We start from the raw sequence: 50,830 nt of genomic DNA, 5'->3' as shown, positions 1-50,830 counted from the left end.
GGACATGCAGAGCGTCGCGGTCCGGGTCCGCGTAGACGGCCACGCTCGCGATCCCGGCATCCCGGCAGGCCCGGGCCACGCGGACAGCGATTTCGCCACGGTTGGCGATGAGCACCTTGCGCACGATTGAGGCTCCCTCCTTGAAACAAGCCGAGTTTAGGGACTGGCTACACGGCACTACGACCCGTCCCCAGTGGTGAGCTTGCCCACACGGAGCGTGATGCCGGGCTCGCTCGATCCGCGAAATCCCTTGTCGCACCTCGGTACGCAGGACTCCTCTCGGAAACCCTAGCTCGCCCGTGTGGTCAAGGTCTCTGTAAGAGCGTGCTGCGGGCCACTCGGTTTCTTTGTGGAGTCCCTACGAATGGCCCAACGAATCTTTGCCGTCGGCAGAACCCTTGTCCCGGGGTTTACCCGTTAGTAGCGTTCGCGATGTCTCGTACGTACTTGAGGTAACAACAGCCTTGCCCGGCCCGCTCGGGCGGCAGTCGAAAGTGGGTGGGACCGGTGGTACGCAGACCGGTGGCATGGGTTGTGGCGGTCGTGCTCTTCGTCGAGGCGTTCGGCATCGCGGCGCTGAACTGGTTCCTGGGGATCGTCGTCGACCGGCAGGACATGTCCCTGGCCGGCCTCGACCCCGACATGATGTCGGTGTCCTCGAAGATCGGCGGAGTCGTCTTCGGCCTCTACTTCGCCCTGTGCGGCCTGGTCGCGCTCCTCGTGGCGATCCGCAACCGCCCGGCGGCCGGCTTCGGGCGCATCCTGCTGATCAGCGCGGCCGTGGTGCACGGGCTGCTGGGGGCGTTCGTGTGGGGGCTGGTGGGCTGGACCGCGTTCCTGTTCATGGTGGTCGTCCTCGCACTCATCGTGCTGCTCCTGATGACGTACGACAGCCCGGCCGAACCCACCGACCATGGGGGCAAGGGCGGGGGAGACTCCCCTGTCACTTCTCCGCCGGCGCCCACAACTCCGTGATGCCGACGCCCAGCTGGGCGAGCAGCCGGCGGACGAGGGGCAGGCTGATGCCGATCACATTGCCGTGGTCGCCGTCGATGCCGTCGATGAACGGCGCGCTGCGGCCGTCGAGCGTGAACGCCCCCGCGACATGGAGGGGTTCGCCCGAGGCGACATAGGCGGCGATCTCCTCGTCGGAGGGTTCGCCGAAGCGGACGACGGTGGAGGCGGTACCGGACGCGTACCGCTTGCTCGCCGTGTCCCAGACGCAGTGCCCCGTCTGCAGAACGCCCGCCCGGCCGCGCATCGACTTCCAGCGGGCCGTCGCCTCCTCGGCGTCCGCGGGCTTGCCCAGGGCCTCGCCGTCCAGCTCCAGCACGGAGTCGCAGCCGATCACCAGAGCGCCGTGCGCCTCCGGCCTGGCGGCGACGACGGAGGCCTTGGCCTCTGCGAGGGCGAGGGCGAGTTCGGCCGGGGTGGGGGCGGTCACGGCGTCCTCGTCGACGCCGCTCACGATGACCTCGGGGTCCAGTCCGGCCTGGCGCAGGAGGTTCAGTCGGGCGGGGGACTTGGAGGCGAGGATGAGGCGGCGGGGCGCGTCTGTCATGCGGTCAGCGTAGCCGCGCCGCGGGGGAGCGGCAGTTACCTCAGCCCGATCACGATCATGATGAGGATCATGGCCAGTGCCATGAGAACGCCCAGGCGTCGCAACATGTCCTGCATGTCGCGGAGTTCCTTGGGGGGCTCGTTCTCAGGGTCGGACCAGAGCATGCCACTAGCGTGGGGCTGGGCGTTGGGGCGGCGCCTGAGTATGCGTACTCAAGTTATTGGCCCGCAGCCGGTTCGTTGTCGGCTGCGGGCCGGTGGGGGCTTGTCGCGCCCACGCGGCGGAGCCGCAAATCGATACAGCCCCGCGCCCCTAAATGCCCATGGCTTAGCCCGGCCAGTAAGTGCGGGTCCATGCCGTCGGGCCCGGCTGGGGCAGGCGGTGGGACGCGATCCTTGCCGGGTCCGACCAGGAGTCCTTGTCCCGTGTCGCGCCGGGCGGGATGGAGGATTCCGCCGCGGCGCGGGCTCTGACCACCGCCAGGGCGGCGGCCAGTTCCTCCGGGGTGGGGTTGCCCCGTACGACCTTGATCGTCACAACGACTCCTAGAGGGGGATGTTGCCGTGCTTCTTCGGGGGGAGGGACTCGCGCTTGGTGCGTAGCTGGCGCAGGCCGCGTACGACGTGGCGGCGCGTTTCGGACGGCATGATCACGGAGTCGATGTAGCCGCGCTCGGCCGCGATGTAGGGGCTGAGGAGGGCGTCCTCGTACTCCTGGATCAGGCGGGCGCGGGTGGCTTCCACGTCGCCGTTCGCCTCGGCCTCGGCGATGGTGCGGCGGTGCAGGATGTTGACCGCGCCCTGGGCGCCCATGACGGCGATCTGGGCGGTCGGCCAGGCGAGGTTGAGGTCCGCGCCGAGGTGCTTGGAGCCCATGACGTCGTAGGCGCCGCCGAAGGCCTTGCGGGTGATGACGGTGATGAGGGGGACCGTCGCCTCCGCGTAGGCGTAGATGAGCTTGGCGCCGCGGCGGATGATGCCGGTGTGCTCCTGGTCGACGCCGGGGAGGAAGCCCGGCACGTCGACGAAGGTGATGACCGGGATGTTGAAGGCGTCGCAGGTGCGCACGAAGCGCGCGGCCTTCTCGCTCGCGTCGATGTCGAGGCAGCCCGCGAACTGCATCGGCTGGTTGGCGACGATGCCGACCGGGTGGCCCTCCACCCGCCCGAACCCGGTGAGGATGTTCGGGGCGAAGAGCGCCTGCGTCTCGAAGAACTCGGCGTCGTCCAGGACGTGTTCGATCACCGTGTGCATGTCGTACGGCTGGTTCGCGCTGTCCGGCACGATCGTGTCCAGCTCAAGGTCCTCGTCCGTGACGGCGAGGTCCGCCTCCTCCGGGAAGACCGGCGCCTCGGAGAGGTTGTTGGACGGCAGGTACGACAGCAGCTGCTTGACGTACTCGATGGCGTCCTTCTCGTCCCCGGCCATGTGATGGGCCACGCCGGACGTGGAGTTGTGGGTGCGGGCGCCGCCCAGCTCCTCGAAGCCGACGTCCTCGCCGGTGACCGTCTTGATGACGTCCGGGCCGGTGATGAACATGTGCGAGGTCTGGTCGACCATCACCGTGAAGTCGGTGATCGCGGGGGAGTAGACGGCGCCGCCCGCGCACGGGCCCACGACCAGGCTGATCTGCGGGATCACACCGCTCGCGTGGGTGTTGCGGCGGAAGATCTCGCCGTACGCGCCGAGGGAGGCGACGCCCTCCTGGATGCGGGCGCCGCCGGAGTCGTTGATGCCGATGACCGGGCAGCCGGTCTTCAGCGCGAAGTCCATCACCTTGACGATCTTCTGGCCGTAGACCTCGCCGAGGGCGCCGCCGAAGACGGTGAAGTCCTGGGAGAAGACCGCGACCGGGCGGCCGTCGACCGTGCCGTAGCCGGTCACGACGCCGTCGCCGTAGGGGCGGTTGGCCTCCAGGCCGAAGTTCGTCGACCGGTGCCGGGCGAACTCGTCCAGCTCGACGAAGGAGCCCTCGTCCAGGAGGAGTTCGATGCGCTCACGGGCCGTCAACTTGCCCTTGGCGTGCTGCTTTTCGACGGCACGTGCGGAGCCGGCGTGCGTCGCCTCGTCAATACGACGCTGGAGATCCGCGAGCTTGCCCGCGGTGGTGTGAATGTCGGTCGCTTCCGGCTCGGACATCGGGATCGCGGCTCCCTGCCTGCTCAAAAGGGGGGACGGTTACTCATCCGTAGAGTAGTGGCGGCGCTACGAATCAGCAGTGCGGCGTTTCACACACCTAGGGTGGCTTGCATGACGCCGCGAGATGCATCAGACGACAGCCGTTGGTCCGACCTGGACCGGCCTCCGCTCAATGCCACCGCGCTGCGGCGCGGGCTGGTGCGGGAGGGCGGGCTGTGGCGCGAGGTGGAGGTGGTGCAGAGCACCGGCTCCACCAACTCCGACCTGGTCGCCCTGGCGGGCGCGGGCAAGGCGGGCGAGGGTGCGGTCCTGGTCGCGGAGGAGCAGACCGCCGGGCGGGGCCGGCTGGACCGCCAGTGGACGGCACCGGCCCGCTCGGGCCTCTTCTTCTCCGTGCTGCTGAAGCCGGGCGGGGTGCCGGTCGCCCGCTGGGGCTGGCTGCCGCTGCTCACCGGGGTCGCCGTGGCGACCGGGCTGTCCCGCTCGGCGGGCGTGGACACGGCACTCAAGTGGCCCAACGACCTGCTCGTGTCCATCGGCGGCGAGGAGCGCAAGGCCGGCGGGATCCTCGCCGAACGGGCTGGGGACGACGCAGTGGTCGTCGGGGTCGGCATCAACGTCACGCTGCGTGAGAACGAGCTGCCGGTTCCCCAGGCGGGCTCGCTGGCCCTCGCCGGGGCGGTGAGCACGGACCGCGATCCCCTGCTCAGGGCGATGCTGCGGTCCCTGGAGGAGTGGTACGGGCGCTGGCGGGACGCGGGCGGCGATCCGGCGGCCAGCGGTCTGCAGGAGACGTACGCGGCGGGTTGCGCGACTCTGGGGAGGACCGTGCGGGCCGAGCTGCCGGGTGACCGGTCGCTGGTCGGCGAGGCGGTGGCTGTCGACGGCGACGGGAGGCTGGTGATCGCCACCGAGGACGGGGTGCAGGAGCCGGTGGGCGCGGGAGACATCGTTCACTTGCGGCCGGCGTGAGTGATTCCAGCCCGTCCGGCGTTTGAGGACGAGGCCTTTCGGGCCGAAGCGGGGGTCTGGGGGCCGCAGGCCCCCAGCGACGCCCGCACCGGTGCCGGGTGCCTTCACCCACGTCGGGAGTGAGGTAGGGCACACCTGCCGTACAGTTGAGGCCGGTCGATACCTGACCGTGGCAGATCGGAAGGGCAGCAGGCGTGACCGTCGACGACACGGGCTCCGGCACGGGCGCGGACGGCCGGGTGGACCCCCACGCCGCCGATCCCGTCGAGGACCCCCTCGCCCTGCGCCTGGAGCACCTGATCCTCGGCGCCGAGCGGCGCTACACCCCCTTCCAGGCGGCCCGCAGCGCGGGCGTCTCCGTGGAGCTGGCCACCCGCTTCTGGCGGGCGATGGGCTTCGCCGACATCGGCCAGGCCAAGGCGCTCACCGAGGCCGACGTACTGGCGCTGCGCCGCCTCTCCGGCCTCGTCGAGGCGGGCCTGCTGAGCGAGGCGATGGCCGTGCAGGTCGCCCGCTCCACCGGCCAGACCACGGCACGCCTCGCCGAGTGGCAGATCGACTCCTTCCTGGAAGGCCTGACCGAGCCCCCGGAACCGGGCATGACCCGCACCGAGGTGACGTACCCGATCGTCGAACTGCTCCTGCCCGAACTGGAGGAGTTCCTCGTCTACGTCTGGCGGCGCCAGCTCGCCGCCTCGGCCGGCCGGGTCATCCAGGCCGCCGACGACGAGGAAATGGTCGACCGGCGCCTGGCCGTCGGCTTCGCCGACCTGGTCGGCTTCACCCGCCTCACCCGCCGTATGGAGGAGGAGGAACTCGGCGAACTCGTCGAGGCCTTCGAGACGACCTGCGCCGATCTGGTCGCCGCGCACGGCGGACGGCTCATCAAGACCCTCGGCGACGAGGTGCTGTACGCGGCGGACGACTGCGGGGTCGCCGCCGAGATCGCGCTGCGGCTCATCGAGACGATGGCGAACGACGAGACGATGCCCGAACTGCGCGTCGGCATCGCCTTCGGCACGGTGACCACCCGGATGGGCGACGTCTTCGGTACGACGGTGAACCTCGCCTCCCGGCTGACGTCCATAGCCCCGCGCGACGCCGTCCTCGTCGACGCCGACTTCGCTCAGGAACTCATCCGCACCGCCGAGGCGCCGGCCTCCGAGGCGGACGCGGCCGAGGCCGCCGCGGCCGCGGAGAAGGAGGGCGAGGAGCCTCCGGCGTACCGTTTCGCGCTCCAGCCGATGTGGCAGCGGCCGGTGCGGGGGCTTGGCGTGGTCGAGCCGTGGCTGCTTACGCGGCGGGGCTGAGCGCCCCGCCCGGGATCTGCCGGTTGCGGCTCCGCCGCGGGGCGGTGATGGGTCGTCTTTCGGCTGCGGCGCCGTCGTGGCTGGTCGCGCAGTTCCCCGCGCCCCTTTAGGGCGCGGCCAGCGGGTTTGTGCACAGGCCGATGACTGGCACGCACAGACCGGGGTCGTGCGTATCGCTCCGCCGCGGGGTGGGCGGGGGCGTGGTCCGGCCCGGTGTCGGAGTCGGCTGTGGGGCGGGGGCCGTCGTCGCGGGCGGCTGTGAACTGGTCGTGGGGGACGGGGAGTTCGGCGTGACCGGGATGGTCGTGGTGCCGGGAGCGGCCGCAGGGTCCGGGGGTGTGGTCGGGGTCTGCAGGGCTACGAGATGCGCCGTCGGCGTCGCACTCGCTCCGCCCATCACCGAGGTCGCCGACGGACTCACCCGCGGTACGGCATCGACGGCGGCGACAGCATGGCCCGGCCGGTCGCTGCCGGGATCCTGGCGGGGATCGGCCTCCGCGGTCCCGGCCGCGCCGACCCCCGATTCGGGTGTCATCCGTACGAGGCTCAGCACACCGGCGGCCAGCGCCAGCCCGCCGGCGGCGAACAGCAGCTTGCGGGGGCGGGGCCTGCGATGCCGGCCGCGCCTCACCGATGTCTCCGCCGTCACGATCATCACGACTCTCCCCCTTGCAGGCGCGCCCCCTGTGCGCCGTGGCGGAGGCACGGTATGCGCTCCTGTGGGCGGTGCAAGGGGAGTTGGGCGGGATGTCACCCGAACGGGGACAACGGGACGAAACCCTGCGATGATCGGGCCGAAGGTTGTTAACCCGCGTTAACCGGAGGGTGTCATGGGCGAGGAGCGGTACGGCGAGTTCGTGGCGGTGCGGCGGCACGGCGACGGGGGAGCCGGGGACGTCGGGCATGTCGCGGAGCTCGTCCTCGACCGGCCCAAGGCCATGAACGCCGTCTCGACCGGGATGGCGCAGTCGATCGCCGGGGCGTGCGCGGCGCTCGGCGCGGACCGTGACGTACGGGTGGTCGTGGTGACGTCCACGCATGAGCGGGCGTTCTGTGTCGGGGCGGACCTGAAGGAGCGCAACTCCTTCACCGACGCCGATCTGGTCCGGCAGCGGCCGGTCTCGCGGGGCGCCTACACCGGGGTGCTGGAGCTGCCGGTGCCGACGATCGCCGCGGTGCACGGGTTCGCCCTGGGCGGGGGCTTCGAGCTGGCGCTGTCCTGCGACCTGATCGTGGCCGACCGTACGGCCGTGGTGGGGCTGCCGGAGGTGTCCGTCGGGGTCATTCCGGGCGGTGGCGGTACGCAGCTGCTGCCGCGGCGCGTGGGGGTGGCGCGGGCAGCCGAGCTGATCTTCACCGCCAGGCGTCTGGAGGCCGCGGAGGCACGGGAGTTGGGGCTCGTGGACGAACTGGTGGAGGAGGGGCAGGACCGGGCGGAGGCACTGTCGCTGGCCGCACGCATCGCTGCGAACTCACCGGTCGGCCTGCGGGCCGCCAAGCGGGCGCTGCGGCTCGGCCAGGGGCTGGATCTGCGGGCCGGACTGGAGGTCGAGGATGCGGCATGGCGGTCGGTGGCGTTCTCGGGGGACCGGGCGGAGGGGGTGGCGGCGTTCAATGAGAAGCGGAAGCCGCAGTGGCCGGGGGAGTAACACCTTTTAGCTGCCGGTCACGGCATGTCAGCCCGTCCGGCGTTTGAGGACGAGGCCCCTTAAGGGCCGACACGGGGGTCTGGGGGCGGAGCCCCCAGGGCCGGTCACCCCACCGCCGTATCAATAGAACAAACCGCAAGAAACCTCCCTAACCTGGAGTAATGGGTGAGGACAAGCGGCTCGCAGCCGTCGTCGCGCTGGCGCAGGGCATGGCCGCAGCCCACGGCTCGCGCGAGGCGTGGCGTGCGGCGGCGGCCGGGGCGTGCCGGGCACTCGGCGGGAGCTTCGCCGCGTTGTCGGTGTGGGAGCGGGAGCTCGGCCGGCTGCGGGTCCTTGCGAATGTGGGGGAGCGGGCCGAGGGGGAGGAGGAGTTCCCGGAGGACGAGTCGTACCCCGTGCACCAGTTCCCCGAGATCACCGAGTTCCTGCACGAGCGGTGGGCCGGCGGCGGCGAGCCCGACGCATGGGTCGAGACGGCGCAGGGGCCCGCCGCGGGCGGCCGCCCCGGCTATGTCCACCAGCGCGTCGCCGCCCTCCGCCGCCGCGGCCGCGGCTGCTGCGTCGTCGCCCCGATCGTGCTGCACGGGCGCGCGTGGGGGGAGCTCTATGTCGCCCGCCCCGCCGGTGCCCCCGTCTTCGGCCGGGCCGACGCCGACTTCGCCACCGTTCTGGCGGCCGTCGTCGCCGCCGGGCTCGCCCAGGCCGAGCGGCTGGAGGAGGCGAGACGGCTCGCCTACACCGACGCCCTCACCGGCCTCGCCAACCGCCGCGCCGTCGACGTCAAGCTGGACGAGGCCGTCGAGCGGCACCGCGCGGACGGCACGGTCGTCAGCCTCGTCGTCTGCGATCTGAACGGCCTCAAGCGCGTCAACGACACCCAGGGACATGCCGTCGGCGACCGCCTCCTCGAACGCTTCGGCTCCGTCCTCTCGCTGTGCGGCGCGATGCTGCCGGGGGCGCTGGCCGCGCGGCTCGGCGGGGATGAGTTCTGTCTGCTTGCTGTTGGTCCGTCCGCCGACGAGGCCGTCAAGGCTGCGGATGAACTGTGCCGCCGGGCCGCCGAGTTGGAACTCGGGGACGGCGTCGCGTGCGGGGTGGCTTCCACCGAGGATGCGATTGGTCCGGTGCGGTCGGCTCGCCGTCTGTTCCGGCTCGCCGATGCGGCGCAGTACCGGGCGAAGGCGCTCCGTGCGGAGAAGCCCGTGGTCGCGGGGCGTGAGGGCCCCGACGACCCCGTCATGCGGCTGGCCGACACGCCTTCGCCGCAGGGGCCGTCCGAGCGGCGGCGGTTCCGGGGGCGGCCAGGCTGACGTACTGGGGGCTGCCGCCCCCAGGCCCCCGCTTCGGCCTTAAGGGGCCTCGTCCTCAAACGCCGGACGGGCTGGCAATGTGTAAGGGGCGTACCTCTGCCCCGGTAGTGACATCTTCGTCTTCACTGCGTACGCTCCTGAATATGGATATGCACACTGTGGTGGTGGGGACGTCCGGGGTGACCGCGTCCGACGTTCTCGCCGTGGCGCGCGACGGCGCCCGGGTCGAGCTTTCCGCGGAGGCGGTGGCGGCCCTCGCCGCCGCCCGCGAGATCGTGGACGCGCTGGCGGCCAAGCCCGAGCCCGTCTACGGCGTCAGCACCGGCTTCGGCGCCCTGGCGACCCGGCACATCAGCCAGGAGCTGCGCGCCCAGCTGCAGCGCAACATCGTCCGCTCGCACGCCGCGGGGCTCGGTCCGCGGGTGGAGCGGGAGGTCGTACGGGCCCTGATGTTCCTGCGGCTCAAGACCGTCTGCTCGGGGCACACGGGGGTGCGGCCGGAGGTCGCGCAGACCATGGCCGACGTTCTCAACGCAGGGATCACGCCCGTCGTCCACGAGTACGGCTCCCTCGGCTGCTCCGGCGACCTCGCGCCCCTCTCCCACTGCGCCCTCACGCTCATGGGCGAGGGGGAGGCGGAAGGGCCGGACGGGACGGTGCGCCCCGCCGGTGAACTGCTCGCCGAGCACGGGATCGCCCCCGTCGAGCTGCGCGAGAAGGAAGGCCTCGCCCTCCTCAACGGCACCGACGGCATGCTCGGCATGCTGGTCATGGCCCTCGCCGACCTGGACTCCCTCTACAAGTCCGCCGACATCACGGCCGCCCTGTCGATGGAAGCGCTCCTCGGGACGGACAAGGTCCTCGCCCCCGAGCTGCACGCCATCCGCCCGCATCCGGGGCAGGGGGCGTCCGCCGCCAACATGCTTGCCGTGCTCAAGGGTTCGGAGCTCACCGGGCACCACCAGGACGACGCCCCGCGTGTCCAGGACGCCTACTCGGTGCGCTGTGCCCCGCAGGTCGCCGGTGCCGGACGGGACACCATGGCGCATGCCCGGCTCGTCGCCGAGCGGGAGTTGGCCTCGGCCGTCGACAATCCTGTGGTGCTGCCCGACGGGCGCGTCGAGTCCAACGGCAACTTCCATGGCGCCCCGGTGGCGTACGTGCTCGACTTCCTCGCCATCGCCGCCGCGGACCTCGCGTCCATCGCCGAGCGCCGCACCGACCGGCTGCTGGACAAGAACCGCAGCCACGGCCTGCCGCCGTTCCTGGCCGACGACGCCGGTGTGGACTCCGGGCTGATGATCGCCCAGTACACGCAGGCCGCACTGGTGAGTGAGATGAAGCGGCTGGCGGTACCCGCGTCCGCCGACTCGATCCCCTCCTCCGCCATGCAGGAGGACCACGTCTCCATGGGCTGGTCCGCCGCCCGCAAGCTGCGCACCGCCGTCGACAACCTCACGCGTGTGGTCGCCATCGAGCTGTACGCCGCCACGCGTGCGATCGAGCTGCGCGAGGGTCTGGCCCCGGCGCCCGCCTCGCAGGCGGCCATTACGGCCGTACGGGCGGCGGGAGTCGAGGGGCCCGGTCCGGACCGGTTCCTCGCGCCCGACCTCGCCGCCGCGGACGCGTTCGTGCGCGACGGGCGTCTGGTCGCCGCGGTGGAGCGTGTGACGGGACCGCTCGCCTGACCGCTCTTGTACGTACGAGGGCCGCCGTCGTCTCCCCCCGGCGGCGGCCCTCATCCGACGTCGGCGGACGAACGTCGAGCGAACTCAGAAACCGAGGCGTTCCCGGCGCACCGAATACGTCACGAACCCGGCGCCGATCCCGAGGAACAGGGTGCCGCCGATGACGTACGGAGTCGTGTCGAGGCTTCCCGTGTCGGCGAGTTGGGTCTCGGTGCCGGAGGCGTCCGTGGTCTCCGACGCGGCCCGCGCCTGCGTGGTGACCTGCGAGGCCGGGGTCGCCGAGGCAGCTGTTCTCGCCGGCTCGTCCCCGGTCGCCTTGGCGGAGGGAACAAACCACAGGGCGCACAGGACGGTGCCTGCGGCGGTGGCGGTCAGCAACGGACGGCGAGCGGATGACACGGAATATCGATCCCCTTGTGGCGCTGGCGAATTGGCCGTGTGGAGCGATGTTAGTGAAAGTCGCGGGTCACAGGAAAGTCACGGGAGCCCTGGGCCTTACGCTCCGGGCATGAACACTGAAGAGACATCACGTTTTGTCCGCCTTCGGGTGGAACTCGTCCTCGAAATCGAGGACGCCGGCGCAGTGACGAAGGCGGCGCTCCAGCGCCTCGCCGGAGAAACCGACATGCCGGCCGACGAGCGGGTGCATGCCGAGGACGCTGTGACGGAAGACACGGCGGAGGCCCTCGCGTATCTCGTCGACCCGTTCGACCTGGTGAGGGAGGTGCCGGGGGTCGACCTCGCGCAGGCCTCCTGGTCGAGCGAGCCGATCGACTACGACCCCGATTCGCCGGAATGGGACATGGACGAGGATGATGTCGACGAAGACGACGAAGACGAGGGGGCCGACGGCGTCTCCTGAGCGGCTTGGGGAATTCGTGACCCCGGGCGGCAACTGCCGTCCGGGGTCTTGTCGTCTCAAGTCGCGCACTGACCGATATCTGCATCACCCGCCCCGGCAGAAGTGGCGTGCCCCACACATGCGGCATATGTGGAACGGGACGAACCGGTCGTAGCGTTGAAGTTCGTTAACGGGGACTCTCGGGCGGTTTTGGGGATACGGCAACGATGGAGAAGCGTGTGATGACGAACAGTAAGCGGCGCAAGGGCCTGGCGGCCGCGTCCGCACTGCTCGGCGGGGTTCTGGTGCTCTCGGCATGCTCCGGCGGCAGCGACAGCAAGGCCTCCGGCGGGAACAACGACACCTCGCAGGCCAAGGCCGACGAGGCGGCGGCCAAGAAGGCGTCCGAGGCCGACATCAAGATCACGCCCAAGGACGGCTCGGACAACGCCTCCATCAACAACTCCGCGGCCGTCACCGTCAGCAAGGGCACGCTCACGGGTGTGACCATGACGACGGAGAGCGGTACCGCCGTGGCCGGCACGCTCTCCGCCGACAAGACCAGCTGGAAGCCGAACGCCCAGCTGGAGCGCTCGACCACCTACAAGGTCGCCGCGCAGGCCAAGGACTCCGACGGCCGTGTCGCGCACGAGAACGCCTCCTTCACGACGGTCGCCCCGGCCCACAGCTTCATAGGCAGCTTCACGCCGGAGGACGGTTCCACCGTCGGCGTGGGCATGCCGGTGTCGATCAACTTCGACAAGGCGATCACCAACAAGGCCGCGGTCCAGAAGGGCATCACGGTCTCCTCCAGCAGCGGCCAGGAGGTCGTCGGACACTGGTTCGGCGCCAACCGCCTCGACTTCCGCCCCCAGGACTACTGGAAGGAGAACTCCACCGTCACGCTGAAGCTCGCGCTCGACGGCGTCGAGGGCGCCTCCGGTGTCACCGGCGTGCAGCAGAAGACGGTCACCTTCCACATCGGCCGCAACCAGGTCTCGTACGTCGACGCGAAGACCAAGCAGATGAAGGTCACGCAGGACGGCAAGACGGTCAAGACCATCCCGATCTCGTCCGGTTCGCCGGAGCACAAGACGTACAACGGCGTCATGGTGATGTCCGAGAAGTACAAGCAGACGCGGATGAACGGCACGACCGTGGGCTTCACGGACAACGACGGCAAGGCCGAGTACGACATCAAGGACGTGCCGCACGCCATCCGGCTCACCAACTCCGGCACCTTCCTGCACGGCAACTACTGGGGTGCGAAGTCCATCTTCGGCTCGGTGAACACCAGCCACGGCTGTGTGGGCCTGTCGGACACCAAGGGCGCCAACGACACCGGCACGCCGGCCTACTGGATGTACACCCACTCGATCGTCGGCGACGTCGTGGTCATCTCCAACACCGGCGACAAGACGGTCCAGCCGGACAACGGCCTCAACGGCTGGAACCTCAGCTGGGCGGACTGGAAGGCCGGTTCGGCCGTCTGACCCGTTCGTAGGTTCATTCGTAGGTTCACAGCTTTCCGATGCCGCCCCCAGGGGCGGCATCGGTGTTTCCGGGGTCCTTCAGGGGCTCTTCTGGGGCCTTTCCGGGCGCGTGCACAGCCTTCTCATGCATCTCTTATGTCGGCCTTATCCAGTCATCACGCGGCGTCCCTAGCTTGCGGCGCATGTTCTTCACCTACCTGAGGCGCGAACTGCGCCGCCGCAGAAAGGCGGCCCTCGTCGTCGCCTCCGGTCTTGCGCTGGGCATCGCGCTCGTCATCGTGGTCAGCTCCGTGTCCTCGGGCATGGGCAAGGCGCAGGACAAGGTCCTCCAGTCGCTGTACGGGCTGGGCACGGACATGACGGTCACCAAGGCGGCGACGCCGACCGCAAGCAACTCCCAGCGTCCCCGCTTCCAGTTCGACGCGCGGAACAACGGCGACGACTCGACGCAGAGCAGCGACCGGGTCATGGTGCAGGGCTTCACGACCCTGGCCTCCTCGACCGTCACCAAGGTCGGGGACCAGAAGGGCGTCTCGTCCGCGGTGGGCGGGCTGAGCCTCAACGTCGTGAAGGTCAACGGCCAGTTCACCCGCGGGCAGTTCCAGCAGAACCAGAACTCCGGCGGCGGCAACGAGCAGGGCGGTCGGGGCGCGGGCGGCGGCACCGGGCAGCCGCAGGGCGAAGTGCAGGGCGGCGGCGCCAACTTCGACATCAACCAGTACACGGTGTACGGCACCGACGTCACCAAGACCGCACTCGGCCCGCTGACCTCGTCGAAGATCACCAGCGGTCGTACCTTCAAGACGACCGAGACGGACGCCAAGGTCGTCGTGGCCGACTCCGCGTACGCCAAGGAGAAGAAGTACAAGGTCGGTTCGACCGTCACCGTCAAGAGCGTCAAGTACAAGGTGATCGGCATCGCGACCGCGGACAGCGGTGACGCGGCGGCCAACCTGTACATCCCGCTGAAGCAGGCGCAGACGCTGGCCGGCGAGAAGAACAAGGTGACCACGGTCTACGTCAAGGCGACCGACTCCCAGCAGATCGACTCCGTCAAGTCGACCATCCAGAAGAACGTTTCCGGTACGACGGTCACGACGTCGACCGACCTCGCGAAGACGGTGTCCGGCTCGCTGTCCACGGCGTCCTCTCTGGCGACCAATGTCGGCAAGTGGCTGTCCATCGCGGTGCTGGTGGCTGCCTTCCTGGTCGCCGGTCTGCTGACGTCCTCGGCCGTGTCCCGCCGGGTGCGGGAGTTCGGGACGCTCAAGGCGCTGGGGTGGAAGTCGGGGCGGGTGACCCGGCAGGTCGTGGGCGAGGCCATGGTGAACGGTCTGCTGGGCGGGGCGCTGGGGATCGGGCTCGGTCTGGCGGGGGCGTATGTCGTGACGTCGGTCAGCCCCACGCTGCAGGCGCAGTTGGGCGGGGGTGGCGGGGGCAATGCGGGTGGTCCCGGTGGCGGCGGCTTCGGCGGCCCCGGCCGGCAGGCGGCGAAGACGCTTGAGGTTGCGCTGACTGCGCCGGTGAGTGTGACGACCATTGCGCTGGCGGTGGCCCTTGCCGTGGCCGGCGGCTTGATCGCGGGTGCCTTCGGCGGCTGGCGGGCGTCGCGGCTCCGTCCGGCGGATGCGCTGAGGCGCGTCGAGTAGCTGACGCCGGCTGAGGAGGGGGCGCTCACCGGCGCTTGCCGGGTGCCGCTCTCTCTGGGTCGGGAGCCGCCCCAGCGGCACGACTGCCCGCAGCTACGGCGGCTACGGCAGCTGAACGGCTTTTAAGGGGCGCGGGGAACTGCGCGACCAGCCCCCACTCACCCGCAGACGAACACGACGCGCACCACCCCAAAACCCTTCCCTCCCCGGAGACCGAAATGTACGAACTCAGAAACGTCACCAAGCGCTACACCCGAGGCAAAGACACCGTGGACGCCCTCGACGGAGTCGAGATCTCCATCGCCGACGGCGACCGCCTCGTCATCCAAGGCCCCACCGGCGGCGGCAAGTCCACCCTCCTCCAGATGCTCGGCGGGCTGGACCGCCCCACATCAGGTGAAGTCGTCCTGGACGGCACCGACTTGGCCAAGCTCTCCGAGGCCAAGCTCACAAAGGTCCGCAGCGAGAACATCGGCTTCGTCTTCCAGTCCTTCAACCTCATCCCGACCCTCACCGCCCAGGAGAACGTCGAGACCGCCCTCGTACCCCTAGGGGTGAAGGCGAAAGACCGCCGGGCGCGGGCCGCCGAGGCGCTGACGTCCGTCGGCCTCGGCGAACGCCTCGGCCACCTCCCCGGCGAGATGTCCGGAGGACAACAGCAGCGAGTCGCGATAGCCAGAGCACTCGTCAAGCAGCCCAAGGTGCTGCTCGCCGACGAACCCACCGGAAATCTCGACGAGTCGATGCGTGACGAGATCATGGAGGTGCTGGAGCGCATGTGGAAGGAGCTCGGGCTGACGTTCATCATGGTCACCCACGACTCCGCGATCGCGAAGAAGGCCCCGCGACTGGCGACGATCCGCAAGGGGAGGATCACGGTCAAGGAGAACGCGGGCGCGTAACAGTCGAGAAGGCCGTCTCTTACCTCCTTCTCATCTATTGAGGTGTCTGATCACCCCCCGGCATACTGCGTGTTCCGGGGGGTGCACGCGTATATGTGTGCGGACTGCCCCCCGGCCGGGTGACAGGGGAAATCTCCCGGCACTTCATCTCCAGGGGGAGACTTGCGCAGACAAGTGAAAAGAGCATGCGCGGCAACCGTTGCCACGGCGGCCGCCGTGGCCCTGGCGGCGGGCATGACCAGCCCGGCGTCCGCGAAGCCGGAGCAGTCGACGGCGACTGCTCCGCAGACTCAGCTCACGTCCAAGCACCGCATCACCCTGATCACCGGCGACCGTGTGGTCGTCGACTCCAAGGGCCGTGTCGTCGGCCTGGAGCGGGCGAAGGGGCGCGAGCACATACCCGTTCAGTTCCGCACGGCCGACGGGCACAAGCTCGTAGTGCCGGCGGACGCGGCCCGGCTGGTCGCCACCGGCAAGCTCGACCAACGGCTGTTCGACATCACCGAGTTGAACAAGTCCGCGACCCGTAGGTCCCAGGCGAAGGGCCTGAAGGTCATCGTCGGCTACCAGGGCTCGGCAACGGCCACCAAGGCCGACGTACGGGATGCTGGCACTCTCCGACGGTCCCTCAAGTCCCTCAACGCAGACGCCGTTCAGACCCCGCAGAAGGAAACGCCCGCGCTGTGGGACGCCGTCACCAGCGGCGGCAAGGCCGCATCCGGCATCGCGCACGTCTGGCTCGACAGCACCCGCAGGGCCAGCCTCGACAAGTCCGTCCCGCAGATCGGCGCCCCGAAGGCTTGGGCCGCCGGCTATGACGGCAAGGGCGTCAAGATCGCCGTACTCGATACGGGCGTCGACGCGACCCACCCGGACCTGAAGACCCAGGTCATCGAGTCCAAGAACTTCTCCACGGCCGCCGACGCCACCGACCACTTCGGCCACGGCACACATGTCGCGTCCATCGCGGCGGGCACCGGCGCCAAGTCGCACGGCAAGTACAAGGGCGTTGCGCCCGGCGCCAAGATCCTCAACGGCAAGGTCCTGGACGACACCGGCTCCGGTGACGACTCCGGCATCCTCGCCGGCATGGAGTGGGCGGCCGAGCAGGGCGCCGACGTCGTCAACCTGAGCCTCGGCGCCCAGGACGCGCCCGGCATCGACCCGCTCGAGGCCGAGGTCAACAAGCTCTCCGAGGAGAAGGGCGTCCTGTTCGCGATCGCCGCGGGCAACTCCGGCCCGGAGTCGATCGGTTCGCCCGGCAGCGCCGAGGACGCGATCACCGTCGGCGCGGTCGACAAGCAGGACAAGCTGGCCGACTTCTCCTCGACCGGCCCGACCGCCGACGGCACGATCAAGCCGGACGTCACCGCCCCCGGCGTGGACATCACGGCCGCCGCGGCCAAGGGCAGCCTCATCGACCAGGAGGTCGGCGAGAACCCGCCCGGCTATCTGACCCTCTCGGGTACGTCGATGGCGACGCCGCATGTCGCGGGCGCCGCGGCGATCCTGAAGCAGGAGCACCCGGACTGGAAGTTCGCTGAGCTCAAGGGCGCGCTGACCGGTTCCGCGAAGGGCGGCAAGTACTCGGCGTTCCAGCAGGGTGCGGGCCGTATCGCCGTCGACCGGGCCATCAAGCAGACGGTGATCGCCGACCCGGTGTCGGTGAGCTTCGGAGTGCAGCAGTGGCCGCACACCGACGACAAGCCGGTCACCAAGCAGGTCACATACCGCAACCTCGGTACGAAGGACGTCACGCTCAACCTGTCCGCCGCCGGCACGGACCCCAAGGGCCACGCGGCTCCGGCGGGCTTCTTCAAGCTCGGCGCGACGAAGGTGACCGTCCCGGCGGGCGGCAAGGCCGCCGTGAACCTGACGGTCAACACCAAGCTGGGCGGCACGCTCGACGGCGCGTACTCCGCGTATGTGACCGCGACGGGCGGCGGCCAGACCGTCCGCACGGCCGCGGGCGTACAGCGCGAGATCCAGTCGTACAGCGTCACGTTCAAGCACATCGGGCGGGACGGAAAGCCGACCGGCGGCTACAACGACATCCTGCTCGGCTACTCGGGCCTGGCCAACGGCCGCGCCTCCCAGGTGACCGTCTCGGACTCCGGTACGACGACGATGCGCCTGCCCAAGGGCAACTACCTGCTGGACTCCTGGATCGCCAAGGACTTCGTGAAGTTCGAGGGCGGCCTCGACTGGCTGGTCCAGCCGAAGCTGAGCGTCACCAAGAACACCACGGTGACGATCGACGCCCGTAGGACCAAGGCGGCCGACATCACGGTGCCGGACGCGTCGGCCAAGCCGTCGTCCGCGTCGATCGACTACCTCTTCGAGCCTGTGGGGCTGCCCCTCGGCTTCAGCACGGACTCCTTCGAGAACATCCGCATCGCAGCGCTCGGTCCCGATGTCCCCAGCGGCCTGAGCCAGACCTGGTACGGGCAGTGGACCAAGGGCTCGGACGCAGAGTACGACGTGGCCACCACCGCCAAGGTCAAGCACGTCGTCGGCGACAAGGTCCGCCACTTCAAGGCGGGCGAGCTCGCCACGGTGAAGAACAACCTCGGTTCCGGAGCCCCCGGAAAGACCGGCGCGCTCCTGCCCGTGGGGCTGTTCCCCGAGGACGTCGTCTTCGGGGGCGGCGTGGAACAGAAGCTGCCGGGCACCCGCACCCTGTACCTGTCGACGTCCGACAAGATCCAGTGGTCCTGGGACTTCGCGCAGTACAAGGGCCATGACGCCGACGGCCTCCCGATCCCGGAGGCGTCGTACACGCTCGGCGACCCGCAGACCTTCAAGGCGGGCCAGAAATACACGAAGACCTTCAACACGGCGGTCTTCGGCCCGCACCTGAACACGTACTTCGGGCTCTTCCGCGACGGCAACAGCATCTACGGCTCCCTTCCGCTGTTCACCGACGGGGCAGGGCACGCCGGGCTCTCGGACTTCACCGCGGTCACCACGACCCTCTACCGCAACGGCACCAAGGTCGGCTCCAACGACGACCCGCTGTTCGGCGAAAAGGAATTCAAGGTCCCGTCCGCCGAGGCCGACTACAAGCTGACGACGTCCGTGAAGCGGAGCGTCAAGGTCGCGGAGGCCTCCACCCGCATCGACGCGAGCTGGACCTTCCGCTCGAAGAAACCGTCCGACATGGCCACGCTGCCCGCGTCCACGGTCCGCTTCCACGCGACCACGGACCTGGACAACAAGGTGGAGGCCGGCAAGACGGTCACCATCCCGGTCACCGTCGAGGGCGCCGCCAAGGGCAGCAACCTCAAGTCACTGTGGGTGTACGTGTCCTACGACTACGGCCAGACCTGGACGAGGGTCGACGTCGTCGGCGGCAAGATCAAGGTGAAGAACCCGGAGAAGGGGCAGGCCATCTCCTTCCACGCCAAGATCACCGACAAGAAGAACAACAAGTCGACGATCTCGATCTACAACGCGTACTACGCGAAGTGAGCCGCAGGTTCGCTGAGCGCTGAGTGAACCGCCCGCCGGAACTGCAGCTTCCGGCGGGCGGTTCGTGTTTCCGTGGGCCCATGACCACACAGACCGTCGAGTACATCCGCTACCGCATCCCGGAAGACCGCTCGGCGGAGTTCCTCGCCGCCTACACCCGTGCCGCCGCCCCGCTCGCCGCGGCTCCGCAGTGCGTCGACTACGAACTCGCCCGCTGCGAGGAGTCCGCCGACAACTTCGCGCACTACGTCCTGCGCATCACGTGGACCTCGACCGAGGATCATGTCGAGGGCTTCCGCAAGTCGGAGCTGTTCGCCGACTTCCTCGCGGAGATCCGGCCGTACGTCGAGAACATCGAGGAGATGCGGCACTACAAGCCGACGACGGTACGGGGCACGGGGGCGTCCGTGCCGACCCTGTACGAATGGGCCGGCGGGGCCGAGGCCTTCTCGCGGCTGACGTCCGCCTTCTACGACAGGGTGCTCAAGGACGACCTCCTCGCCCCGCTCTTCGCCGACCTGGCCCCCGAACACGCCGAGCACGTGGCGCTGTGGCTCGGCGAGGTCTTCGGCGGCCCGCACACCTACTCCCTCACCCAGGGCGGCCACGGCCACATGGTCGCCAAACACTTCGGCAAGCGCATCACCGAGCCCCAGCGCCGCCGCTGGGTGAACCTGATCCAGGACGCGGCGGACGAGGCGGGGCTGCCGGGCGACGCCGAGTTCCGCTCGGCGTTCCTCGCGTATGTGGAGTGGGGGACGAGACTGGCGGTGTACTTCTCCGGCCCGAACGCGAAGCCGCCGGCGGAGCAGCCGGTGCCGAAGTGGAACTGGGGGGCGATGCCGCCGTACCGGGGGTGACCACTCAGCCCGTCCGGCGTTTGAGGACGACGCCGTTCAGGCCGAAGCGGGGGTCTGGGGGCTGCAAGCCCCCAGGGACGGTCGCACCACCACCGGTGCCGCTCAAGCCGACGGTGCCGAATGCCCCGCCCGCGTAGCGTCCGCGCCCCAGCTCGCCAGCAACCGCAACGCCTCCGCCGAAGCAGACCCCGGCTCCGCGTGGTACACGATCAGGCCCTGGTCGTTGCCGTCGGGCAGGGGGAACGACTCGAAGTTCAGGGTCAGATCGCCGACCAGCGGGTGGCGCAGGTGTTTGACGCCGTGGCCCTTCTCCTTGACGTCGTGCGTGGCCCACAGCCGTCTGAACTCCGCGCTCTTGACGGAGAGTTCACCGACCAGGGCGGACAGCCGCGGATCGTCCGGATAGCAGCCCGCCTGCATGCGCAGCAGGGCGACGATGTCGGACGCCTTCTCCTCCCATGCCACGAACAGGTCGCGGTAGGCCGGGTTGAGGAACACCAGCCGGGCCCAGTTCCGCTCCTGCGGCGCCAGCTCCCCCCAGTCACCGAAGACGGCCGCGGCCATCGGGTTCCAGGCGAGGATGTCCGAGTAGCGGCCCCCGACATACGCCGGCACCGAGTCCAGCGTGTCCAGCAGCTGCAGCAGCGACCCCCGCACCTGCTGCGTCCGCGCCGCCGGCTTCTTCTTGTGCTGCTTCGGCTTCGCGAGGTGTGTCAGGTGCGCATGCTCGGCATCGGTCAGTCGCAGCGCCCGCGCGATGGAGTCCAGCACCTCCGCCGACACATTCCGCCCGTTGCCCTGCTCCAGCCGCGTGTAGTACGCCACCGAGACACCCGCGAGCTGCGCCAGTTCCTCGCGCCGCAGCCCGGGCACCCGCCGGTGCCGGCCGAAGTCCGGCAGTCCCACGTCCTCCGGCTTCAGCCGGGCACGCCGGGTGCGCAGAAACTCGCTGAGCTCGGCACGCCGGTCCAGAGCGCCACCGGCGCCTTGTACGGCATCGGGCTGTTCGTCCATACGTCCAGTATTCACGGTCGTACGCACACCATCCTGACCCCGCCAGTGGTAGGCACAGCGGACGTATGCAGGGGTGGGGCCTGGGTGAAGTCCGTACGGTCCGGCATGCTGAACAACGTGCCCGGTCAGACGGAAGTCAGAAGGCAGCCGGGCGCGTAAACCACTGCTAGGAGACCCTCGGCATGACCACTGTCGCCGCGTACGCCGCCCCCGCCGCGAAGGCTCCGCTGGAGCGCACCACCATTGAGCGCCGCGAGGTCCGTGAGTTCGACGTCCTGATCGACATCAAGTTCGCCGGTATCTGCCACTCCGACATCCACCAGGCACAGGAGGGCTGGGGCGAGGCGATCTTCCCCATGGTCCCGGGCCACGAGATCGCGGGCATCGTCGAGGCCGTAGGCTCCGGCGTCACCAGGTTCAAGGTCGGCGACCGCGTCGGCGTCGGCTGCCTGGTCGACTCCTGCCGCGAGTGCGAGAACTGCAAGGCCGGCCAGGAGCAGCACTGCACCGGCGGGAACGTCGGCACGTACAACTCCGTCGGCAAGGACGGCGAGCCCACCTACGGCGGCTACTCGCAGAAGGTCGTCGTCGACGAGAACTTCACCGTCCGCATCCCCGACGGCCTCTCCCTCGACGTGGCCGCTCCGCTGCTCTGCGCGGGCATCACCACGTACTCCCCGCTCAAGCACTGGGGCGCCGGCCCCGGCAAGAAGGTCGCCGTGATCGGCCTGGGCGGCCTCGGCCACATGGGCGTCAAGATCGCGCACGCGCTCGGCGCCGAGGTCACCGTCCTCTCCCAGTCCCTGCGCAAGAAGGACGACGGCCTGAAGCTGGGCGCCGACCACTACTACGCGACCAGCGACGAGAAGACCTTCCAGGAACTGGCGGGCACCTTCGACGTCATCCTCTCCACGGTCTCGGCACCGCTGAACTTCGGCGCGTACCTGAGCCTGCTGAAGACGGGCGGCGCGCTGGTGAACGTGGGCGCCCCCGAGGAGCCCATCGCCCTCAACCTCTTCTCCCTCATCGGCGGCAACAAGACCCTGGCCGGTTCGATGATCGGCGGTATCGCCGAGACCCAGGAGATGCTCGACTTCTGCGCCGAGCACAGCCTGGGCGCCGAGATCGAGCTGATCGAGGCGAGCCAGATCAACGAGGCGTACCAGCGTGTCGTGGACTCGGACGTCCGCTACCGCTTCGTGATCGACACGGCCACGATCTGAGCCACACGATCTGAGCCACACGATCTGAGTCACACCGCATGACCGAGGGCCCCGGAGCCGCACTGCTCCGGGGCCCTCAGCGTGTCCCCGTACGCCGCCCCAGCAGCCACAGCAGGTACGGCCCGCCGACGAGCGAGGTCAGCGCGCCGACCGGGATCTCCAGTGGCGGCAGCAGGGTGCGGGCGACGAGATCGGCGGCGACAAGGACGACCGCCCCGGTCAACGCGGCGTTCACGAGCGGCAGTTGGGGCGTACGGGTGAGCCGCCGGGCCAGCTGGGGCGCGGTGAGCGCCACGAACCCGATCGGTCCCGCCGCCCCCGTCGCCGTCGCGGCGAGCACCACACCGAGCACGGTGAGACCGAGCCGCACCCGGTCCACCCGTACCCCGAGGGCGGCCGCGGTGTCGGGATCGAGCCCGAGCGGCCTGAGCATCCGCCCGGCCCACACCAGCCCGGGCAACGACACCAGCAGTACGACACCCAGGGGCCCCGCCTGCTCCCAGCCCCGCCCGTTCAGACTCCCGGTCAGCCACAGCTTGACCTGCTCGGCGGCCTCCAACTCGCTGTCGGTCAGATACAGCTGTACGACGGCGGACAGCGCGACCCCGATCCCGACACCGGTGAGCACGAACCGGCCCGGCTGCATACCGCGCTGCCAGGCCAGCACATAGACGAGCGCGGCGGCAGCGAGTCCGCCCGCGACGGAGACGACGGGCAGTGAGCCGGGGGCCGTGACGGCACCAGTGGCGAGCGCAAGCACGGTCGCGGCGGCGGCCCCATGCCCGACCCCGATGACATCGGGACTGGCGAGCGGATTCCGCGTGACGCTCTGCACCAAGGCCCCGGCGACTCCGAGCGCGGCTCCCACAAGCGCCCCGAGCACAATCCGCGGCACACGCAACTCCGTGACGACGAGCTCATGGGGCCCGGATCCGGTGCGGAGGGTCCGCCAGACCTCGGCGGGCGGGATGTAGGTCTGGCCGAGGGAGGCGGAGCCGAACATGACGGCGGCGAGGAACACCAGGAGGACGGCCGCCACGAGGGCGGAACGGCGGGGGAGGAGGAGGGAGACCCGGGGGTGGGGCCGGAGGACGGCGAAGCCGCTCGCCAGCGTAGCTGCGGGCCGCCGCGCCGCTTCAGCTGCCGCCGTGGCTGCGGGCGGTCGTGCCGCCTCAGCCGCCCCCGTAGCTGCGGGCAGTCGTGCCGCTGGGGCGGCTCCCGACCCAAAGAGAGCGGCACCCCGCAAGCGCCGGGTTGCGCGACCGCCCTCCGCCCAGCCCCGACGCCGCGCACTGCTCACGAAACCGCGCCTTTCCGCCGTACAAGAAAGACCAGCACAGGCACACCCACCAGCGCAGTCATCACCCCCGCCGGCACCTCCGCAGGAGCCCGCACCACTCGCCCGGCGACATCCGCAGCGAGCAGCAATGCCGCCCCCAGCAAGGCCGACAACGGCAGCACCCCTCGATACCCGCCCCCCACCACCCGCCGAGCCAGATGCGGCACCGCAAGCCCCACAAACGCGATCGGCCCGGCGGCAGCCACCGCCGCAGCGGTCATCAGCGTCGCCCCCAGCGCAGCCACCCCCCGCACCACCTGCACCCGATGCCCCAGCCCCCGAGCCGTCTCGTCCCCGAGCGCCAACGCGTCCAACCCCCGCGCACACCCCAGCACCAGCACCGCCCCGACCACCAGAAACGGCAGCATCCGTACGACCGTCCCCGCATCCCGCCCGCTCAACGCACCGACCTGCCAGAACCGGAACTGGTCCAGCGTCGCCGAACTCGACGTCAGCACAACGGTCGTCCCACCGGCGGTCATCGCGGACAGAGCAGTACCGGCAAGCGCCAGCTTCACCGGGGAGGCCCCACCCCGCCCCCGCGCAGCGATCGCGTACACCAGGCATGCGGCGACGACGGCGCCGGCGAAGGCGTACCAGACGTAGCCGCCGAAGCCGTTCGCGAGCCCGAGGGCGATGGCCAGCACGACCCCCGCCGCGGCCCCCTGGCTCAGCCCGAGGATCCCCGGGTCGGCGAGCGGGTTGCGGGTGACCGCCTGCAGTGCGGCGCCCGCGACGCCCAGCGCGGCTCCCGCCGTCAGCCCGACCTCGGTCCGCGGCAGCCGCAGCGACCGTACGACCAAGGCGTCCGCCGAACTCCCGCCGTGCAGCAGGGCGTCGAGCACGGCGGACGGCGGCACCGGACGGGTGCCTACGGCGAGGCTGAGCAGGGCCGCGAGGGCCGGCGCGAGGACGGCAGCGGGCCACGCGAGACGTCGGCCCACAAGCGTCACCGACCTCACTTGCCGAGGTGCTCGGCGAGCTGTCGTACGACCAGACGCGCGGCCGTGGGACCGGCGTTGAGGTACCAGGGATCGTCGTCGACCTTGACGGCATGCCCGGCGGTGACGGCCTTCATCGACTTCCACAGCGGCCCGGCGACGATGCTCGCCGCGTCGGTCTTGTTCACATCCCCCTGCACCGAGTAGAAGATCCAGTCACCGTCGGCGGTGTCGATGCTCTCCGCGCCGACGTCCTCCGAAATGGCCTTGAACTGCTGCGACTTGGGCCGCTTCAGCCCCATGTCGACGGCGATGGACCCGGTGAAGGACGAGACGCCGAACATTCGGGTGCGGTCGGGCGTGAAGCGCACCATGGAGACGGCAGGGTCCCCCTCGACCGCCTTCCCCTTCTCCGCAGCCCCGGCAACGATGTCATCCAGCAGCTTCTGCGCCGCCTGCCCCTTGCCGACGGCCTCGCCGACCAGCAGCAGGTCCCGCTTCCAGTTGATGCCGTTGCCGGCGGTGATCACGGTGGGCGCGATCTTCGACAGTTTGGGGTAGAGGTCGCCGAGCGAGTCGTTGGCCAGGATCAGGTCGGGCTTGGCGGCAGCCAGGGTCTCCAGGTTGGGCGCCTGTCGTGTGCCCGCGTCGGTCAGGCCGGCCAGCTTCGACTTGTATGCGGGGAAGGCGTCCGCGAGATAGCCGGGGACGAGACCGGCGTTGTCGGCGCGGGTGGTGGCCGTCGGCACGATCCCGAGGGAGAGCAGGTCGTCGAGCTGCCCGGTGCTGAGCACGGCGATCTTCCTGGGCGCGGCCTTGACGGTCGTCTTCCCCTCGAAGTGCGTCACCGTCCGCGGGAACGCCCCGTCCTTGTCCGTGTCCGCACCCATGCCGTCGGCGAGCACGCTCGGTGCGGCGGAGGGCCCCGCGGTGGCGCCGATGACCTGGTTGCGCGCGCCGTCCCCCTTCTTGGCGTTCTTGGTGCCGTCCGCACCGCTGCCCGATGACGAGCACCCGGCCAGCAGCCCTCCGACAACGCCCGCGGCCAGAACGGCCTTCACACCCACCACTGCACGCACGACTGCTCCGATCCATTTGCTAAGGCAAGCCTTACCTTAGCTTCTCTTCGGAGTATGTTGGGAATGAGGAGGCCCACACGATGAACGTGCAGCTGAACCACACCATCGTCGCCGCGCACGACAAGAAGGCATCGGCCCAGTTCCTCGCCGACATCCTGGGACTGGAGGCAAGCCCGCCGTGGGGCCCCTTCGTCCCCGTCGACATCCCGAACGGCGTGACCCTCGACTACATGGAGACGTCCGGCGACATCACACCGCAGCACTACGCGTTCCTGGTCTCCGAGGACGACTTCGACACGATCTTCGCCCGCATCCAGGACGCAGGACTGCCCTACTGGGCGGACCCGTACCACCACCGCAGCGGCGAGATCAACCACAACGACGGCGGCCGGGGCGCGTACTTCGACGACCCCAGCGGCCACAACCTGGAGATCCTCACCAGGCCGTACGGCAGCGGGAGTTGACCGGCCGGACCGACGTCTTCGTCTTCGCCTAGGCCTTCGCCTGCCGAGTTCTTTCCGACCGCCTGTCACACTGCTCCGCCGCGCCGCGTCATACCCGCGAAGGCACAAGACGGCAGGCGCCACGGACCCCCGACTTCGGGCGCCATGAGCTTTGGAGCAGTGCATCATGACGTCACCCATCCTGGTCACCGGCGGCACGGGCACCCTGGGCGGCCATGTGGTCCCCCTCCTGCAGGCAGCCGGCCGCGAGGTGCGCGTGCTGAGCCGGAGCGCTCGTTCTGCCGCGGACGGCATCGAGTACGTCACCGGCGACCTTCTGAAGGGCGAGGGCATCCGGGCCGCCGTCTCCGGCACGGACACGGTGCTGCACCTCGCGGGCGGCCAGAAGGGCGACGACGAGGCGACCCGCACTCTGGTACGGGCGGCGCAGGCATCCGGCGTCCGGCACCTGATCTACATCTCCGTCATCGGGGCGGACCGCGTCCCGCTGGCCTGGATGCGCACCAAGCTGGACTCGGAGCGCGCCGTCGCCGACTCGGGCATCCCATGGACGACGCTGCGCGCGGCCCAGTTCCACGACCTGGCGCTGACGATGGTGGAGAAGATGACCAGGCTCCCCGTCCTCCCGGCCCCCGGCGGCCTCCGTCTCCAGCCGGTCGACTCCCGCGAAGTCGCCGCCAGACTGGCCGAGTTGACCCTGGGCGACCCCGCGGGCCTGATCCCGGACCTCGCGGGCCCCAGGCTCTACGACATCCCCGCCCTGGCCCTCCCGTACCTCGAACTCCGCGGCAGGCGCCCGCGTCCGAAGCTGCGGGTCCGTATCCCGGGGAAGGCGGGGCGGGCGTACCGGGCGGGGGAGAACCTCACGCCGGCGGGCGCGGAGGTCGGGAAGCGGACGTGGGAGGAGTTCCTGGCGGAGCGACTGCGCTGACGGCTCCCTTCCGTCAGGCGCGCAGCCCCGTGAGGCCGTCGTAGGCGGACATGACGAGGTCCAGACCCCGGGTGTCGTCCGCCGGTTCGCGCATCTGGTTCGTCACGTACGCCACCACCATCCGCGCCTCGGGTTCGATCATCACCAGCGAGCCGCCCCAGCCGCCCCACCCGTAGGTGCTGCCGAACAGCCCGTAGCCCAGGCCCCAGCGCACCGACATGCCCAGCACCCGGTCCTCGCCGCTGAACTGCTCCTCCCAGGCGCGGTCACACCCCGCCTGCGACAGCAGCCGCACTCCGCGCACCGTCCCTCCGCAAGCCATCGCCGACTGCACCAGGGCGACCGACCGGGCGTTGCCGAATCCGCTCGCCGCGGGGATCTGGGCACGGCGCCAGGCGACGCTGTTGCCGTCCCGGACCCGCATGGCAGTCCCGGCGGAGGGCGTCGAACCGTTGCCGGGCGCACTCGCCGTGTACTCCTGGTCCCGTCCCGGCGGCGGAACCGTGAGCGCCACACGCCGGTCGTGCTCGGCGGCCAGCCCGATGTGGAAGTCCGCGCCCAGCGGCCCGGCGATTTCGTCGGCGAAGAACTCACCCACGCTCCGCCCGCTGATCCGCCACACGACCTCGCCGACGAGGAACCCCTGGGTGAGCGAGTGGTACCCGGCCGCACTGCCCGGCTCCCACTCGGGAGCCTGCGCGACGAGCCGCGCCGTGGCGGCCGGCCAGTCGTAGATCTCCTCGACCGGCCCGTCCCAGTGGGGCAGACCCGCGGTGTGCGAGAGCAGATGCCGCACCAGCACGCCCCCCTTGCCCGCCACGGCGAACTCCGGCCAGTACCGGGCCACGGGCGCATCGAGGTCGAGCTCGCCCCGGTCGGCCAGGACGAGCGCGCACAGCGCCGTCATGGTCTTGGTGACGGAGAAGACGTTGACGATCGTGTCCCGCTCCCACGGCACGGTGCGCTGGGCGTCGGCGAACCCGCCCCACACGTCCACCACCGGTTCGCCGTCCACAAAGACGGCAACCGAGCCGCCCGTGTCCCCGGCGTCCAGCAACTCCGCCAGCGCATTGGGCACCGCGGTGAACAGACCGTCGTACGAGCCCTGAATGTCAGCCATGTGAGGCATTAGCCCGCATCGGCACGCGACGCGGCAACCGAATTTGCGGCGGTCGGCTGTTGCTCGCCGAGCGGGCGCAGGTGGGCGAGCAACTCGTCCGCCGCAGGGTACGGCCGCTCCTGCGGGAGCAGCCGAGCCGCGGAGTCGAGGTCACCGCTGCCCGCGTACGCGTGTATCTCTCGGGCCAGCGGGGTCACATCACTGATGGCGACCGTCCACTCGTCCGCGTAACGTCGTACGGCCTCACCGGAGAGGCCGAGTTGCAGCGACCGGTACGGCAGGGGCTGCAGCCGCAGATCCCGCTCGGGATCCCACTGCACCCGGGCCGGTGCCCTCTTCAACTCACGCTGCCAGGCCGCCTGGTCGGCGTGCACCGCGCGGACATAACTCGACAGACACGCATGACGCAGCGCCCACTCGAAGCCGTCCCGGCTGATCTCGACAGCCAGCACGGTCTCCTGGCCCGCCTTCGTGCCCCAGCCGCAGCGGTACATCATCCACAGGAACGACGGCTTGATCCATGTCATCCGGTCCCGCTTCCACGCGGCGGGGAAGCGCCCCTCACGGACGGCGGGCAGGCCGATTTCCGGCGGGTACGCCTGGTAGACGGTGATCGTTGACTCTGCGTAGACCGCACGGACCTCGCGCTGCGGATCTTCCATGGCATACAGCGTGGGGCCGGCCGCCCCGGGCGGCCACCGAATTTCGACCGCCCTTCGCGAGAGGGGCGCGGGGCAGGTCGGACTGGCATGGAATCGCTTGGCGCCCTCGCGCGTTGAGGGCTGTGGGTGTGGGATGCCGGTGGTGTGCGAGCCGAGCCGCCCGAGTGACCGAGCCGACAGACGTTGGAGGGGCCGTAATGGCTGTACAGACGCAGAGGGCCGTGCTGGCCGGTGGATGCTTCTGGGGGATGGAGGAGCTGATCCGCCGGCTCCCGGGCGTGACGGCGACCCGGGTCGGATACACGGGGGGTGACGTGCCGAACGCGACGTACCGTAACCATGGCACGCACGCGGAGGCCATTGAGATCCTTTTCGACCCCTCGAAGACCGACTTCCGCGCGCTCCTGGAGTTCTTCTTCCAGATCCACGACCCGAGCACCAAGAACCGCCAGGGCAACGACATCGGCCTCAGCTACCGCTCGGCGATCTACTACGTGGACGACGAGCAGAAGCGCATCGCCGAGGACACGATCGCGGATGTGGATGCCTCCGGGCTGTGGCCCGGCAAGGTCGTCACCGAGGTGGAGCCGGTCGGTCCCTTCTGGGAGGCCGAGCCCGAGCACCAGGACTACCTGCAGCGTTACCCGAACGGCTACACCTGCCACTTCCCGCGCCCGGGATGGCGGCTGCCCGCCCGCACGGAGGGCTGACTGCCAGGCGGCCCTGCCCGCTCAGTGCGGCAGCGTCGCCGGGCTGCCGCCGTTCGCCTCGTAGCCCGCCACCGCCAGCGCCCGGTAGACCGCGAACTCCGCCGCCGGGTCGGCGGACAGGGTCCAGGGGAGGGCGCCGACATGGCCGTCGATGTGTATCAGTTGGTTCATGGCCTCCGCCCAGCGTTCCGCGCGTACCAGGAAGAAGACCAGCAGGTGGCGCACATGCGCCAGCATCGGGTCGTCGGCGCGGGCCGAGTGGACCGCGTGCAGCGCTCCGTGGATCGCCTTCGTGACGACCTCGCTCTGGTAGAAGCTGCTGACCAGGTTCACCTCGGGGAGATGCTCGAAGACCGCGAACAGGGGCATGGCGGCGAGCAGGGAACCCTGGGGTGCGCGCGCGGCCGCCGCCTCCGCGAAGGAGTTCGCCAGCTCGCGCGAACCGTGCCACTTCTCGCACCAGTAGTGCAGCGCGGCCAGATGCGCGCCCATATGGGCCGGGGCACGGTCGAGGATCTTCAGCCAGAGCTGCTCGAACTCCGGCTGGGAGTACGCCAGTCCGCGGGCCACCGACAGCTCGATGATGTACGGGACCTGGTCACCGGGGGCCAGCAGCGCCGCGTCGCCGCACGCCGACCTCGCCTCCTCCATGATGATCCGGAACTCGTCCGTGCCCGGCGTCGACGTCCGCCACGCCTGCTGGACCAGGAACTCCGCGTGCACCGCCGCACCGCCCGCGTCCTTGGGCTGCTCGGCCCGCCACACCCGCAGCCACTGCCCGCCCGGCATCTCGCTGACCCCGCCGGGCCGCTGCTGCAGCTCCAGCGAGGCGGCGCCCGCGAAGGCCTGCACACGCTGCCAGCGCAGCTCGCCCTCCGCTTCCGTGCCGGCCAGCAGCTGCGCGGCCGCGTGGTGGTCCTGGGTGCGCTGCACCAGGTCCAGGACGTCCAGCAGGTCCTGGTCGGGGCCGGGCATGCGGACGTCCAGCTCCTCCTCGCGCACGAATCCGTAGTTCGCGGGGTCGGCGGCGTCCGGGTGACCGGCCGGGACCTGCTCGATCATGCCCCGCCTGCGCCGCATCACCGGGAGCAGCACGAAGCCCAGCATGACGACCGCGATCAGGACCCAGAGAATCTCCATGCCACAAGCGTTCCAGACGCCGCTGACAATTGGCGAACCCGGTCGGCGCACCTGTGGAAAACTCCGCGAGCCCGACGCGGGGACCGAGGGAAAACCCGGCAGTACGGCCTTCCTCGTCCCGCCGTCCGGCGCCCGCTCCGCCAGCGCACTACGCTCGGTCCACATGAGCGACAGCCACATCAGTCAGCACTTCGAGACCCTCGCGATCCACGCGGGCAACACCGCCGACCCCCTCACCGGCGCGGTCGTCCCGCCGATCTACCAGACCTCGACCTACAAGCAGGACGGCGTCGGCGGGCTGCGCGGCGGCTACGAGTACAGCCGTAGCGCCAACCCCACCAGGACCGCCCTGGAAGAGAACCTCGCGGCACTTGAGGGCGGCCGCCGCGGTCTTGCGTTCGCGTCCGGACTGGCGGCCGAGGACTGCCTGTTGCGTACGCTGCTCAGCCCCGGTGACCACGTGGTCATCCCCAATGACGCGTACGGCGGCACGTTCCGTCTGTTCGCGAAGGTCGTCGCCCGGTGGGGGGTGGAGTGGTCGGTCGCCGACACCAGCGATCCGTCGGCCGTACGGGCCGCCATCACCCCCAAGACCAAGGCCGTGTGGGTGGAGACCCCCTCCAACCCGCTGCTCGGCATCACCGACATCGCCGCGGTCGCCCAGATCGCCAGGGACGCGGGCGCAAAGCTCGTCGTCGACAACACCTTCGCCACGCCGTACCTGCAGCAGCCGCTGGCGCTCGGCGCGGACGTCGTCGTGCACTCCCTGACCAAGTACATGGGCGGCCACTCCGACGTCGTCGGCGGTGCGCTGATCGCCGCCGACCCCGAGCTGGGCGACGAGCTGGCCTACCACCAGAACGCGATGGGCGCGGTCGCCGGGCCCTTCGACTCCTGGCTGGTGCTGCGCGGCGCCAAGACGCTGTCGGTGCGCATGGACCGGCACAGCGAGAACGCCACCAAGGTCGCCGACATGCTCACCCGGCACGCACGCGTGACGCGCGTTCTGTACCCGGGCCTGCCCGAGCACCCCGGTCACGAGGTCGCCGCCAAGCAGATGCGGGCCTTCGGCGGCATGGTCTCCTTCCAGGTCGAGGGCGGCGAGGAGGCGGCCGTCGAGGTCTGCAACCGCACCAAGGTGTTCACGCTCGGCGAGTCCCTGGGCGGCGTCGAGTCGCTGGTCGAGCACCCCGGGCGCATGACGCACGCGTCCGTGGTCGGCTCGGCCCTCGAAGTGCCCGGCGATCTCGTACGCCTCTCCGTGGGCATCGAGAACGTCGAGGACCTCCTGGAGGACCTGCAGCAGGCACTCGGCTGAGCGCTCCGCGGGCTGTGTCGATGTGCAGCTCCGCTACGGGGCCGCGATGGTCCGGCGTTCGTCAGCGGCGCCATCGTGGCTGGTCGCGCGGTCGCCTGGCCGACCGCCCGGTCACCAGCCCGTGTACGGGGGAGTCGTCTGCGAGGGCGGCTCCACCCACGGGCGGGCCATCAGCGCCCACACGAGGAACGCCACAGTTGCCGCGCACAGCAGCAGCCACATCAGGCGGCGGGCCAGCGTCCTGCGGCGCAGCATGCGGGTACCGCGGCGCACGACCTCCCCGTACAGCTCCGGCGGCACCGGCGGCGGCACCCGCTCCATGATCCGCCGTACGGCGGCCTCGCGCTCCGCCCGGTTCATCTGCGCCCCCCTCCGCCTGCGCGCCTCATGACGGCGCCACCTTCGGGCCCGCGACCGTCCGTGCAGGCTCCCGCGGCGGATGCAGCAGCGTCGCCGTGGCCCGGTCGCAGATCGTGCCGACGCGTTCCGCCGGCAGGCCGAGCAGCGCCGCCGTCTGCTCCTCGGCGACCCCCTCGTACAGCCTGAGGACCAGGATCAGACGCTCCTGCGGTGCCAGCCGGGCCAGCGGACTGCCGGGATGCGGGCGGGCCCGGCCGAAACCGCCGTACTGGTGCCAGGCCGCACGTGCGAAGCGGGTGGCCAGGTACTGGCGGGTGCGGTCGTACGGGTCCTCGCCGCGCAGCCGGTCCCAGCACGCGTACGTGTGCGCCAGGGCCAGCGTCAGCAGGCGCCGCGCGCGCGGATTGTCGTCCGGCGCCTCCGCCGTGAGCAGCGTGGCGGCATGCAGCAGCCGCCCTGCCGCGCCCGCGACGAACGCCTCGAACTCCCGGGCCCGGCGGGCACCTTGGGACGCCTGCCGTTGTCGCACCGCGCCTCCCGCCCTGACGCGACCCTGACGAAGCGGGACCCGGCCGCGTACGGGATGCGGAACCGCGTACGACGGGACCCGGTCTCATCTGAGGCCAGGGGTGGCCTTTCGGTCAAGAGCTGGGTCAAGAGCTCGGTCAGGAGCTGGGTGGCACGCGCGCGTAAGAGCCGGCAGACACTCGCGCGGACGGCGTCTACGACGCCGAAGACGCCTCCGGCTCCGGCAGCCCCTGAGCCGCCATCCGCGAGGAGAGCGCGGTATTGAAGCGCGTGAGGAGCGTGCAGAACGCCTCGCGCTCCTCCGGCGCCCAGTCGTGTGTCAGCTCGGCCATCAACTGACGCCTCGACGAGCGCACTTCCTCCAGCCGTGACAGCCCGCGCGGGGACAGCTGAAGCACCACGGCACGCCCGTCCTCGGGGTGCGAGGTGCGCTTGACGAGCCCGGTGTCCACGAGCGGAGCCACCTGCCGGGTGACCGTCGAGGAGTCGATGCCCATGCTCGCCGCGAGCGCCTTGACGCCCATCGGGCCTTCCTTGTCGAGGCGGTTGAGCAGCAGGTATGCGGCGCGGTCCATGGAGTTGCGCACCTGCCCGACCCCGCCGAGCCGGGTCTGTTCGGCACGGCGGGCGAAGACCGCCACCTCGTGCTGCAGAGTGTCGAGGAGACCGGTGTCACCGACGGTCGTCATGTCCATCGACATTTCAGGTGTTGTGGGCATGGCCGGAGGCTCACTTCATGAAGGGGGGCTGTCTGGATTGGGGGACAGAGTACGCGGCCGGGGGGCAAGCCGTACCGGGGCTGCGCAAACCAGTCTCGGAGGTTGGTCACAGCGGCCGTGTGCGGCTGTGAACTGCGATGCTTGAGTCATGAGCTACAGCACGGCTGACTCCTTGCGGCCCGTGACCCTCGACGACGTTCGGGGCGCCCAGAAGATGCTCTCGGGCGTGGCGCGGGTGACGGCGATGGAGGGCAGCAGGCACCTGACCCAGCTGGTGGGCGCACCGGTGCACTTCAAGTGCGAGAACCTCCAGCGGACGGGTTCGTTCAAGCTGCGCGGCGCGTACGTCCGTATCGCCGGACTGCTGCCCGAGGAGCGGGCCGCCGGGGTCGTCGCGGCGAGCGCCGGCAACCACGCGCAGGGCGTCGCCCTGGCGTCCTCCCTGCTCGGCGTGCGCGCGACGGTGTTCATGCCGCAGGGCGCCCCGCTGCCGAAGATCAGCGCCACCCGCGAGTACGGCGCCGAGGTGCGCCTGCACGGACAGGTGGTCGACGAGACGCTGGCCGCGGCTCAGGCGTACGCGGCCGAGACCGGCGCGGTGTTCATCCACCCCTTCGACCACCCCGACATCATCGCGGGCCAGGGCACGGTAGGGCTGGAGATCCTGGAGCAGTGCCCGGAGGTGGGCACGATCGTCGTCGGCATCGGCGGCGGCGGTCTCGCGGCCGGTATCGCGATCGCGGTGAAGACGCTGCGGCCGGACGTGCGGATCGTGGGCGTGCAGGCGGAGGGCGCGGCGGCGTATCCGCCCTCGATCGCGGCCGGACGCCCGGTGTCGATCGAGAACCCGGCGACCATGGCCGACGGCATCAAGGTCGGGCGCCCCGGCGACGTGCCGTTCGGCATCATCCGCGAGCTGATGGACGAGGTCCGCACGGTCTCCGAGGACGCACTGTCCACCGCGCTGCTGCTGTGCCTGGAGCGGGCCAAGCTGGTCGTCGAACCGGCCGGCGCGAGCCCGGTGGCGGCACTGCTGAGCGAGCCGGGAGCCTTCGAGGGCCCGGTCGTGGCGGTGCTGTCCGGCGGCAACGTCGACCCCCTGCTGATGCAGCGCGTCCTGCGGCACGGCATGGCCGCGCAGGGCCGCTACCTGGCCGTACGGCTGCGCCTGACGGACCGGCCGGGGGCCCTCGCCACACTTCTCGGGGTGTTGTCAGTGGTGGACGCTAACGTCCTCGATGTGAGCCACGTACGGACCGATCCACGGCTCGGGCTCACGGAGGCGGAGGTCGAGCTGCACCTGGAGACAAAGGGGCCGGAGCACTGCGTCGAGGTCGGCCGGGCTCTGCGCGAGGCGGGCTACACGGTCATCGACTGAGCCGCCGGGCGACCCGGACTCGGCAAGAACACCCAGCTCAGGGGCTCTTTGTCACTCCATCGGGTAAATGCGTTGAGAGACGCGATACATCGCGTTACGGTGTGTGAGGTGGCCGCCTGCCGCGTCACCCACCAGGCGGAGCAAGAAGCGCAAACCAAGGCTTTCCGAATATCCCCGACGACGTGGAGACTCACATGCCAGGCGCCATCTATGCCGAAGGCCTGGTGAAGACCTTCGGTGACGTAAGGGCTCTGGACGGCGTCGACCTCGATGTCCCCGAGGGCACCGTGCTGGGCCTGCTCGGGCCGAACGGCGCGGGCAAGACGACGGCGGTCCGCTGCCTCACCACTCTGCTGCGCCCCGACAGCGGCAGGGCGGTCGTGGCCGGCCTCGACGTCCTCAAGCAGCCCAACGAGGTGCGGCGCTCCATCGGCCTCTCCGGCCAGTTCGCCGCGGTCGACGAATACCTGACCGGCCGCGAGAACCTCCAGATGGTCGGCCAGCTCTACCAGATGAAGGCCAGGGCCGCGAAGGCCAGGGCCGTGGAGCTGCTGGACCAGTTCGACCTGGCCGACGCCGCCGACCGTCCCGCGAAGACCTACTCCGGAGGCATGCGCCGCCGGCTCGACCTCGCGGCGGCCCTGGTCGTCTCGCCGCCCGTGATGTTCATGGACGAGCCGACGACCGGTCTCGACCCCCGCAACCGCCAGCTGCTGTGGGAGGTCATCAAACAGCTCGTCTCCGGTGGCACGACCCTGCTGCTGACCACCCAGTACCTGGAAGAGGCCGACCACCTCGCGCACGACATCGTGGTCGTCGACCACGGCCATGTCATCGCCCGCGGCACCTCCGACCAGCTCAAGGCCCGCACCGGCGGCGAGCGCGTCGAGGTCGTGGTGCACGAGCGCGAGCACATGACGACCGCTGGCGAGGTCCTCACCGGCTTCGGCAAGGGCGAACTCACCGTCGAGGAGCACACCCGCAAGCTCACCGTGCCGGTCACCGGCGGCGCGAAGCTGCTGGCCGAGGTCATCCGGGAGCTGGACGTCCGGGGCATCGAGATAGACGACATCGGCCTGCGCCGCCCCACTCTCGACGACGTCTTCCTGTCCCTGACGGGACACGTGGCGGAGGTCAAGGACGAGGAGAACGGCGCGACGACGGACGCGCCGGCCAAGGACCGCAGGCAGAAGAAGGAGGCCACCAAGTGAGCGCCGTCACCGACGCCGTACGGGTCGCACCGCCCGCGAACCCGGTCAGCCAGTCGATCCGCGACTCGCTGGTCGTCGCCAAACGCAACCTGATCCGCATGTCCCGGATCCCCGAGATGGTCATCTTCGGCCTCATCCAGCCGATCATGTTCGTGGTGCTGTTCAGCTATGTGTTCGGCGGTTCCATGAACATCGGCGGCACCACGGACCCTGTGGTCTACCGCAATTTCCTGATGGCCGGGATCTTCGCCCAGACGGTCACCTTCGCCACCGCGGGTGCGGGTGCGGGTATCGCCGACGACATGCACAAGGGCCTCATCGACCGTTTCCGCTCGCTGCCCATGGCGCGCGGCGCGGTGCTGACCGGGCGAACGCTGGCCGACCTGGTGCAGACGGCACTCACGCTGTTCGTGCTGGCCCTGGTGGCCCTGCTGGTCGGATGGCGTACCCACACCAACATCGGTGAGGTGCTCGGCGCCTTCGGTCTGCTGCTTCTGACCGGATACGCGTTCACCTGGATCGGTGCCGTCATCGGCCTGACCGTCCGCACTCCCGAGGCGGCCACCTCCGGCGGTCTGATCTGGCTGTTCCCGGTCACGTTCATCTCGAACGCGTTCGTGGACTCCAGCCGCATGACTCCCTGGCTGCGCCACATAGCCGAGTGGAACCCGTTCAGTGCGACGGTCCAGGCCTGCCGCAAGCTCTTCGGCAACCCCGGCGTCTCGCCCTCGGACGCCTGGCCCATGGCGCACCCCGTGTGGGCCTCCCTGATCTACTCGTTCCTGATCATCCTCATATTCCGGACCCTGGCGGTCCGGAAGTACCGTTCCGCGACGGCATGACTACGACGCCCCCGGCGTCACCAGGACGCCGGGGGCTCGCCAAGCAGGGCGCGCTTGGGGTCAGCCGGTGTAGGGCTCGGCCTTGAGGATCGTCACCGAGGCCTTCTTGCCGTTCGGCAGCTCGTACTCCGCGTCCTCGCCGACCTTGTGGCCGATCACGCCGGAACCCAGCGGGGACTGCGGCGAGTACGTCTCGATGTCGGAGCTCGCGTACTCGCGCGAGGCGAGCAGGAAGGTCATGGTGTCGTCCTCGTCGCCGTCGAAGGCGATCGTCACGACCATGCCGGGCGCCACGGCGCCGTCCGCCGACGCCGGGGCTTCGCCGACCTTGGCGTTCTCCAGGAGCTGGGTCAGCTGGCGCACACGGAGCTCCTGCTTGCCCTGCTCTTCCTTGGCCGCGTGGTACCCGCCGTTCTCACGCAGGTCGCCCTCCTCGCGCGCGGCGGCGATCTTGGCGGCGATCTCCGTACGCGCAGGACCAGACAGGTACTCCAGCTCGGCCCTGAGCTGGTTGTACGCCTCCTGGGTCAGCCAGGTGACGTTCTCGCTGGTCTGGGTCACAGGTGCTCCTCGTAGGTACTGGGAATACAAAGCATCGCCCTACCCAGAAGAATGTTCCTTCACGGATGGGCGAAACCACGAGCCTAACAATTCAGCGGCTGAAGGGGGAGGACATAAGCCATCAGAATTACGTCAACGCAGGTCACAGCCTCTGTATTCCGGCTGAGACGGCCGAGACAGCCGAGGCGGTCGTCACGGCCGAGGCCGGTCGGCGTCAGTCGGCGTGGCAGCCGAGCAGCTCTGCCGTGGTGCCCGCCGACGTCGTACGGAGCGTGACGACCTTGTCGATGCGCGTGGCGTGTCCGCCGAAGCGGAAGTCGGCCCGGCCCACCTCGGACCCGTCCTTCGCCTGGGAGCGGATGGTGCAGTAGCCGGTGGCGTCGGCGTCCTTGCGGACCTCCAGATGCACCTGCACCGAGTCCTTCTGCGCATCGAAGGTGATCACCTCGGCGCTGATCTTGTTCTGGCCGACGTAGTGGTAGGCGAAGTAGCCGACCAGGGCCAGCAGCGCGGCCGCGAGGACGGCCCCGGTGATCTTGAGCTTGCGGTCGGCGCGCTCGTCCGAGGAGCGGCCGTAGCGGCCCTCGGGCAGCCGCGTGCTCGCCGTACTCATGATCGTCCTCTCGGAAACCGGACCCCGGAATTTTTCGCCCCCCGATTCGGTCACTATAGAAGCCTCCCGCCCGCCGCCCGACCGCCACCCCTCAACGACGTCCCTGCGGGACGACCCCTTTAGATTGCGCCGGTTCACACCGGGCGCCGACTTACCGAGGATTGAGTCTTGACTGACCAGCTGCGACTGATGGCCGTGCACGCCCACCCCGACGACGAGTCGAGCAAGGGCGCGGCCACCATGGCGAAGTACGTGTCCGAGGGGGTGGACGTGCTGGTCGTGACCTGCACGGGCGGGGAGCGCGGCTCCATCCTCAATCCCAAGCTGCAGGGCGACAAGTACATCGAGGAGCACATCCACGAGGTACGCAAGAAGGAGATGGACGAGGCTCGCGAGATCCTCGGGGTGGGGCAGGAGTGGCTCGGCTTCGTCGACTCCGGTCTGCCTGAGGGCGACCCGCTGCCCCCGCTGCCCGAGGGCTGCTTCGCGCTGGAGGACGTCGACAAGGCGGCCGGCGAGCTGGTGAAGCAGATCCGCTCCTTCCGTCCCCAGGTGATCACCACCTACGACGAGAATGGCGGCTACCCGCACCCCGACCACATCATGACCCACAAGATCTCGATGGTGGCGTTCGAGGGCGCGGCGGACACCGAGAAGTACCCGGAGTCCGAGTTCGGGCCGATCTACCAGCCGCTGAAGCTCTACTACAACCAGGGCTTCAACCGCCCCCGCACCGAGGCGCTGCACAACGCGCTGCTGGACCGCGGCCTGGAGTCGCCGTACGGGGAGTGGCTGGAGCGCTGGAAGGAGTTCGAGCGCACGGAGCGCACGCTGACCACGCACATCCCGTGCGCCGAGTTCTTCGAGATCCGCGACAAGGCGCTGATCGCCCACGCCACGCAGATCGACCCCGACGGGGGCTGGTTCAAGGTCCCGATGGAGATCCAGAAGGAGGTCTGGCCGACGGAGGAGTACGAGCTCGCGAAGTCGCTCGTCGATACCTCCCTCCCCGAGGACGACCTCTTTGCGGGCGTCCGCGACAATGCCTGACATGAGCGCAAGCGTGAGCCTGGCAATGACGCATCTCGTCCCCCTCGCCAAGGAGGTGGACGAGAACAAGGTCACCCCCGGCGTCCTCGGCTTCATCGTCTTCGCGGCGATGGCCCTGGCGGTGTGGGCACTGATGAAGTCCATGAGCAAGCACATGGGCAAGGTGGACTTCAAGGAGCCGGCGGACGCGGACGCCGATTCCGCGGAGTCCTCCGCCGACTCCGAGGCACGCCAGAGCTGACGGCGCCGTGGGAGCGGGGGTGGCCGGCGGTCAGTGCGTGGCCGGTACCGCCACCCCCATCACCTCCCGTGCATGCCGGCTCGGCACCATCCCGAGCCGCCAGGCCTGCCAGCCGTCCTCCAGGCTCACGCCCCGCTCCAGCAGCAGCTGGTACGCCTCCACGTAGTCGTCGAGCTTCCGGTCCCGCAGTGGGTGGCCGGCGCGGGAGAGCTGGGCCAGTTCCTCCTGGGCAACCGCCGTGCCGATCTCCAGGCCGCCGGGGGCCGCGTAGGGGAGCAGGGTGCAGCGCAGGAACCGGGCCCAGTCCTCGCCGCGGTGGTCGCCGTACGACGTGAACAGGCCCACCGCCTCGTCGCACAGGGCCAGAGCCTGCTGGGTACGGGCATTGCCCGCGTCGACCACCGCCAGTTCCAGGCAGGTCCATGCCTCGCCGTGCGCGACGCCGACGCGGTGGAAGTCGGCTCGGGCGTCGACCAGGAGCTGGCGGGCGAAACCGGAGTTGCGCAGCGAGCCCGTCTGGGCCGCGCGCTGGTCGCGGGTCACGCGGGCCGAGTGATGCCTGGCGCACGCCAGGCCGTAGACGTCCCGCATCCGCGAGAACATCGTGCGGGAACGTTCCAGCTCGCGGACCGCGTGGTCGAGGTTGCCCGTCTCCTCCAGGGCCTGGCCCAGGTAGTAGGCCGTCCAGGCCTCGCCGCGCGCGTCCTCGTTGTCGCGGTGCCTGGACGCCGCCCGGCGCAGGCCGTCCACCGCCTGGGACGGGTCCCCGGCGACGAGTCGGGCGCGGGCCAGCTGGGTGAGGGCCCAGGCCTCGCCGCGGGCGTCGCGGGTGCGGCCGTACCGGTCGAGGGCCGCGTTCAGCTCGGACTCCGCGCGCGGGACGTCGCCCATGCGCAGGGACAGCTGGCCGAGCTGGAAGTGGGCCCAGGCCTCGCCGTGCACGGACTCGCCCGCGTGGTGCAGGACCAGGGACTCGGTGAGCAGGCGCAGGGCCTCCGGGACATGGCCGCGGTCGCGTTCCACCGCCGCCAGGGCGTGCATCGTCCAGCCGCGGTCCGTGGCCAGCTCGGGGGGTGCCTGGAGGTCCAGCGCCTCGCGGAGCTTGGCCGCGGCCTCCGTGAGGTTGCCCTGGTGGTGCAGGGTGATGCCGAGCGAGCACAGGGCTCGGGCCGCGCCCGCGTCGTGGTGCGCCTCCAGGTACAGGTCGACCACCGAGGTCAGCGTCGTACGCGCCTTGTCCAGCTCGCCGAGCTGACGGGCCGCGATGCCCGTGCGCCACTGCACCGAGCGGACCAGCAGGCCCTGGTCGACGGCCTGCGCCAGTTCGCTGATCTCGCCCAGGCGATAGAGGTCGCCGCGCAGCAGGCAGTAGTCGCACAGCGCGCCCAGCAGGTTCAGCAGCGCCGCCTGGTTCACGCCCTCCGCGTGCCGCAGGGTGGACGTGATGAAGCTCGACTCGTCATCCAGCCAGCGCAGCGCCTCGTCCAGGGAGGTGAAGCCGTGCGGGCTGAAGCGGTCCGAGCGGGTGGACATGTTGCCGTCGACCAGGCGCAGCACCGAGTCGGCCAGGTCGGCGTAGTTCACGATCAGGCGTTCCTGCGCGGCCGTGCGCTCGGTGGCCTCCTCCTCGTCGAGGAGACGGGCGTGGGCGAAGGCCCGCACCAGGTCGTGGAGGCGGTAGCGGCTGCCGCGCACATGGTCGATCAGGCCGGCCCGGGAGAGCGCGACCAGGTGGCGGGTCGCCTCCGACTCGTCCGTCGCCAGCAGCGAGGCGGCCGCGGCACCGCCGAGGGAGGCACGGCCGGCCAGGGCCAGTCGGCGCAGCAGCCGGCGGGCCGCCTCCGACTGGTCGGTGTAGCGCAGCCACAGCACGCGCTCGATCGGCTCGACGGGGCCGTATGCCGCGAGATCCGTGGCCAGTTGACGCGGTGAGCGCGGGCCCAGCGACGAGCCCGCGATGCTCAGCGCCAGCGGCAGCCCGCCGCACAATTCCCTGATCCGCTCGGCCGAATCGGCGTCGTACGGCCCGGAGCTGTCCTGGGCCGCCGCGGCCAGCAGCTCTTCCGCGCCCGCCGGGTCCAGCGCCTCGACCGGCAGTTCGTGCACATGGGCCTGGAGGTCGGAGGGCAGTTCGAGGGGCTCGCGGGCGGTGACCAGGACCAGGCTGTCGGAGCGCTCGGGGACGAGCGTACGGATCTGTTCGGGGTCCGAGGCGTCCTCGAGGACGATCGTGACCGGCAGGCCCGTCAGATGCTGGTGGTACAGCTCGCTCAGCCGCTTGACCTGCTGGTCGGGGGAGGAACGCTCACGGAACAGCAGCTGCTCGCGCGGCGCGCCCAGCCGGTTCAGCAGGTGCAGCAGGGCGTCCCGGGTGGACAGCGGCGGCTCCTCCGGACTGCCGCCGCGCAGGTCGACGACGCAGGCGCCGCGGAAGTAGTCCTTCAGGTCGTGTGTGGCGCGTACGGCGAGGGTCGTACGGCCGCTGCCGGGCGTGCCGTGCAGCACCACCACCGTCGGGCGGGTCTCCGTGCTCGCGCGGGCCGCCTGCACCCACTGCCGGATCCGCGCCATCTCCTGCCGCCGTCCCGCGAACGCGCCCGCGGGCTCCGGGAGTTGGCCGAACGACTGGGTCAGTACGTTGCGCCCGCGGGCCGCCGCGCTCTTGTCCGTGCCGCGCAGCTGCGGCCCCGTCTTCTTCGGGCCGGTGGAGGCGGCGAGGACGCGCTGTTGGTCGAGGAAGGGGCGGATGCCGCGCACCTCCAGCGCCGTCAGCCACTGCAGGCGCAGCTGTTCCGGCCCGCCGGGCTGGCTCGCGGCGCCGGCGCGATGGTGCGCGGCGGGCAGATGGGAGCCGGCCACCTTGATCACGGTCGCCGCGGCGCCGACGACACCGACGGTCACACCCACCCCCACGGCCGTGCCGGTGTCCGTGCCGAAGGCCAGGTCGGCCACCGCCGCCGCGACCGCGGCAACGGCCGCCACCAGCAGGGGAGTTCCGGATCCCTCCTGCGCGTACCGCTGCCCGAAGGTCAGCCGGCCGGCCCCCGCCTCGTCCAGCGCGCGCGTATAGGCCTCGTACTCCTCGGCGGCCGTCTGGGCCATCGCGTCCAGCGCGCCGCGCGAGCGCGACAGCAGTACCGTTCCGTCGGTGCGTCCGCCGGAGCGGCGCACCTCTTCCTCCACGGCCCGGGCCAACAGCCGTTCGGCGTCCGCCCGATGGCTGTCCCGCATGTCACGTCCCCCTCCGGCGGCAACTCCTTTGCCTACGAGTGTCCTTCGGGGAAGCCGTCAGCGCGAGAGGGCAGCGATCATCGACGTACCGCGGCGTGCATCGGCGTGCCCCGGTGAGCCGAGCCTGTTCCGGGCCCGGGCACCGGAAAACCCCGACGTCACCGTCCCGCGACAGGCCTGACGCCCGCTGCCCGGGGTCCTGCGGCAGGATGGACACATGCCGAACCGACTGGCTCACGAGACGTCCCCCTACCTGCTCCAGCATGCGGACAACCCCGTCGACTGGTGGCCGTGGTCGGCCGAGGCCTTCGAGGAGGCCCGGAAGGCGAACAAACCCGTCCTGCTGAGCGTCGGGTACAGCAGCTGCCACTGGTGCCATGTCATGGCGCACGAGTCCTTCGAGGACCAGGCCACCGCCGACTACCTCAACGAGCACTTCGTCAGCGTCAAGGTCGACCGCGAGGAGCGCCCCGACGTAGACGCCGTCTACATGGAAGCCGTCCAGGCCGCCACCGGCCAGGGCGGCTGGCCCATGACCGTGTTCCTCACCCCGGACGCCGAGCCCTTCTACTTCGGCACCTACTTCCCGCCCGCCCCCCGCCACGGCAGCCCCTCCTTCCGCCAGGTCCTGGAGGGCGTCCGCGCCGCCTGGGCCGACCGGCGGGACGAGGTCGCCGAGGTCGCCGGGAAGATCGTCAAGGACCTGTCCGGGCGGGAGATCTCCTACGGGGACGCTCACACGCCGGGTGAGGAGGAGCTCGCGCAGGCGCTGCTCGGCCTGACCCGCGAGTACGACCCACAGCGCGGCGGATTCGGCGGTGCGCCCAAGTTCCCGCCGTCCATGGTGATCGAGTTCCTGCTGCGGCACCATGCCCGCACCGGGTCCGAGGGTGCCCTGCAGATGGCCGTGGACACCTGCGAGCGCATGGCCCGCGGCGGCATCTACGACCAGCTCGGCGGCGGCTTCGCCCGTTACTCCGTCGACCGTGAGTGGGTCGTCCCGCACTTCGAGAAGATGCTCTACGACAACGCCCTGCTGTGCCGTGTGTATGCGCACCTGTGGCGTTCCACAGGCTCCGAGCTCGCCCGCCGCGTCGCGCTGGAGACCGCCGACTTCATGGTCCGCGAACTCCGCACGAACGAAGGCGGGTTCGCCTCCGCTCTCGACGCCGACAGCGACGACGGGACGGGCAAGCACGTCGAGGGCGCGTACTACGTGTGGACGCCCCAGCAGCTGACCGACGTCCTCGGCGAGGAGGACGCCCGGCTCGCCGGCCACTGCTTCGGCGTCACCGAAGAGGGCACCTTCGAGCACGGCCAGTCCGTACTCCAACTCCCGCAGCAGGACGTCCTGTTCGACGCCGACAAGATCGCCTCCATCCGTGAGCGGCTGCTCCGCAAGCGGGACGAACGCCCCGCTCCCGGCCGTGACGACAAGATCGTCGCCGCCTGGAACGGCCTCGCGATCGCCGCGCTCGCCGAGACCGGCGCCTACTTCGACCGCCCCGACCTGGTCGAGGCCGCGGTCGGTGCCGCCGATCTCCTCGTACGGCTGCATCTGGACGAGCAGGCCCGTCTCGCCCGTACCAGCAAGGACGGCCAGGTCGGCGCCCACACGGGGGTGTTGGAGGACTACGCCGATGTCGCCGAGGGGTTCCTCGCGCTCGCGTCCGTCACCGGGGAGGGCGTCTGGTTGGAGTTCGCCGGGTTCCTGCTCGACCATGTCCTGGTCCGCTTCGTCGACGCGGAGACCGGGAGCCTCTACGACACCGCCGCCGACGCCGAGAAGCTGATCCGCCGGCCGCAGGACCCCACCGACAACGCCACGCCGTCCGGCTGGACCGCCGCCGCGGGCGCCCTGCTGAGCTATGCGGCGCAGACGGGTGCAGAGCCCCATCGCACGGCCGCCGAAAGGGCGTTGGGGGTGGTCAAGGCGCTCGGTCCGCGCGTGCCCCGCTTCATCGGGTGGGGGCTCGCGGTCGCCGAGGCGCTGCTCGACGGGCCGCGGGAGGTCGCGATCGTCGGCCCGGCGCTCGACGACCCCGCCACAAAAACCCTGCACCGTACGGCACTTCTGGGCAGCGCCCCGGGCGCGGTCGTCGCGGTGGGCGCTGCGGAGAGTGACGAGTTCCCGCTGCTCGCCGATCGCCCTCTCGTCGGCGGAGAACCGACCGCGTACGTCTGCCGTAACTTCACCTGTGACGCGCCGACCACCGATCCGGAACGGTTGCGCACCGCGTTGAGCAGTTGAAACGGCCGGAAAACGACAAGAGTTCACGCAATTGCAGTGCGAATTGTTCACTCTGGGGCAGCGTTGTGATGAAACGCGCTCTTCATTGAATCGGCCTGATTACTTCATAGATTCCCCCTAACCTCTGCACAGTGACGCGACAAAAGTGACTCACTGTCGCGGCAGGGGGCATTGGGGATCTGGGGGGATCTGTTGCTGACGTCTGTCTTCATCGCTGCCGTCTCGCTGGCCTTGTTCTGGATGGCGGCCTTCACCTTGTGGTGGCAGATGCACGCGTGGCGTACGCCCGAAGTGCTCGCCTCCACCCGGTTCAGCAGACCGGACGGTGACGAGCACGTCTCGTTCTCGCTGCTGCTTCCGGCGCGGCACGAGCAGGCCGTGCTGGACCACACCATCCAGCGGCTGCTGGAGTCCACACACACCGACTTCGAGATCATCGTGATCGTGGGGCACGACGACCCCGAGACCACGGCGGTGGCCGAGGCGGCCGCCGAACGCGATGCGCGCGTCCGGGTCGTCGTGGACACCCATGAGAAGAAGAACAAGCCGAAGGCCATGAACACGGCGCTGCCGCACTGCCGCGGCGATGTCGTGGGAGTCTTCGACGCCGAGGACCAGGTCCACCCCGAGCTCCTCGCGCACGTCGACCACGCCTTCCGGACGACCCGCGCGGACGTCGTGCAGGGCGGCGTCCAGCTCATCAACTTCCACTCCAGCTGGTACTCCCTGCGCAACTGCCTGGAGTACTTCTTCTGGTTCCGGTCGCGATTGCATCTGCACGCGCAGAAGGGGTTCATCCCGCTCGGCGGCAACACCGTCTTCGTACGTACGGACGTGCTGCGGGAAGCCGACGGCTGGGACCCCGACTGCCTTGCCGAGGACTGCGACCTGGGCGTGCGGCTGTCGTCCGTCGGCAAGAAGGTCGTCGTCGCCTACGACTCCGACATGGTGACCCGGGAGGAGACCCCCGGCTCGCTGATGTCGCTGCTCAAGCAGCGCACCCGCTGGAACCAGGGCTTCCTGCAGGTCTACCGGAAGAAGGACTGGAAGCAACTCCCGGGCTTCGGGCAGCGGTTGCTCGCCCGGTACACGCTGATGACGCCGTTCCTGCAGGCCTTCTCAGGGGTCGTCATTCCGCTCAACGCGGCGGTCGCGCTCTTCCTCGACGTACCGGTCGGGATCGCCTTCCTCACCTTCCTGCCGCTGGTCACTGCCGCGGTCACCTTCGTCTTCGAGGTGGTCGGACTGCACGACTTCGGCAAGCAGTACGGCCTCCGAGTCCGCCTCGTCCACTACCTCAAGCTCGTCGTGGGCGGCCCCTTCTACCAGGTCCTCCTTGCCGGGGCCGCGATCCGCGCCGTCTGGCGTGAGCAACGCGGCCGCAACGACTGGGAGCTGACCAGCCACGTCGGCGCACATCTGAACGACTCAGCGGTAATCCGAGAGGACGTCCCTGCGTGACCTCCACCCTTCCCGCGGTGACCACTCCCAAGGTCCCCGCGCAGCGGCAGCCTGCGTCCACAGTGCGTTCGATGGGCCGAACAACCCCGCCGAAGCGCCTTCGTTCCTCCCGTCCCGACCTCCTCCTGTGCGGCGCGCTCCTGGTGGCGATCCTCGTCGTACAGGGCTGGAACATCGCCGACTACCCGACGCTCAGCGACGACGAGGGCACCTATCTCGCCCAGGCCTGGGCGGTCCAGCAGGGCAGGGGACTGGCCCACTACACGTACTGGTACGACCATCCGCCCCTCGGCTGGATCCAGATAGCCGTGCTGACCTGGATCCCGTCCTGGCTCAGCCCCGGCTCGATGACCGTCGCCGACATGCGTGTCGCGATGCTGCTCGTCTCCGCGGTCAGCGCGGTCCTCGTCTACGTCCTCGCGCGCCGACTGTCGCTGCCCCGCTGGGCCGCCGGGTTCGCCATGGCGCTGTTCGGGCTCTCGCCCCTCTCGGTCGTCCTCCAGCGGGAGATCTTCCTCGACAACATCGCGGTGATGTGGACGCTCCTCGCCTTCACCCTCGCCGCCTCCCCGAGCCGTCACCTCTGGCACCACTTCGGCGCGGGACTCGCGGCCGCCACGGCCGTACTGACCAAGGAGACGATGCTCGTCGTCCTGCCCGCGGTGTTCGTCACCATGTGGCGGCACAGCCACCGGGACACCCGGAAGTTCGCGGTGACCGGCGCCGTCACCGCCTGCACGCTGATCGGCTTCAGCTATCCGCTCTTCGCCCTGCTGAAGGGCGAGCTGCTGCCCGGCGGCGGACACGTCTCGCTCTGGGACGGCATCAAGTACCAGATGACCAGGCCGGGTTCGGGCTTCGTCCTCGACCAGTCCTCCGGCTCGCACGGCGTCCTGCACTCGTGGCTCTACTACGACCGCGTCCTGCCGCTCGGCGGCCTCGCCGGTGCGCTGCTGCTGGTGGCCACCTGGCGCTGGTCGGTCACCGCCCGCGCGCTGGCCGGACCGGCCCTCACGGTCGCGATCCTCACCGCGCTCGCCCTGCGGCCCAACGGCTATCTGCCCGCGATGTACGTCATCCAGGCGCTGCCCTTCCTGGCCCTGGTCCTCGCCGGGGGCACCGCATCCGTCGCCCATGCCGTACTGCGCAGATGGCGGCGTCCCGATGAGCAGAAGTGGAAGACCGGCGGGCGGTATGCGCTCGCCGCCGTCCTCTCCCTCGCCGCCGGGGCGTATGTCGTCCCGCGCTGGTACGACGGCGACCACACCGCCGTCACCGCCGACGCCAACGCCCCCTACCGTTCCGCCTCCAAGTGGCTCACCACCGAGGTTGCGGACCCGAAGGACACCCGCGTCCTCGTCGACGACGCGCTCTGGCTGGACCTGGTGCACCACGGGTACCGGCCCGGGCTCGGCGTCATCTGGTTCTACAAGGCCGACCTCGACCCGGCCGTCACCAAGACCATGCCGCACGGCTGGAAGGACATCGACTACGTCGTCGCCTCCCCGACGGTGCGGCGCGACGCGGTGGACCTGCCCAACGTCAAGGCGGCCATTGAGCACTCCAAGCCGGTCGCGACGTTCGGCAAAGGCCCCGACCGCATCGAGATCCGGCGCATCCAGACGGCCGGTACCGCTGATGGAGGCGTCCGATGACCCACGAGTACACCGCCCGCGGAGAACTCAACGACCCCGCCGTACGCGGCGCCGAAATCGCCGAACCGGGCGCCGTCACCATCGTCGTACCGACGTACAACGAGTCCGCGAACATCCGCCAACTCCTGCACCAGATCACCGAGTCGGTGCCGTCCCGCCTGCCCTGCGAGGTCGTCTTCGTCGACGACTCCACGGACGACACCCCCGAGGTGATCCACGAGGCGGCCAAGGACTGCCCCTTCCCGGTCACCGTCCTGCACCGCGAGGAGCCGGTCGGCGGGCTCGGCGGTGCGGTCGTCGAGGGCATGAAGGCGGCAGGGTCGGACTGGATCGTCGTGATGGACGGCGACTGCCAGCATCCGCCGTCCCTGGTACCGGAGTTGGTGGCCACGGGCGAGCGCGCGAACGCCGGGCTGGTCGTCGCCTCCCGGTACATCAAGGGCGGCAGCCGCGCCGGGCTGGCCGGCAGCTACCGGGTGGCCGTGTCCCGGGGCGCGACCTGGCTGACCAAGTCGCTCTTCCCGCGCAAGCTGCGCGGCATCAGCGACCCGATGAGCGGCTTCTTCGCGATCCGGCGCGCCGACATCACCGCCGAGACGCTCAAGCCCCTCGGCTACAAGATCCTCCTCGAACTGGCCGTCCGCAGCCGCCCCCGCCAGGTCACCGAGGTGCCCTTCGTCTTCCAGGACCGGTTCGCGGGGGAGTCCAAGTCGTCGGCGCAGGAGGGCTTCCGCTTCCTGCGCCATCTAGTCGGACTGCGCACCGCCTCGCCCATCGCCCGCATGGTGGCCTTCGGCCTGATCGGCGCCAGCGGCTTCCTGCCGAACCTGGTCGGCCTGTGGGCCCTGATGGCCGTGGGCATGCACTACGTCCCCGCCGAGATCCTCGCCAACCAGTTCGGCGTCGCCTGGAACTTTGTCCTCATCGAGCATCTGCTGTTCCGCGATCGCCGCGCCCACCGGCGCTGGTGGGACCGCGTCGGCCGGGTCGCGCTGCTCGCCAACGCCGACCTGGTGCTGCGCATCCCGCTGATCGCGCTGTTCGTGAACCGGTTCGGGATGGGGGCCGTGTCCGCCACCGCGCTCGCGCTGGTGACGACGTTCGTCCTGCGCTTCGTCGGGACCGAAGCGCTGGTCTATCTGCCGCGCAGGGGGCGCGGGAGGAGCACCGCAGCAAGGAGAGCCAGTGAAGAGACACCCTAGGAGAACGGCACTGGTCGGGGTGGGGGCCCTGACCGCCGGTCTGCTGCTCACCACACCCCAGCCCGCCGAGGCCGCCAACCTCGTCAAGAACGCGGGCTTCGAGACGGACGGTACGGACGGGATGCCGTACTGCTGGGAGAAGTCCGGCTGGGGCGACAACGACTTCACCTTCGAGACGACGACCGACGCCCACTCCGGCGCCAAGGCGATGAAGGTGTCGCTCAGCCGCCGCGTCGACGGCGACCGCAAGGCGCTGATCACCGAGTCGACGGACTGCGCGCCCGTGGTGACCACGGGCAAGCAGTACGACCTGTCGCTCTGGTACAAGACGACCACGCCGGACGCGAACATCACCCTGTTCCGGCACGACACCACCGCCGGCTGGCAGTACTGGACCGACCTCAAGACCCTTGAGATGCAGTCCAGTTGGACCCAGGCGACCGTCCGCACACCCGAGATCCCGGTCGGCACCGACCGCATCACCTGGGGTGTCTCCGTCTACGGCACCGGCTCGGCGACCACCGACGACTACACGATGGACCAGGTCCCGGACGTCACCCCGCCCGCCACCTGCACCGGCACCGCGGACGAGTGCGCCAACGGCCGCTGGGACGTGCTGCCCACGCAGAACCCGGTGCGCTCCATGCACTCCGTCGTCCTCAACAACGGCAAGGTGCTGCTGATCGCCGGCTCCGGCAACAGCGAGGAGAACTTCGACGCGGGCACGTTCACCAGCGCCGTCTACAACCCGGCCGACGGGACGTACAAGGTCATCCCGACCCCGAAGGACATGTTCTGCTCCGGCCACATCCAGCTGCAGGACGGCCGGGTACTGGTGCTGAGCGGCAACAAGGCGTTCCCGGCGGCGGACGGTTCGCACGGCTACGAGGGCTACAAGGACTCGTACATCTTCGACCCGACGACCGAGACGTACAGCAAGACCAACGACCTCAACGACGGCCACTGGTACCCCTCGGCGACCGAGCTCGGCAACGGCGACGTCGTCTCCTTCGGCGGTCTGCGCGAGGACTCGACCGGTTCGGTGACCGCCGAGTACTGGTCGGACGCCCAGCAGAAGTGGCTGGCGCTGTGGCAGGTCAACCAGACCTGGTCGTACTGGGGTCTGTACCCGTCGATGATCCTGATGCAGGACGGCCGCCTCTTCTACTCGGGCAGCCATGTCTTCGGCAACAACATCCCGGGGACCGGCTCGGCGATCTACGACTACAACGCCAACACGATCACGCAGATCCCCGGCCTGCAGAACAAGGACCAGCGCGACCAGTCCGCGAGCGTGCTGCTGCCCCCGGCGCAGGACCAGAGGGTCCTCACCCTCGGTGGCGGCAACATCGACTCCAACCCGGAGGGCAACCGCCTGACGGACGTCATCGACCTCAAACAGGCCAACCCGTCGTACGTCGCCGGGCCCCCGATCCCGCAGGGCACGGTGGACCTCGGCAACGGCCCGGTGGCCGAGACCGGCAACCAGGGCAAGATGTACGTCTCCGCGGTCCTGCTGCCCGACGGCAAGGTCCTGGAGACCGGCGGCGGCCTGCACAACCGGGCCAACCCGGTCCACGAGGCCTCGCTCTACGACCCGGATTCCAACACCTTCGACCCGGTGGCCGCCGACCCCGAGGCCCGCGGCTACCACTCCTCCGCGTTCCTGCTGCCCGACGGCCGTGTGATGGCCACCGGTGACAACCCGGGCAACGGCACCTGGAACCACAACGTGTCGATCT

General features: G+C 70.1%; 47 protein-coding genes (1 of these 47 cut by a window edge). 27 read left to right on the top strand and 20 right to left on the bottom strand.

Annotated elements, in window-relative coordinates:
• Nucleotides 1–124, bottom strand: a 124-nt coding sequence (locus P2Q00_RS33300; protein WP_146166841.1) for a biotin carboxylase N-terminal domain-containing protein, incomplete at its 3' end; no start/stop codon positions are given.
• A 383-nt stretch (nucleotides 125–507) separates the two neighbouring features.
• On the opposite strand from P2Q00_RS33300, the gene P2Q00_RS33295 reads away from it, so the two are divergent.
• Entirely contained in the window at nucleotides 508–975 is a 468-nt protein-coding gene (locus tag P2Q00_RS33295) for a hypothetical protein (protein ID WP_275777227.1), read from the top strand.
• On the opposite strand, the gene P2Q00_RS33290 is transcribed toward P2Q00_RS33295, so the two are convergent.
• From P2Q00_RS33290 to P2Q00_RS33275, 4 genes are all read right to left on the bottom strand, one after another.
• Complete coding sequence (locus tag P2Q00_RS33290; RefSeq protein WP_275777225.1) at nucleotides 944–1,561, bottom strand: Maf family protein; 618 nt, start codon at nucleotides 1,559–1,561, stop codon at nucleotides 944–946. The two genes, P2Q00_RS33295 and P2Q00_RS33290, sit on opposite strands and share 32 nt — an antisense overlap.
• Before the next feature lie 35 nt (nucleotides 1,562–1,596).
• Entirely contained in the window at nucleotides 1,597–1,725 is a 129-nt protein-coding gene (gene mmpB, locus P2Q00_RS33285) for a morphogenic membrane protein MmpB (RefSeq protein ID WP_275777224.1), read from the bottom strand.
• 163 nt (nucleotides 1,726–1,888) lie between these two features.
• Nucleotides 1,889–2,098, bottom strand: coding sequence for an acyl-CoA carboxylase epsilon subunit (locus P2Q00_RS33280; RefSeq protein ID WP_275777222.1), 210 nt, complete (start codon nucleotides 2,096–2,098; stop codon nucleotides 1,889–1,891).
• 8 nt (nucleotides 2,099–2,106) lie between these two features.
• Nucleotides 2,107–3,699: an acyl-CoA carboxylase subunit beta gene (locus tag P2Q00_RS33275; protein WP_275777220.1), complete on the bottom strand. Its 1,593-nt coding sequence runs from the start codon at nucleotides 3,697–3,699 to the stop codon at nucleotides 2,107–2,109.
• Between the two features lie 111 nt (nucleotides 3,700–3,810).
• Between P2Q00_RS33275 and P2Q00_RS33270 the strand changes: the two genes are divergently transcribed.
• Nucleotides 3,811–4,671 carry a biotin--[acetyl-CoA-carboxylase] ligase gene (locus P2Q00_RS33270; protein ID WP_275777218.1) on the top strand — a complete coding sequence of 287 codons (861 nt, stop codon included), beginning with the start codon at nucleotides 3,811–3,813 and terminating at the stop codon, nucleotides 4,669–4,671.
• A 194-nt stretch (nucleotides 4,672–4,865) separates the two neighbouring features.
• Complete coding sequence (locus tag P2Q00_RS33265) at nucleotides 4,866–5,981, top strand: adenylate/guanylate cyclase domain-containing protein (protein WP_275777215.1); 1,116 nt, start codon at nucleotides 4,866–4,868, stop codon at nucleotides 5,979–5,981.
• A 106-nt stretch (nucleotides 5,982–6,087) separates the two neighbouring features.
• Here P2Q00_RS33265 and P2Q00_RS33260 read toward each other — a convergent pair whose 3' ends face one another.
• On the bottom strand, nucleotides 6,088–6,636 hold the full coding sequence (locus P2Q00_RS33260) for a hypothetical protein (RefSeq protein ID WP_275777256.1): 549 nt from the start codon (nucleotides 6,634–6,636) through the stop codon (nucleotides 6,088–6,090).
• Between the two features lie 175 nt (nucleotides 6,637–6,811).
• Between P2Q00_RS33260 and P2Q00_RS33255 the strand changes: the two genes are divergently transcribed.
• The 3 genes from P2Q00_RS33255 (at nucleotide 6,812) to hutH (ending at nucleotide 10,628) form a co-directional block, all read left to right on the top strand.
• The gene (locus P2Q00_RS33255) at nucleotides 6,812–7,630 is read left to right on the top strand and encodes an enoyl-CoA hydratase/isomerase family protein (protein ID WP_275777214.1); all 819 of its coding nucleotides are present in this window, start codon (nucleotides 6,812–6,814) and stop codon (nucleotides 7,628–7,630) included.
• Between the two features lie 161 nt (nucleotides 7,631–7,791).
• Entirely contained in the window at nucleotides 7,792–8,940 is a 1,149-nt protein-coding gene (locus tag P2Q00_RS33250) for a GGDEF domain-containing protein (RefSeq protein WP_275777212.1), read from the top strand.
• Nucleotides 8,941–9,089: 149 nt separating this feature from the next.
• On the top strand, nucleotides 9,090–10,628 hold the full coding sequence (hutH, locus tag P2Q00_RS33245; protein ID WP_275777254.1) for a histidine ammonia-lyase: 1,539 nt from the start codon (nucleotides 9,090–9,092) through the stop codon (nucleotides 10,626–10,628).
• A gap of 84 nt (nucleotides 10,629–10,712) precedes the next feature.
• Here the strand turns inward: hutH and P2Q00_RS33240 are convergent, their stop codons facing one another.
• Nucleotides 10,713–11,027 (bottom strand): hypothetical protein, encoded by a 315-nt coding sequence (locus P2Q00_RS33240; RefSeq protein WP_275777209.1) that lies wholly within the window; start codon nucleotides 11,025–11,027, stop codon nucleotides 10,713–10,715.
• A 109-nt stretch (nucleotides 11,028–11,136) separates the two neighbouring features.
• On the opposite strand from P2Q00_RS33240, the gene P2Q00_RS33235 reads away from it, so the two are divergent.
• The 6 genes from P2Q00_RS33235 to P2Q00_RS33210 all read left to right on the top strand — a co-directional run bounded on the left by P2Q00_RS33235 (nucleotide 11,137) and on the right by P2Q00_RS33210 (nucleotide 19,844).
• Nucleotides 11,137–11,490 carry a hypothetical protein gene (locus tag P2Q00_RS33235; protein ID WP_275777207.1) on the top strand — a complete coding sequence of 118 codons (354 nt, stop codon included), beginning with the start codon at nucleotides 11,137–11,139 and terminating at the stop codon, nucleotides 11,488–11,490.
• A 206-nt stretch (nucleotides 11,491–11,696) separates the two neighbouring features.
• Nucleotides 11,697–12,962 (top strand): L,D-transpeptidase, encoded by a 1,266-nt coding sequence (locus P2Q00_RS33230; RefSeq protein WP_275777205.1) that lies wholly within the window; start codon nucleotides 11,697–11,699, stop codon nucleotides 12,960–12,962.
• Nucleotides 12,963–13,144: 182 nt separating this feature from the next.
• Entirely contained in the window at nucleotides 13,145–14,611 is a 1,467-nt protein-coding gene (locus P2Q00_RS33225) for an ABC transporter permease (protein WP_275777203.1), read from the top strand.
• A gap of 218 nt (nucleotides 14,612–14,829) precedes the next feature.
• Complete coding sequence (locus P2Q00_RS33220; protein WP_275777201.1) at nucleotides 14,830–15,513, top strand: ABC transporter ATP-binding protein; 684 nt, start codon at nucleotides 14,830–14,832, stop codon at nucleotides 15,511–15,513.
• Between the two features lie 174 nt (nucleotides 15,514–15,687).
• Entirely contained in the window at nucleotides 15,688–18,984 is a 3,297-nt protein-coding gene (locus P2Q00_RS33215; RefSeq protein ID WP_275777199.1) for a S8 family peptidase, read from the top strand.
• An 80-nt stretch (nucleotides 18,985–19,064) separates the two neighbouring features.
• Nucleotides 19,065–19,844, top strand: coding sequence for a group II truncated hemoglobin (locus P2Q00_RS33210; RefSeq protein ID WP_275777197.1), 780 nt, complete (start codon nucleotides 19,065–19,067; stop codon nucleotides 19,842–19,844).
• Nucleotides 19,845–19,946: 102 nt separating this feature from the next.
• Here the strand turns inward: P2Q00_RS33210 and P2Q00_RS33205 are convergent, their stop codons facing one another.
• Complete coding sequence (locus P2Q00_RS33205; RefSeq protein ID WP_275777195.1) at nucleotides 19,947–20,858, bottom strand: helix-turn-helix domain-containing protein; 912 nt, start codon at nucleotides 20,856–20,858, stop codon at nucleotides 19,947–19,949.
• Between the two features lie 182 nt (nucleotides 20,859–21,040).
• Between P2Q00_RS33205 and P2Q00_RS33200 the strand changes: the two genes are divergently transcribed.
• Entirely contained in the window at nucleotides 21,041–22,081 is a 1,041-nt protein-coding gene (locus P2Q00_RS33200) for an NAD(P)-dependent alcohol dehydrogenase (RefSeq protein WP_275777194.1), read from the top strand.
• Between the two features lie 76 nt (nucleotides 22,082–22,157).
• Here the strand turns inward: P2Q00_RS33200 and P2Q00_RS33195 are convergent, their stop codons facing one another.
• The 3 genes from P2Q00_RS33195 to P2Q00_RS33185 form a co-directional block, all read right to left on the bottom strand.
• A complete protein-coding gene (locus tag P2Q00_RS33195; protein WP_425579637.1) occupies nucleotides 22,158–23,120 on the bottom strand; it encodes a FecCD family ABC transporter permease in 963 nt (320 codons plus the stop codon).
• A 257-nt stretch (nucleotides 23,121–23,377) separates the two neighbouring features.
• Nucleotides 23,378–24,364: a FecCD family ABC transporter permease gene (locus tag P2Q00_RS33190; RefSeq protein WP_275777192.1), complete on the bottom strand. Its 987-nt coding sequence runs from the start codon at nucleotides 24,362–24,364 to the stop codon at nucleotides 23,378–23,380.
• A 14-nt stretch (nucleotides 24,365–24,378) separates the two neighbouring features.
• Entirely contained in the window at nucleotides 24,379–25,440 is a 1,062-nt protein-coding gene (locus P2Q00_RS33185) for an ABC transporter substrate-binding protein (protein WP_275777191.1), read from the bottom strand.
• An 80-nt stretch (nucleotides 25,441–25,520) separates the two neighbouring features.
• On the opposite strand from P2Q00_RS33185, the gene P2Q00_RS33180 reads away from it, so the two are divergent.
• Both P2Q00_RS33180 and P2Q00_RS33175 read left to right on the top strand, forming a co-directional pair.
• Nucleotides 25,521–25,904 carry a VOC family protein gene (locus P2Q00_RS33180; protein WP_275777190.1) on the top strand — a complete coding sequence of 128 codons (384 nt, stop codon included), beginning with the start codon at nucleotides 25,521–25,523 and terminating at the stop codon, nucleotides 25,902–25,904.
• 166 nt (nucleotides 25,905–26,070) lie between these two features.
• The gene (locus tag P2Q00_RS33175) at nucleotides 26,071–26,835 is read left to right on the top strand and encodes an SDR family oxidoreductase (RefSeq protein WP_275777188.1); all 765 of its coding nucleotides are present in this window, start codon (nucleotides 26,071–26,073) and stop codon (nucleotides 26,833–26,835) included.
• Nucleotides 26,836–26,848: 13 nt separating this feature from the next.
• Here P2Q00_RS33175 and P2Q00_RS33170 read toward each other — a convergent pair whose 3' ends face one another.
• Both P2Q00_RS33170 and P2Q00_RS33165 read right to left on the bottom strand, forming a co-directional pair.
• Nucleotides 26,849–27,955, bottom strand: a complete 1,107-nt coding sequence (locus P2Q00_RS33170) for a serine hydrolase domain-containing protein (protein WP_275777187.1) — start codon at nucleotides 27,953–27,955, stop codon at nucleotides 26,849–26,851.
• Between the two features lie 8 nt (nucleotides 27,956–27,963).
• Nucleotides 27,964–28,617, bottom strand: coding sequence for a DUF4291 domain-containing protein (locus P2Q00_RS33165; RefSeq protein ID WP_275777186.1), 654 nt, complete (start codon nucleotides 28,615–28,617; stop codon nucleotides 27,964–27,966).
• A gap of 197 nt (nucleotides 28,618–28,814) precedes the next feature.
• Here P2Q00_RS33165 and msrA point away from each other — a divergent pair, with 197 nt between their 5' ends.
• Complete coding sequence (gene msrA / locus P2Q00_RS33160; RefSeq protein ID WP_275777185.1) at nucleotides 28,815–29,327, top strand: peptide-methionine (S)-S-oxide reductase MsrA; 513 nt, start codon at nucleotides 28,815–28,817, stop codon at nucleotides 29,325–29,327.
• A gap of 21 nt (nucleotides 29,328–29,348) precedes the next feature.
• Here msrA and P2Q00_RS33155 read toward each other — a convergent pair whose 3' ends face one another.
• A complete protein-coding gene (locus tag P2Q00_RS33155) occupies nucleotides 29,349–30,467 on the bottom strand; it encodes a hypothetical protein (RefSeq protein WP_275777183.1) in 1,119 nt (372 codons plus the stop codon).
• 163 nt (nucleotides 30,468–30,630) lie between these two features.
• On the opposite strand from P2Q00_RS33155, the gene P2Q00_RS33150 reads away from it, so the two are divergent.
• Nucleotides 30,631–31,785 (top strand): cystathionine gamma-synthase, encoded by a 1,155-nt coding sequence (locus tag P2Q00_RS33150; protein WP_275777182.1) that lies wholly within the window; start codon nucleotides 30,631–30,633, stop codon nucleotides 31,783–31,785.
• 111 nt (nucleotides 31,786–31,896) lie between these two features.
• On the opposite strand, the gene P2Q00_RS33145 is transcribed toward P2Q00_RS33150, so the two are convergent.
• From P2Q00_RS33145 to P2Q00_RS33135, 3 genes are all read right to left on the bottom strand, one after another.
• A complete protein-coding gene (locus P2Q00_RS33145) occupies nucleotides 31,897–32,145 on the bottom strand; it encodes a hypothetical protein (RefSeq protein WP_275777180.1) in 249 nt (82 codons plus the stop codon).
• A 25-nt stretch (nucleotides 32,146–32,170) separates the two neighbouring features.
• Nucleotides 32,171–32,674: a sigma factor-like helix-turn-helix DNA-binding protein gene (locus P2Q00_RS33140; RefSeq protein ID WP_275777178.1), complete on the bottom strand. Its 504-nt coding sequence runs from the start codon at nucleotides 32,672–32,674 to the stop codon at nucleotides 32,171–32,173.
• A 193-nt stretch (nucleotides 32,675–32,867) separates the two neighbouring features.
• Nucleotides 32,868–33,374, bottom strand: a complete 507-nt coding sequence (locus P2Q00_RS33135) for a MarR family winged helix-turn-helix transcriptional regulator (protein WP_275777251.1) — start codon at nucleotides 33,372–33,374, stop codon at nucleotides 32,868–32,870.
• Between the two features lie 166 nt (nucleotides 33,375–33,540).
• On the opposite strand from P2Q00_RS33135, the gene ilvA reads away from it, so the two are divergent.
• The 3 genes from ilvA (at nucleotide 33,541) to P2Q00_RS33120 (ending at nucleotide 36,823) form a co-directional block, all read left to right on the top strand.
• Entirely contained in the window at nucleotides 33,541–34,770 is a 1,230-nt protein-coding gene (gene ilvA / locus P2Q00_RS33130) for a threonine ammonia-lyase (RefSeq protein ID WP_275777176.1), read from the top strand.
• Between the two features lie 194 nt (nucleotides 34,771–34,964).
• On the top strand, nucleotides 34,965–35,981 hold the full coding sequence (locus P2Q00_RS33125) for an ATP-binding cassette domain-containing protein (protein WP_275777174.1): 1,017 nt from the start codon (nucleotides 34,965–34,967) through the stop codon (nucleotides 35,979–35,981).
• Complete coding sequence (locus tag P2Q00_RS33120; protein WP_275777172.1) at nucleotides 35,978–36,823, top strand: ABC transporter permease; 846 nt, start codon at nucleotides 35,978–35,980, stop codon at nucleotides 36,821–36,823. Before P2Q00_RS33125 ends, P2Q00_RS33120 begins: the two co-directional genes overlap by 4 nt.
• A gap of 60 nt (nucleotides 36,824–36,883) precedes the next feature.
• Here P2Q00_RS33120 and greA read toward each other — a convergent pair whose 3' ends face one another.
• Together greA and P2Q00_RS33110 are read right to left on the bottom strand one after the other, a co-directional pair.
• The gene (gene greA / locus P2Q00_RS33115) at nucleotides 36,884–37,384 is read right to left on the bottom strand and encodes a transcription elongation factor GreA (protein ID WP_275777171.1); all 501 of its coding nucleotides are present in this window, start codon (nucleotides 37,382–37,384) and stop codon (nucleotides 36,884–36,886) included.
• A 214-nt stretch (nucleotides 37,385–37,598) separates the two neighbouring features.
• The gene (locus P2Q00_RS33110) at nucleotides 37,599–37,997 is read right to left on the bottom strand and encodes a DUF4307 domain-containing protein (protein WP_275777169.1); all 399 of its coding nucleotides are present in this window, start codon (nucleotides 37,995–37,997) and stop codon (nucleotides 37,599–37,601) included.
• Nucleotides 37,998–38,165: 168 nt separating this feature from the next.
• Between P2Q00_RS33110 and mca the strand changes: the two genes are divergently transcribed.
• Together mca and P2Q00_RS33100 are read left to right on the top strand one after the other, a co-directional pair.
• Nucleotides 38,166–39,047 carry a mycothiol conjugate amidase Mca gene (mca, locus tag P2Q00_RS33105; RefSeq protein WP_275777167.1) on the top strand — a complete coding sequence of 294 codons (882 nt, stop codon included), beginning with the start codon at nucleotides 38,166–38,168 and terminating at the stop codon, nucleotides 39,045–39,047.
• Entirely contained in the window at nucleotides 39,040–39,288 is a 249-nt protein-coding gene (locus tag P2Q00_RS33100) for a hypothetical protein (protein WP_275777165.1), read from the top strand. Before mca ends, P2Q00_RS33100 begins: the two co-directional genes overlap by 8 nt.
• Nucleotides 39,289–39,318: 30 nt before the next feature.
• On the opposite strand, the gene P2Q00_RS33095 is transcribed toward P2Q00_RS33100, so the two are convergent.
• Nucleotides 39,319–42,519, bottom strand: a complete 3,201-nt coding sequence (locus tag P2Q00_RS33095; protein WP_275777163.1) for a tetratricopeptide repeat protein — start codon at nucleotides 42,517–42,519, stop codon at nucleotides 39,319–39,321.
• A 217-nt stretch (nucleotides 42,520–42,736) separates the two neighbouring features.
• Between P2Q00_RS33095 and P2Q00_RS33090 the strand changes: the two genes are divergently transcribed.
• From P2Q00_RS33090 to P2Q00_RS33070, 5 genes are all read left to right on the top strand, one after another.
• Nucleotides 42,737–44,770, top strand: coding sequence for a thioredoxin domain-containing protein (locus tag P2Q00_RS33090; protein WP_275777162.1), 2,034 nt, complete (start codon nucleotides 42,737–42,739; stop codon nucleotides 44,768–44,770).
• 192 nt (nucleotides 44,771–44,962) lie between these two features.
• Nucleotides 44,963–46,231, top strand: coding sequence for a glycosyltransferase (locus P2Q00_RS33085; RefSeq protein ID WP_275777161.1), 1,269 nt, complete (start codon nucleotides 44,963–44,965; stop codon nucleotides 46,229–46,231).
• Nucleotides 46,228–47,886, top strand: a complete 1,659-nt coding sequence (locus P2Q00_RS33080) for an ArnT family glycosyltransferase (RefSeq protein ID WP_275777159.1) — start codon at nucleotides 46,228–46,230, stop codon at nucleotides 47,884–47,886. The genes P2Q00_RS33085 and P2Q00_RS33080 overlap by 4 nt, the downstream gene beginning before the upstream one ends.
• Nucleotides 47,883–49,088: a glycosyltransferase gene (locus P2Q00_RS33075; protein ID WP_275777157.1), complete on the top strand. Its 1,206-nt coding sequence runs from the start codon at nucleotides 47,883–47,885 to the stop codon at nucleotides 49,086–49,088. Before P2Q00_RS33080 ends, P2Q00_RS33075 begins: the two co-directional genes overlap by 4 nt.
• Nucleotides 49,072–50,830, top strand: the 5' portion of a protein-coding gene (locus tag P2Q00_RS33070) for a galactose oxidase family protein (RefSeq protein ID WP_275777156.1). Its footprint extends 647 nt past the window's final position; 1,759 of the gene's 2,406 nt are visible here — the first part of the coding sequence; the start codon lies at nucleotides 49,072–49,074; its stop codon lies beyond the right edge, outside the window. The genes P2Q00_RS33075 and P2Q00_RS33070 overlap by 17 nt, the downstream gene beginning before the upstream one ends.

Origin of the sequence: Streptomyces coacervatus, from assembly GCF_029223485.1 — a bacterium.
In the GTDB taxonomy this organism is placed as follows: domain Bacteria; phylum Actinomycetota; class Actinomycetes; order Streptomycetales; family Streptomycetaceae; genus Streptomyces; species Streptomyces coacervatus.
The sequence above is the reverse complement of the archived record's forward strand: the minus strand, read 5'-3'. Positions and strand labels throughout refer to the sequence as shown.

Coding starts and splice junctions, on each gene's coding strand:
- P2Q00_RS33290 (WP_275777225.1), bottom strand. CDS start 1,561: ATGACAGACGCGCCCCGCCGCCTCATCCTCGCCTCCAAGTCCCCCGCC.
- mmpB (WP_275777224.1), bottom strand. CDS start 1,725: ATGCTCTGGTCCGACCCTGAGAACGAGCCCCCCAAGGAACTCCGCGAC.
- P2Q00_RS33275 (WP_275777220.1), bottom strand. CDS start 3,699: ATGTCCGAGCCGGAAGCGACCGACATTCACACCACCGCGGGCAAGCTC.
- P2Q00_RS33270 (WP_275777218.1), top strand. CDS start 3,811: ATGACGCCGCGAGATGCATCAGACGACAGCCGTTGGTCCGACCTGGAC.
- P2Q00_RS33260 (WP_275777256.1), bottom strand. CDS start 6,636: ATGATCGTGACGGCGGAGACATCGGTGAGGCGCGGCCGGCATCGCAGG.
- P2Q00_RS33255 (WP_275777214.1), top strand. CDS start 6,812: ATGGGCGAGGAGCGGTACGGCGAGTTCGTGGCGGTGCGGCGGCACGGC.
- P2Q00_RS33250 (WP_275777212.1), top strand. CDS start 7,792: ATGGGTGAGGACAAGCGGCTCGCAGCCGTCGTCGCGCTGGCGCAGGGC.
- hutH (WP_275777254.1), top strand. CDS start 9,090: ATGCACACTGTGGTGGTGGGGACGTCCGGGGTGACCGCGTCCGACGTT.
- P2Q00_RS33235 (WP_275777207.1), top strand. CDS start 11,137: ATGAACACTGAAGAGACATCACGTTTTGTCCGCCTTCGGGTGGAACTC.
- P2Q00_RS33230 (WP_275777205.1), top strand. CDS start 11,697: ATGGAGAAGCGTGTGATGACGAACAGTAAGCGGCGCAAGGGCCTGGCG.
- P2Q00_RS33225 (WP_275777203.1), top strand. CDS start 13,145: ATGTTCTTCACCTACCTGAGGCGCGAACTGCGCCGCCGCAGAAAGGCG.
- P2Q00_RS33220 (WP_275777201.1), top strand. CDS start 14,830: ATGTACGAACTCAGAAACGTCACCAAGCGCTACACCCGAGGCAAAGAC.
- P2Q00_RS33210 (WP_275777197.1), top strand. CDS start 19,065: ATGACCACACAGACCGTCGAGTACATCCGCTACCGCATCCCGGAAGAC.
- P2Q00_RS33205 (WP_275777195.1), bottom strand. CDS start 20,858: ATGGACGAACAGCCCGATGCCGTACAAGGCGCCGGTGGCGCTCTGGAC.
- P2Q00_RS33200 (WP_275777194.1), top strand. CDS start 21,041: ATGACCACTGTCGCCGCGTACGCCGCCCCCGCCGCGAAGGCTCCGCTG.
- P2Q00_RS33180 (WP_275777190.1), top strand. CDS start 25,521: ATGAACGTGCAGCTGAACCACACCATCGTCGCCGCGCACGACAAGAAG.
- P2Q00_RS33175 (WP_275777188.1), top strand. CDS start 26,071: ATGACGTCACCCATCCTGGTCACCGGCGGCACGGGCACCCTGGGCGGC.
- P2Q00_RS33170 (WP_275777187.1), bottom strand. CDS start 27,955: ATGGCTGACATTCAGGGCTCGTACGACGGTCTGTTCACCGCGGTGCCC.
- P2Q00_RS33165 (WP_275777186.1), bottom strand. CDS start 28,617: ATGGAAGATCCGCAGCGCGAGGTCCGTGCGGTCTACGCAGAGTCAACG.
- msrA (WP_275777185.1), top strand. CDS start 28,815: ATGGCTGTACAGACGCAGAGGGCCGTGCTGGCCGGTGGATGCTTCTGG.
- P2Q00_RS33155 (WP_275777183.1), bottom strand. CDS start 30,467: ATGGAGATTCTCTGGGTCCTGATCGCGGTCGTCATGCTGGGCTTCGTG.
- P2Q00_RS33150 (WP_275777182.1), top strand. CDS start 30,631: ATGAGCGACAGCCACATCAGTCAGCACTTCGAGACCCTCGCGATCCAC.
- P2Q00_RS33145 (WP_275777180.1), bottom strand. CDS start 32,145: ATGAACCGGGCGGAGCGCGAGGCCGCCGTACGGCGGATCATGGAGCGG.
- P2Q00_RS33135 (WP_275777251.1), bottom strand. CDS start 33,374: ATGTCGATGGACATGACGACCGTCGGTGACACCGGTCTCCTCGACACT.
- ilvA (WP_275777176.1), top strand. CDS start 33,541: ATGAGCTACAGCACGGCTGACTCCTTGCGGCCCGTGACCCTCGACGAC.
- P2Q00_RS33125 (WP_275777174.1), top strand. CDS start 34,965: ATGCCAGGCGCCATCTATGCCGAAGGCCTGGTGAAGACCTTCGGTGAC.
- P2Q00_RS33110 (WP_275777169.1), bottom strand. CDS start 37,997: ATGAGTACGGCGAGCACGCGGCTGCCCGAGGGCCGCTACGGCCGCTCC.
- P2Q00_RS33100 (WP_275777165.1), top strand. CDS start 39,040: ATGCCTGACATGAGCGCAAGCGTGAGCCTGGCAATGACGCATCTCGTC.
- P2Q00_RS33095 (WP_275777163.1), bottom strand. CDS start 42,519: ATGCGGGACAGCCATCGGGCGGACGCCGAACGGCTGTTGGCCCGGGCC.
- P2Q00_RS33090 (WP_275777162.1), top strand. CDS start 42,737: ATGCCGAACCGACTGGCTCACGAGACGTCCCCCTACCTGCTCCAGCAT.
- P2Q00_RS33075 (WP_275777157.1), top strand. CDS start 47,883: ATGACCCACGAGTACACCGCCCGCGGAGAACTCAACGACCCCGCCGTA.